We start from the raw sequence: 56,788 nt of genomic DNA on the forward strand, positions 1-56,788 counted from the left end.
CGTTCTCCCAGCCCAGTTCCTCGGCGATACGGGCGGCGACCAGCCCGACCCGGCGGGAATGGCCGGTCTTGTCCACCCCCACCAGATCGAAGGCGTCGGACAGGGCGAGGATCAGCCGGTCAAGATCGAAACAGCTTGGAATCGCACCCATCGGCACCCCCGTTCCGATATCCGCGACCATCCTACTCCCCTGCCGGGAGAGACTCCATCCCGGAGCGCGGGTACATCAACTCTCCTCTCCGATACTGGAGCGCGGGCGTCCCGCCCGCATCACCCGTCCCGCCAATAGGCGCTGCCCCATCGCCACTCCTCCGCCTTTGAACACAACCCCGCCTTCACCGGGTTGTTCTCCACATAGGCGGTGGCTGCCGCCAAGTGGAATTCACTACGGACGAAACGGTCGTAATAATCCGGCTGCCAGATGGTCCCCTGCTCACCGAGCCGGCGATTGATGGCCTTACCAGTAAAGGACTTCCATGTGTGGAGAAGCTCGGCCAGCGGAACGCCGGGCTGCACCAGCACATGGACGTGATTGGGCATCACGACCCAGGCCAGGAGGCGATAGCGGTCAGCGTCGAAGTGAAGCAGAGCCCGTTCGACCAGGTCGGCGATCTCAGGCCGCCGCAGCAGGCAGCGGCCATGCCCTGCGTCCAGATAAGCATCCACCTTGGCCGAAGTCTCCGCTTCGGTGCCGAGACGCTCCACGATTTCGGCCGGCAGGCTGTCGGCAAGACGGAAAGTGACGGACTGGATCACTTCGGGCGTATCAAAATGGGGAAGATAGCCGCGCGATACCCAGCCTTTGAAAGCGGTCACGATGAACGCCTCCCTGCGGGCGGGACGCCCGCGCTCCGACAATGGCCTGCGGGCGGGACGCCCGCGCTCCCAAGAAATCCACGGAGCGCGGGCATCTTGCCCGCATCACCCATCCTACTGTTCGACCAGCAACCCCTCGCTCATCTTCACCACCCGGTCCATGCGGGCGGCGAGGTCGGGGTTGTGGGTGGCGATCAGCGCCGCCACGCCCGAGCCCTTGACCAGGCGGATCAGTTCGTCGAACACCCCTTCGGCGGTATGGGGGTCGAGATTGCCGGTGGGCTCGTCGGCCAGCAGCACACGCGGAGCATTCGCCAGGGCGCGGCAGATGGCGACGCGCTGCTGCTCGCCGCCCGACAGCTGGCCGGGGCGGTGCTCGGCGCGCTCGGCCAGCTTCATGCGGCCCAGCAGGTCCATGGCCCGTTCCCGCGCCTGGGGGCGCGGCACGCCGGCGATCATCTGCGGCAGGATGACGTTCTCCACCGCCGAGAATTCCGGCAGCAGGTGATGGTACTGATAGACGAAGCCCAGGTGCAGGCGGCGCAGCAGGGTGCGGTCCTTCTCGCCCAGCGCGCCGGCCGGATTGCCGGCCAGGAACACCTCGCCGCCATCGGGCCGTTCCAGCAGGCCGGCGATGTGCAGCAGGGTGGACTTGCCCGCCCCCGAGGGGCCGACCAGGGCGACGATCTCGCCCGCCCGGATCTCCAGATCGGCGCCCTTCAGCACCTCCAGCTCGTCCTTGCCCTGCTTGAAGGCGCGGCGGATGTTTTCCAGCTTCAGTCCGTCGCTACTCATAACGAAGGGCCTCCACCGGATCGAGCTTGGCGGCGCGCCACGCGGGGTAGATGGTGGCGGCGAACGACAGGCCCAGCGCCATCAGCACCACGGTGACCACCTCGCCCGTCTCGACCCGGGCGGGCAACTGGGTCAGGAAGTAGATTTCGGCGGCGAACAGCTCGCGCCCGATGATCGACTGGATGAACTGGCGGATGTTCTCGATATTGCTGGCGAAGGCCACCCCCAGCAGGGTGCCGGCCACCGTGCCGACCACGCCCACCGAGGCGCCGGCCAGGAAGAAGATGCGCAAGATCATGCCGCGCGTCGCCCCCATGGTGCGCAGGATGGCGATGTCGCGGCCCTTGTCCTTCACCAGCATGATCAGGCTGGAGATGATGTTGAAGGCCGCCACCAGGATGATGAGGGTGAGGATCAGGAACATGACGTTCCGCTCCACCTGGATGGCGTTGAAGAAGTTGGCGTTGGCCTGCTGCCAGTCGTAGATGGTGGCATTGCTGCCGGTGATGTCCCAGATGGCCTTGCGGGTCTCGGGCACCATGTCGGGGTTCTCAAGGAACACCTCGATCTGGGTCACCGAATCGGGCAGGCGGAAATAGGTCTGGGCGGCCTCCAGCGGCATGAAGATGAAGCCGGAATCGTACTCGAACATGCCGACGTCGAAGGTGCCGGCCACCTTGTAGCCGCGCATGCGCGGCACGGTGCCGAAGGCGGTGGCGTTGCCCTTGGGCGAGATCAGCGAGACGGAATCGCCGACGCGCACCCCCAGCTTCTCGGCCAGACGCTTGCCGAGGATCACCGCGTCGTCGCCGGCGAAATCGGCCGGGTTGCCGCGATACTTCTTCTGGAAGATGGGCCGGGTCAGCAGGTCCCCCGCCCGCACGCCGCGCACGATGGCCCCCGTCCCGCCGCCGGCCGAGGTGGCGAACACCTGGCCCTCGGCGGTGGGGATCACCTTGGTCACGCCGGGCAGCTTGCGGATGGATTCGGCCAAAGGGTCGAAGCCGGTGAGCGGCGCCCCCGAACCGTAGACGCCGATATGGCCGTTGATGCCGAGGATGCGGCCCAGCAACTCGTGACGAAAGCCGTTCATCACCGCCATCACCACGATCAGTGTGGCGACCCCTAAGCCGATGCCGGCCAGCGAGAACCCGGCGATGACCGAGATGAAGCCTTCCTTGCGCCGGGCCCGCAGATAGCGGAACGCCACCATGCGCTCGAACGAATTGAAGATCATGGAACCCCGCGGATCAATCCTGGGGGGCGACAATAGGCAAAGCCGGCCGGCTTGGCAACGCTACCGCCGCCCTCCCGCCTTCACCCCCCGGCGGGAACAGGCCTCGGCCAGGGCGCGCTGGTCCTCGGACAGCATGGGCTCGCCGTTGAAGGTGAAGGTATTGCGGGCGACATCGTACTTGACCGTTCCCACCTTCATCTGGGTCGAATCCAGCCCCTTGGCCGACAGGCCGGCCAGGGTTCCCTCGGTCGCCATGTTGGTGTCGGTGTAGTCCTGGCGCAGCGTCGTGTCGTTGGCCTGCAAGGTGGCGACGGTGTTGCTGTTGGCGGTGATAGAGGAATTCACCGTGGCGATCTGCGAATTGATGGAGGAAAGATTGCTGTTGTAGGTGTTGTCGATGGTCGCCTGCCGCGCCGCCCTGACCCGCAGCAGCCCCGGGTCGGTCTCCCCGGCGCCGCCGGTGATGGCGACGATCGCCGCGGTATCGGTGTTGTAGGTATTGGTCAGCGCCGTCTTCTGGGTATTCAGCGTGGTGAGTTGGGTGTTCAGCGTGGTCCCCTGGGCCTGGGCGGTGGCGATGGCCGTGGTGTTGGCCGCCACGGCGGCGGCGGCCTCCTCCTTGTTCTTGTTGGCCTTCTTGGCCTTGTTGTAGGTCAGCGGGTTGATGGTGAGGGGAATCTCCAGCACCTCGGGCAGGACCTTCCTGGCGAACTCGGCCTGCTTGGGGTCGGCATCGGCCGACACCACCCGTTTGCCGCGCACATCCACCCCCGGCTGGTAGGCCACGTCGGCGGAGGGGGTGTGGCTGATCACCCGCGAGCAATCCAGCTTGGAAATACTGATCACCATGGGGCCCGACGAGCCAGAGGCCCCCTGGGCCAGGACGGCCGGGGCGGACAGGCAGAAGGCGGCGGACAGCATCAGCAAACGGCGCATGACCCGGCTCCGGACGGTGAAGGGACGGCTTCCCCACGATGCGCCCGTCGAAGCGCGCCTTCAAGACTTTCGCGCCCCGCCCCATTTACGAAAGGTTCACAAAGAAATGGGGTGACGGCCGCCAGAATATTTCGTAAAATGGTCCCAAGCTCGGTGAACGGGCAAGACATCCGATAACGGTTGCGCCAATAGCGGCTTGAGTGTCGGGAGGAACGTGTCCCAGGTCCGCCGAAAGGCCGAGGCCAGGAACGTAGGATGCGGCAGGATCGCCACGGCGGTCCTGCCGTTTCCGTTTTCAGCGATAGAAGGCGGGATCGACCCGCAGATACGGAGGGGCCGCCGCCCGGACGCGGGCCTGCACCGGGCAATCCTCGCGATGGGAGCCGGGCAGATAGCCGATGCTCATCAGGAATTCACCCACCACCTCGCCGCCCATGAAGACGAAGGTGGCCCTGAACAGCTTGACCCAGTCGTTCTTGGTCAGCGGATGGTGCCGCTCGATCCAGGCGGCGAAGCTGCCCTCTCGCGCCCGCAGGGCCTGGAGCCGCCGGGCGTTCTCGACGATGGCTTCCAGCTTGCGGCGGTTGCGGATGATGCCGGCGTCGGCCAGCAGGCGCTCCATCTCGGCCTCGCCATAGGCGGCCACCGTGTCCACGTCGAAGCCGTCGAAGGCGGCGACCATGGACGGGCGTTTCTTCAACACGATCAGCCAGGACAGGCCCGCCTGGAAAATCTCCAGACACAGGCGCTCGAACAGCGCCCGCTCGTCGGTGAGCGGAAAGCCGTATTCCTGGTCATGATAGGGGCCGTGATGGGGATGGCCCGGAGCGACGTCGCAGTACCAGGACATTTGTTTCTCCTCGGCCACGCGGCCGCCCCGCCAACCCCGCGTGGCCGAGGAGGGTTGGAGCGTTTCTCCTCGGCTGCGCGGCCGCCCCGCCAACCCCGCGTGGCCGAGGAGGGTTGGAGTGGTGTTACGCCTGCTCCAGCTCGACCAGGGTACCGTTGAAGTCCTTGGGATGCAGGAACAGCACCGGCTTGTCGTGGGCGCCGATCTTGGGCTCGCCATCGCCCAGCACCCGGGCGCCGGTGGCCTTCAGCTTGTCGCGCGCCGCCAGGATGTCCTCGACCTCGTAGCAGATGTGGTGGATGCCGCCCGACGGATTCTTCTCGAGGAAGCCGGCGATGGGCGACTTCTCCCCCAGGGGATGGAGCAGTTCCACCTTGGTGTTGGACAGCTCCACGAACACCACCGTCACGCCATGGGCCGGTTGCGGCACCGGCGCCGAAACCTTGGCCCCCAGCGTGTCGCGGTAGAGCGCGGTGGCGGCGGCCAGATCGGGCACGGCGATGGCGACATGGTTCAACTTACCGATCATCGGAATCCTCGTCCTTGCTGAAAAAAGCATCGACGACAGCTATAGCATGGCTGCGGCGGCTCGGCCAAAGGCGATGCGGCCTTTACTCGCCGCCCGCCGCGGGTTAGGAAGGGGCTCAGCGCCTGAAACGGGATGTGGGGCGGAACCGTGCCGGAACACGCCGCGACGAAGAACAAGACGGCCGGGGACAAGCCGGGCGCCCAGGACTACGCGCATATCGGCGACACCATGTCCGTCTGGGCCAAGGTGGCCAATGCGACGGCCCTGGTCCTGCTGCTCGGCCTCTCCGCCCTGTTCGTGGTGGCCATGGGCTCGCTGCCGCGCATCGACGGGCGCCACCCGGTCAGCGGCATCCACCTGAAGACCACCATCACCCGCGACAGCGTCGGCATCCCGACCATCGTCGCCGAAACCCGGCATGACGCCTATTTCACCATGGGCTGGGTCCATGCCCAGGACCGCATGTGGCAGATGGAGGCCCAGCGCCGCCTGGGCGCCGGGCGGCTGGCCGAGGTGGTCGGCGAGCCGGGCCTGGCCAGCGACCGCTACATGCGCACCCTGGGCCTCTATCGCGCCGCCGAGCGCTCGCTGGGGGCGCTGTCGGAGCAGACGCGCTCGGCGCTGCAATCCTATGCCGACGGCGTCAACGCCTGGATGGCCTACAACATTCACCGCCTGCCGCCCGAATTCACCATCCTCGGCCTCCGGCCCGAGCCCTGGACCCCCGCCGATTCCATGGTCTGGCAGAAGATCATGGCCATGACGCTGACCGGCAACTGGCACGACGACATCCTGCGGGCCCAGCTGGCCCGCAGGATGGAGCCCAAGCGGCTGGCCGAGCTGTTCCCCGCCTACCCCGCCGACGCCCCGGTGACCCTGTCGGCAGAAGGCGGCAAGGCCCTGCTCGATTCCATGCCCGATTCCATGCGCCCCACCCCCGCCTCCAATGTCTGGGTGGTGGCCGGTTCCCGCACCAAGTCGGGCAAGCCGCTGCTGGCCGGCGACCCCCATCTGGCCTTCCGCGCCCCCATCCTGTGGTATCTGGCGGAACTGGAGGCTCCCGGCCTCAAGCTGGCGGGGGCCACGGTTCCCGGCCTGCCCTTCCACCTGATCGGCCATAACGGCCGCATCGCCTGGAGCTTCACCGCCACCCAGGCCGACACGGTGGACCTGTTCGTGGAAAAGCTGGCCGGCGACGGCGCCTATCGCGCCGCCGACGGCAACCGCCCCTTCCTCATCCGCACCGAGACCATCCGGGTCAAGGGCAAGCCGGACGAGGTGCTGAACGTGCGGGAAACCCGCCACGGGCCGGTAATTTCCGATCTTCTCGCCCAGGACATCGCCGGCAAGGACGAGGTGATCGCCCTGTCGGCCACCGCGCTGGGCCACGGCGACACCAGCGTCCAGGCCCTGCTGCTGCTCAACCAGGCCACCGACTGGGGCGGCTTCACCAAGGCGGTCCGGGAGGTGCAGGCGCCGGTGCTGAACGTCGCCTATGCCGATACCAGCGGCAACACCGGATTCTTCACCGCCGGGCGCATTCCTGTCCGCAAGTCGGGCAACGGCACCGTGCCGGTGCGCGGCTGGACCGGCGAGGGCGACTGGACCGGCTGGGTGCCGGCGGCCAAGCTGCCCCAGAGCCTCAACCCCAAATCGGGGGTGATGGTCAACGCCAACAACAAGGTGGCGGGCGACAAGTATCCCTACCTGATCTCCGCCACCTGGGCCGAGGGGTACCGCGCGGCGCGCATCCGCGACCTGCTGGGCGAACGCCGCGACCTGACCATGGACGACATGATGGCCATCCAGGCCGATTCCGTGTCGCTGCAGGCGGTCGAGCTCAAGGACTTGCTGACCGGCATCGAGTTCAAGGACCAGCGCTCCCGCGAGGCCGCCCAGCGGATCGCCGATTGGGACGGCAAGGCCGACCGCGACCGGGCCGAGCCGCTGATCTTCGCCGCCTGGATCAACCGCCTCAACCGCGCCATCCTCGCCGACGAACTGAAGGAATCGTTCCAGGCCTTCGAGCGGGTCCGCCCCCAGGTGCTGGTGGACATCCTGACCCGGCGGCGCCACTGGTGCGACGGCATCGACACGCCCGAGGCGGAAAGCTGCGATGACCTGATCGAGCGCAGCCTGGACCAGTCCCTGGCCGAGTTGGATGCCGCCTGGGGCAAGGACATGAGGAAATGGCGCTGGGGCGCCGCCCACCCCGCCCGCTTCGAGCATCCCCTCCTGGGAAAGATCCCCCTGCTGGGCGGCATGGCCGACCTGCAGGTGCCCGCCGACGGCGACGATTTCACCGTGTCGCGCGCCGCCTATCGCATCGAGGACAACGCCACCCGTTTCCCCCAGATTCACGGTGCCGGATTGCGCGCGGTGTTCGATCTGTCCGATCTGGCCGACAGCCGTTTCGTCATCGCCACCGGCCAGTCGGGCAACCCGCTGTCGCGCCATTACGCCGACATGCTGCCGGCGTGGAGCGTCAACCGCCTTTACCGCTTCGGCCAGGACAGCAAGCGCTCGGTGCTGATCCTGGAGCGGGGACGCTAGAAGGTCACACCACGTCGGAAAGGTGCGACGCCGCCGGGTCCATGTAGCTGCCGCGGAAATAGACCAGCGGGCTGCCGCCCTCCTGGTGCTTCAGCTTCTCAACCTTGCCGATGAAAATCTGGTGGTCGCCGCCGTCGATGACCTTGACCAGCGAGCATTCCAGGCTGGCCAGGCATCCCGTCAGGATGGGGACGCCGCTGGTCCATTCGGTGCGGGCCACGCCCTGCCACTTGTCCTCGGACCGGCTGGCGAAGCGGATGGACAGGTCGCGCTGGTGTTCCGACAAGATGTTGATGGCGAAATGGCCGAAGGCCTTGAACGCCTCCATGCTCGAGGTGGAATTGCCCAGGCAGAACAGCACCATGGGCGGGTCGAGCGACAGGGAGGAGAAGGCGCTGACAGTGACGCCCACCGGTCCCCTGGTATCCAGCGTCAGGGTGGTGACCACCGTGACGCCAGAGGCGAAACAGCCCAAAGTCTTGCGAAAGGAACGAGGGTCAAGGGACATGAACGGCTCGGTATCACTGGAGGCGGGATTTAAATTTAAAAGCCTTCCACCGTCCAGGTCAAATGCGCCATTACCCTTCCCGCCGGAAAAGAGACGCTTTTCATCGCGACAAGGCAGTTGACTCAAGACATGGAGCGGGAATTATAGCATTCTCCGTGGTAAGGAGATGATCTGCCCATCCCCTTCGGGGTGGCGTTCAGGGGAAGTGAATGTTCGCAATCATCGGCATCGTCGTGACATTCGTCAGCGTCATCGGCGGTTATGCTGCTCCGGGCGGCCATCTGGGCGTTCTGTTCCAGCCTTTCGAATGGCTGATCATCATCGGTGCGGCGGTCGGCTCGCTGCTGCTCGGCAACCCCAAGTCGATCATCCTCGGCATCGGCAAGAACATGGGCCTGGTGTTCAAGGGCGCCCATCACGGCAAGGACGATTACATCGAGCTGCTGTCGGTGTTGTACGCGGTGTTCAAGCTGGCCAAGACCAAGGGCGACCTGGCGCTGGAAAGCCATGTGGAAAAACCCGACGAGAGCCCGCTGTTCGGCAAGTTCCCCAAGTTCAGCTCCGACCACCACACCCGTACCTTCTTCTGCGACTATCTGCGGCTGCTGACTCTCGGCACCAGCAACGCCCACGAGCTGGAATCCATCATCGACGGCGAGCTGGAAGCCCACCACAAGCACTATCACGAGATCGCCCACGCGGTGAACCTGATGGGCGACGCCATGCCGGCGCTCGGCATCGTGGCGGCGGTGCTGGGCGTGATTCACACCATGGGCTCCATCACCGAGCCGCCGGAGGTGCTGGGCCACCTGATCGGCGCGGCGCTGGTGGGCACCTTCTCGGGCGTGCTGATCTCCTACGCCTTCATCGCCCCCATCGCCCGCAACATGCAGCTGTGCTTCGATTCCGACCACTACTATTTCCTGGCCATCAAGGCCGGGCTGCTGGGCCACATGCAGGGCTACGCCCCCCAGGTGTCCATCGAGTTCGCCCGCAAGATCCTGCCCGACGAGCTGCGCCCGACCTTCCAGGAACTGGAAGAGACCGTCACCAACCTGCCTCCCGATTGAGCCATAGGAGCGGCTGGACATGGCGGAAGGCGGTCAGCAGATCATCATCAAGCGGGTCAAGAAGGTGGCCGGCGGCGCCCATGGCGGCGCCTGGAAGGTGGCCTACGCCGACTTCGTGACCGCCATGATGGCCTTCTTCCTGCTGCTGTGGCTGCTCAACGCCGTCACCGAGGAACAGCTGACCGGCGTGTCCAACTACTTCGCCCCCACCATGGCCTCCAAGAGCGCCTCGGGCGCCGGCGGCCTGCTGGGCGGCAAGGTGATCGGCGAGGGCGCCCAGGTCTCCAACACTTCGTCGCCCTCCCTGGTGCAGCATCTGCCCCCCGCCTCCATCGGCCCGGGCGGCGAGGACCTGACCGGGTCCAAGGAATTCGAGTCCGAGAACCCCGGTGAAAGCAATCTGGGGCCGGGCCAGGGCGCCGGCCAGGGCGAGGGACAAGGGCCGGGCCAGGGCAAGGACCGCTCCGGCATGTCCGAGCAGGAGTTCAAGGAAGCCCAGGCCCAACGCGAGCAACAGAAGTTCGACAAGGCCAAGGAAGTCCTGGAAGGCGCCATGAAGGGCATCCCGGAAATGAAGCAGTTCCAGGGCTCCATGCTGGTGGACAACACGCCCGAGGGCCTGCGCATCCAGATCACCGACCAGGAAGGCCTGGCCATGTTCCCGTCGGGCTCCAGCGCCCCTTATGGCCATACCAGGGCCATGCTCGATCTGGTGTCGCGCGTGGTGCGCCAGTTGCCCGACAACCGCATCGCCATTTCCGGCCACACCGATTCCGTTCCCTTCCGCGATCCGTCCGGCTACACCAATTGGGAATTGTCGGCCGACCGCGCCCTGGCCAGCCGCCGGGCGCTGATCGCCTCGGGTGTCCCGGAAAGCCGCATCGACCGCATCGTCGGCCGCGCCGACCAGGAGCCGCTGGACAAGGGCGATCCCAAGGGCCTGCGCAACCGCCGCATCAGCATCATTCTGCTGCGCGAGAACGACCTGGGGCCGGTGGATTCCCAGTCGCTGTCGGTTCCCATGAAGGGCAACGCCCCCCCGGCCAGGCGCTAGGCGGCCGCCATGGCGATGCCGCCCTCCCCGTTCTCCCGCATCATCGACCACACCCCGGAATGGAACGATCCCTGGGGCCAGCCCCGCTACTACATGGGCATCACCGTGCGGCGCATCTACGCCTATTGCATCGATCTGGTGGTGGTCGGCCTGCTGATCGGCATGGTGTTCATGGCCTCCATCATCTTAGGCGCGCTGACGCTGGGCCTGCTGTGGCCGGCCATGATGCTGCTGATGGCGCTCACCCCCGTCGCCTACCACACGCTGACCATCGCCGGCCCCCGCGCCGCCACCCTGGGCATGCGGGCGGCGAAGATCCGGGTGATGTCGGTGGGCGCCAACGCCTTCGACGACAACGGGCGCCCCAGCCTGCTGCAGGCCGCCATCCAGACGGTCTGCTTCTACGGCTCGGTGGCGGTGACCGGTTCGCTGATCCTGGCCGTCGCCCTGTTCAATCCCCGGCGGCGCACGGTGCACGACATGCTGGCCGGCACCGTGGTGGTCAACGATCCGGCGCAATGGACGGGCTAGATCAAGGGGCTGGCGGCGACGGGCGCCACCTCCTATATGTGAGAAACCGGGCGTTCGGCCGGGATGACGGGTGACGGGTTTCCATGGATCATTTTCCGCTCAAACGACCGCACTTCTTCTTCACCACGGCGCCCCTGCCCTGTCCGTACGTGTCCGGCCGCCTCGAGCGCAAGATCGTCACCGAGTTGAACGGCACCGATGCCGACAGCCTGCACGAGGCCCTGTCGCGCGCCGGCTTCCGCCGCAGCCATTCCATCGCCTATACCCCGGCCTGTCCCGGATGCAACGCCTGTATCCCGGTGCGGATCGTCGCCGGCCAGTTCCAGCCCGACCGCACCATGCGCAAGGTGGCCCGCGCCAATGTCGGCCTGGTGGCCCGCAAGGTGCCGGCCCGGGCCACCGCCGACCAGTTCCGCCTGTTCTCCCGCTATCAGGAATCGCGGCATTCGGGCGGCGACATGGCGCTGATGGGGTTCTACGACTACCGCTCCATGGTCGAGGACAGCCCCATCGACACCTTCATCGTCGAATTCCGCGATGCCGAGGGCAACCTGATGGCCGCCTGCCTGTCGGACCGCATGAGCGACGGCCTGTCGGCGGTCTATTCCTTCTTCGACCCCGACCTGGCGGCGCGCAGCCTGGGCACCTTCATGGTCCTGTGGCTGGTGGAGGAGGCCCGGCGCCTCGCCCTGCCCTACGTCTATCTCGGCTATTGGATCGCCGAAAGCCGCAAGATGTCCTACAAGACCCGCTACCAGCCGCTGGAAGCCTTCGGCCCGGACGGATGGAAGCTGCTGGAAGCCTGAATAAGGCCCCGCTTCGGATGTCCACAATTGGCCCCCCACGGGGCCTGTGCCATCATTTCCGGGGGAATCGGCGCCATAAGCCGAACCCCGGTTATCGTCCACAAGAAAAAGCCTCGGTCAGGGGGCCGGGTCATAAGGGTAACGGGAGGAATCCACGTTGAAACCACTTCTGGCACTCAGCGCGTTCATTGACGGCGTCAACGAACGGGTGGGGCGGAGCGTGTACTGGCTGATCCTGCTCATGGTGATCGTCAGTTCCGGCAACGCCACCATCCGTTACATCTTTTCCAACAGCTCCAACGCCTGGCTCGAGGTGCAGTGGTACCTGTTCTCGGCGGTGTTCCTGCTGTGCTCGGGCTACACCCTGCTGAAGAACGAACACATCCGCATCGACGTCGTCGCCGGCCGCCTGTCGCGCCGCGCCCAGATCTGGATCGACATCCTGGGAACCCTGTTCTTCCTGTTCCCCATGGCGCTGCTGATCCTGACGCTGTCCTGGCCCATGTTCATGAAGTCCTTCACCATGATGGAGATGTCGTCCGACGCCGGCGGCCTGATCCGCTGGCCGGTCAAGCTGATGATTCCGCTGGGCTTCTCGCTGCTGATGCTCCAGGGCGTCTCCGAGCTGATCAAGAAGGTCGCCATCCTGACCGGCGACCGTCCCGATACCGGCGATCACGGCCACCACCACCACACCGCGGCGGACGGAGAGGCGGCATGACCCAATTCCTGATCGCCAACATGGCGCCGCTGATGTTCGGGGCGCTGGTGTTCTTCCTGCTGCTCGGCTATCCGGTGGCCTTCGCGCTGGCCGCCAACGGCATCGTCTTCGGCCTGCTGGGCATCGAACTGGGCCTGTTGAACGCCAGCCTGTTCCAAGCCCTGCCGGAGCGCGTCTTCGGCATCATGCGCAACGACACCCTGCTGGCCATTCCGTTCTTCACCTTCATGGGCCTGATCCTCGAACGATCGGGCATGGCCGAGGACCTGCTGGACACCATCGGCCAGCTGTTCGGCCCCATCCGCGGCGGCCTGGCCTACGCGGTGGTCTTCGTCGGCGCCCTGCTGGCGGCGACCACCGGCGTGGTGGCCGCCTCGGTGATCTCCATGGGACTGATCTCCCTACCCATCATGCTGCGCTACGGCTATGACCGCCGCGTCGCCACCGGCGTCATCGCCGCCTCGGGCACATTGGCGCAGATCATCCCGCCGTCGCTGGTGCTGATCATCATGGCCGACCAGTTGGGCCGTTCGGTGGGCGACATGTATGCCGGCGCCTTCCTCCCCGGCCTGGTACTGACCGCCCTTTACGCCGGCTACATCTTCCTGGTCACCATGATCAAGCCCAGCTATGCCCCGGCCCTGCCCCTCGAGGCCAGGACACTCAAGGGCATGGCGCTGATCGTCCGCTCGGTGACCTGCCTGCTGCCGCCGCTGGTGCTGATCTTCCTGGTGCTGGGCACCATCTTCCTCGGCATCGCCACGCCCACCGAGGGCGGCGCCATGGGGGCGTCCGGCGCCCTGATCCTCGCCCTGGCCAAGCGCAAGCTGAGCTGGAGCCTGATGCGCCAGGCCATGGACACCACCGCCAAGCTGTCGTCCTTCGTGCTGTTCATCCTGGTGGGTTCGACGGTGTTCGGCCTGGTGTTTCGCGGCGTCAACGGCGACCTGTGGGTCGAGCACCTGATGACCGGCCTGCCCGGCGGCAAGCTGGGCTTCCTGATCGTCGTCAACGTGCTGATGTTCGTGCTGGCCTTCTTCCTCGATTTCTTCGAGCTGGCCTTCATCCTGGTTCCGCTGCTCGGTCCGGTGGCCGAGAAGCTGGGCATCGACCTGATCTGGTTCGGCGTGCTGCTGGGCGTCAACATGCAGACCTCGTTCATGCACCCGCCCTTCGGCTTCGCGCTGTTCTACCTGCGCAGCGTGGCGCCCAAGAGCGATTACATCGATAAGGTTACCAGCAAGCTGACGCCCAAGATCACCACCGGCCAGATCTACTGGGGCGCGGTGCCCTTCGTGGTGATCCAGGTGATCATGGTCGGTCTGGTCATCGCCTTCCCCGATCTGGTCAGCGGCGGGCTGGACAAGGGCGCGGCCATCGATACCTCGACCATCAAGATCGAGGTGCCGCAAGGCGAGTACGGCGGCAGCGGCATGTACGGCGGTCCCGACAACAAGTAGAAGCGGCCGCCCGACAAAAAAGCCCCGCACCGAATGGTGCGGGGCTTTCCTTTTGCGGTTTTCCCGAAGATTACTTCTTGGGAATGCCGTAGAGGACGAAGCTGTCGAAGCCGGCCTCGGCGACGCTGAACCAGGAGCGCTGCTCGGCCAGATAGGCGCTCCAATGGTCGAAGATCTTCTTGAAGGCGGGATTGACCGCGGCCTCTTCCGCGTAGGTTTCCTGGGCCGCCTTGTAGCAGGCCAGCATGATGTCCTTGGAGAACGGCCGCAGCTGGGTGCCGGCGCCGATCAGGCGCTTCAGGGCCGGCGGGTTGAGCACGTCGTACTTGGCGGTCATGTCCATGTTGGCCTCGGCCGCCGCCGCCTCGAACACCGCCTTGTAGTGCTTGGGCAGCTTTTCCCATTCGGCCTTGTTGACCAGCACCGAGACGTTGGGGCCGCCTTCCCACCAGCCGGGATAGTAGTAGTAGGGCGCCACCTTGTTGAAGCCCAGCTTCTCGTCGTCATAGGGGCCGACCCATTCGGCGGCGTCGATGGTGCCCTTTTCCAGGGCGGGGTAGATGTCGCCGCCGGCGATCTGTTGCGGCACCACGCCGAGCTTGCTCATCACCTTGCCGGCATAGCCGCCGATGCGGAACTTGAGACCCTTGAGGTCCTCGACCGTCTTGATCTCCTTGCGGAACCAGCCGCCCATCTGGGTGCCGGTATTGCCGCAGGGAAAATTGAGGATGTTGTACTTGGCGAAGAACTCGCGCAGCAGCGCCATGCCGCCGCCATGGTACAGCCAGGAATTCTGCTGCCGCGTATTGGCGCCGAACGGCATGGAGGCGTCGAAGCCGAAGGCGGCGTCCTTGCCGACGTAATAGTAGCTGACGGTGTGGCCGCATTCGACGGTGCCGTTCTGCACGGCGTCCAGCACCTGCAGGCCGGGGACGATCTCGCCGCCGGCGAAGACGCGGATCTGGAACTTGCCGTCGGTGGCCTCGGCCACCCGCTTGGCCAGGACTTCACCGCCGCCATAGATGGTATCCAGGCTCTTGGGAAAGCTGGACGCCAGACGCCACTTGATCTCGGGCATGCTCTGGGCGATGGCCGGAGCGGCAATGGTGGTCGAGGCGGCGGCGGCACCCACGGCCGCTCCGGTCAGAAATTTACGTCGCTGCATAAAAGTCTCCTCCCAAATTCACGCCGGTTGATCCGGTTCAGGTGGAAATTATCCTACACCATTGCAAGAGGGACGCAACGCGACGGCCATTTCGGAAAACCGTAATGCGGCCCTCAGCTGAACCGGTTGTTCCGGGGGAATCCGGTGGGCGGCAGGCGGCCGACCGAGGCGCGCTTGCCCAGCCAGGGAGTGAGGTCGGACTCGGTGCGCACCCTCTCGCCCAGGGTCCAGGTCAGGCCCTGGGCCAGGGTGAAGACCTTGATGTCGGCCATGCCGCCGTCGCGGTACTTCTGCAGGATCACCCCCCTGCCCCGGCTCATCACCGGGATTTCCTCGGCCATGAACACCAGCAACTTGCGGTTGTCACCGATTACCGCCACGGCGTCGCCCTCGAACGGCAGGCAGAACCGGGCCTTCTCGCCGGGGCCGCAATTGAGGACCATCTTGCCCGCCCGGGTCTGGGCCAGCACCTCGTTCTCCTCGACCACGAAGCCGCGGTCGGAACTGGTGGCGACCAGCAGCTTGCGGCCCGGCTTGTGGACCATCACGGCGGCGATGTCCACGTCGCCGGCCAGATCGATCATCAGGCGCAGCGGTTCGCCATGGCCGCGTCCCGACGGCAGCTTGTCGCCGCCGATGGTGTAGAAGCGGCCGTCGGTGGCGAACACCAGGATCTTGTCGGTGGTCCACGCCTTGAGCAGATGCCCAAGCTGGTCGCCCTCCTTGAACTTCAGGGCTTCGGGAGCGTCGGAATGGCCTTTGAGCGCCCTGATCCAGCCCTTCTCGGACAGGACCATGGTGATGGCCTCGCGCTCCACATAGGCCTCGATGGGCACCAGCACGGCCGAAGGGGCCTCGCCCAGTTCGGTCCGCCGCTTGCCGAGCGCGGTGGCGCCGCCGAACGCCTTGCGGGTCTCGGCGTTCTGGGTGGCGATGGTGGCCCAGCGGCGGGATTCGTCGGCCAGAAGGGCTTCCAGATCGGCCTTTTCCGCCGAAAGTTCGGCGTGCTCGGTCTTGATCTCCAGTTCCTGCAGCTTGTTCAGCGAGCGCAGGCGCATGTTGAGGATGGCCTCGGCCTGCACCTCGGACAGCTTGAAGGTCTTGATCAGCTCGGCCTTGGGCTCGTCGGCGAAGCGGATGATCTTGATGACCTTGTCGAGATCGGCATAGACCTTGAGGAAGCCTTCCAGCACCTCGAGCCGCTTGGCGATCTTCTCCAGACGGAAACGGGCGCGGCGCTCCAGCACCACCATGCGGTGGTCGAGGAAGGCGCGCAGCACTTCCTTCAGGTTCATGACGCGCGGCACCGAGGTGGCGTCCAGCACGTTCATGTTCAGCGAGAAGCGCGATTCCAGGTCGGTCTGGCGGAACAGCTGCTCCATCACCAGCTCGGCCTCGACGGTGCGGTTGCGGGGCTCGAGGACCAGCCGGATGTCCTCGGCGGATTCGTCCCTGATATCGGCCAGCAGGGGCAGCTTCTTCTCGGACAAAAGCTCGGCGATCTTCTCGATCAGCTTGGCCTTCTGCACCTGATAGGGAATCTCGGTGATGACGATCTGGTAAAGCCCGTGGGACAGCTTCTCCACCGCCCATTTGGCCCGCACCCGGAAGGCGCCCTTGCCGGTGCGGTAGGCCTCGGTGATGGCGGCGCTGGTCTCCACCAGCACGCCGCCGGTGGGGAAATCGGGGCCGGGCATGTGGGCGATCAACTCGTCCACGTCGCAATCGGGCTTAGCGATCAGATGGTCGAGGGCGTTGCAGATCTCGCCCAGATTGTGGGGCGGAATGCTGGTGGCCATACCCACCGCGATGCCGGCCGAACCGTTGGCCAGCAGATTGGGAAAGGCCGAGGGCATCACCACCGGCTCTTCCTCGGTGCCGTCATAGGTGGGGCGGAAATCGACGCTGTCCTCGTCGAGGCCTTCCATCAGGGCGGCGGCCACCTCGGTCAGCTTGGCCTCGGTGTAGCGCATGGCCGCCGCGTTATCGCCGTCGATATTGCCGAAATTGCCCTGGCCCTCCACCAGGGGATAGCGCACGGCGAAATCCTGGGCCAGACGCACCAGGGTGTCGTAGACCGCCACGTCGCCGTGGGGATGGTACTTGCCGATGACGTCGCCAACCACGCGGGCGCACTTCTTGAAACCGCCGCCGGGGTCCAGCTTCAGCTGGCGCATGGCGAACAGCAGGCGGCGGTGCACCGGCTTCAGCCCGTCGCGCACATCGGGCAGCGAACGCGACACGATGGTGGACATGGCATAGGCGAGATAGCGCTCGCCCAGGGCCTCGGCAAGCGGCGTATCGCGGATGTCGCCGGTGACGGCGGGCTTGATCATTCTGGTCCTCGGGGTTCAGGAGCCAGATATAGTACCCGAAGCGATGGATGCGTCAACCGGTCGTGGATTCCGCCATCCTCTTCCACTGGCGCCAGCCCTTCGGCGTCAGCAGGGCGTGGGCGAAGAAGTCGAGGCCCTCGGCCACGTATTGCTCCAGGCCGCACAATTCCTTGAGCCGCCAGTGCTTCAGCGCCCAGCTATGGGCGAAGGTGACCAGCTGGTAGGTCACCAGTTCCACGTTGACGTCGCGCATCAGACCGGCGCGGATGCAGTCGGCGAGGCAGGCGGCGATCATGCCGTTGGTCTCGATCTCGCAATCCTTGATCAGCCGGCGGCGGTCGTCGGGCAGCGACTTGGTGGAGCGGTAGGCCAGCACCGTGGCCTCGCGCCGCTGGTCCACCACCCGGCAATAGGCGCGGATAGCCGCCTGGAAGCGCTCCAGCGGATCGGAAAGCCCCTCCAGCGCCGCCGGAATCTCATGCTTGTAGGATTCCAGCACCGACAGCAGGGCGAGCAGCAGCACGTCCTCCTTGTCGCTGACATACTGGTAGATCAGCCCGGCGGAAACCCCCGCCTTCCTGGCCACGTCCTGGATGGTGGTGCGGTAGAAACCCTGGTGCGAGAACAGTTCCACCGCCGACGCGATGATCTGGCCGCGCCGCCTGGTGACCAGCGCCTCGTCGCTGACCTGGGCCTTGACGTCGTGAACCGCACCCGGCTTGTTGTCCATTCAGCGTCCCGCCCCGGTTGGAATCCGTTCAAACTCCGACTACCCCGCCCCTAGGCAGCCGTCAACCCACCATCAACTCCCCACCCGCCACCGCGATGCTTTGGCCGGTGATGGCCGCCGACCCGGGCAGGCATAGCCACGCCACCGCCTCGGCCACTTCCTCGGGCTTGATCAGGCGCTTCTGCGGGTTGGCGGCGACCAGCCCGGCCAGAGCCTCCTCGCGCGAGCGCCCGGTCTTGGCGACGATGTTGGTAACGGTTTCCTCGACGATATCCGTCTCGGTGTAGCCGGGGCAGACAGCGTTGACGGTCACCGGCTTGGACGCCAGCTCCACCGCCAGGGCGCGAGTCAGGCCGATCAGGCCGTGCTTGGCGGCGCAATAGGCGGCGCAATAGGCCATGCCGGTCAGGCCGGCGGTGGAGGCCACGTTGACCACCCGGCCCCACCCCGCCTTCAGCATGTCGGGCAGCGCCGCCTGGGTGCAGAGGAAGGCGCCGGTCAGGTCGGTGCGCAGGATGTCGTCCCACAGGCCGAGATCGGTCCTGGCGAAGGGCGCCGCCTTGGCGATGCCGGCATTGTTGACCAGGATGGCGATGGGGCCGAGAGCCTGGGCGGCCTGGGCGAAACCGTTCTGGATGGCCGCGGAATCGGTGACGTCCACCGCCACGGCCTGGCAGCCCATGGCGGAGGCGGAGGCCTCCAGCCGCGTCCGGTCGCGCCCGGTGATGGTGACGGCGGCCCCCAGGGCCAGCAGCTGACGGGCGATGGCGGCGCCGATGCCGCGACCGCCGCCGGTGACCAAAGCGTGGCGGCCGGCGAGCGGCTGCGCCCCGCCCATCATGGCGTCAGCCCTTCATAGACCTTGGAGGCGATGACCAGCTTCTGGATTTCGCTGGTGCCCTCGTAGATGCGGAGCGCGCGGATCTCGCGGTAGAGCTGCTCGACCGTCATGCCGCTGATCACGCCCAGGCCGCCCCAGATCTGCACCGCCTGATCGATGACCATCTGGGCCTGCTCGGTGGCCCACAGCTTGGCCATGGAAGCCTCGCGGGTGACGCGGCCGCCCTTGGTGTCCTTGGTCCAGGCCGAACGGTAGATCAGCAGGGCCGAGGTGTCGACGGCCACCGCCATGTCGGCGATCTTGGCCTGGATCAGCTGGAACTCGGCCAGCCTGGAGCCGAAGGCCTTGCGCTTCAGCGACCGGGCCAGCGCCTCGTCCATGGCGCGGCGCGCGAAGCCGAGTGCGGCGGCGCCCACCGTGGTGCGGAAGACGTCCAGCACGCTCATGGCCACCTTGAAGCCGTCGCCGGGCTTGCCCAGCAGGTTGGCGGCGGGCACCCGCATGTTCTCGAACTTCAGCGAGCCCAGGGGATGGGGGGCGATGACGTCGATGCGCTCGGACACCGACAGGCCGGGGGTGGAGGCGTCCACCACGAAGGCCGCCAGGGCCTTGGCCCCCGGCTCGTCGCCGATGCGGGCGAAGACGGTGTAGAAATCGGCCAGCCCGGCGTTGGAAATCCAGGTCTTGGCGCCGTTGATGACATAGTGGTCGCCGTCCTTGACCGCCTGGGTGGTCATGGCGCCGACATCCGAGCCGGCATCGGCCTCGGAGATGGCGAAGGCGGCGATGGATTCGCCGGTCCCCACCTTGGGCAGGTAGCGGGCCTGCTGCGCCTCGTTGCCGAACAGGGTGATGGCGGCGCTGCCCAATCCCTGCATGGCGAAGGCGAAATCGGCAAGACCGGCATGGCGGGCCAGGATCTCGCGCCCCAGGCAAAGCGCCCGGACGTCGAAATCCTTGGCCCGCCCGCCGTATGCGGCCGGAATGGCCGCCTTGAGGAACCCCGCCTGTCCCAGAGCCGTTACCAGGCGTCGGGCGGTCTGGTCCATGGCGGGGCCGTGCGCCTCGTCCTCGGGACACACCCCTGGGAGGATGGTGTTGGCCCAGTCCTCGAGCGACGCAGCAAAGGCGCGGTGGGACTCGTCGAGAAAGGGCCAGTCGAGGAACGTGGCATCACTCATGGTTCTTTTCCTTCACAATCCCCTCCCCCGCTGGCGGGAGAGGGGTGCCGAAGCCGGGATCAGTTGCCTTCGAAGACCGGCGCCTGCTTGTTGGCGAAGGCGATGTAGGCGCGCTCGAAGTCCTTGGTCTGCATGCAGATGGCCTGGGCCTGGGCCTCGGCCTCGATGCACTCGCCAAGGCCCTGGTTCCATTCCTGCCACAGCATCTTCTTGGTCATGGCGTGACCGAAGGTCGGGCCGTTGGCCAGGGAATGGGCCAGCTTGTTGGCGGCGTCCAGCAGCTCTTCCGGGGCATGGAGCGAGTTGTAGTAGCCGACACGCTCGGCCTCCTCGCCGCCCATGGCGCGGCCGGTGTAGAGCAGTTCGGCGGCGCGCGACAGGCCGATCAGGCGGGGCAGCAGGGTGCAGGCGCCCATGTCGGCGCCGGCCAGGCCGACGCGGACGAACAGGAAGGCCACCTTGGACCGCGCGGTGCCCAGACGGATGTCCGAGGCGCAGCCCAGCATGGTGCCGGCGCCGGCGCAGATGCCGTCGATGGCCGAAATGATCGGCTGGGGGGCGTTGCGCATGGCGCGCACCGCGTCGCCGGTCATGCGGGTGAATTCCAGCAGTTCGGGCATGTCCATCTTGGTCAGCGGACCGATGATCTCGTGCACGTCGCCGCCCGAGCAGAAATTGCCGCCCGAACCGGTGACGATCACCGCCTTGACGTCGTCGGCATAGACCATGTTCTCGAACAGGTCACGCAGCTCGCCATAGGAGTCGAAGGTCAGCGGATTCTTGCGGTCGGGACGGTTGAGGGTGAGCGTCGCCACCTTGCCGTCGACCTTCCAGTCGAAATGGGTGGCCTTGTATTCGGCAGCCTTGAACTTGCGCATGGGATTGTCCTCTTGTCTTGATGTTGCGAAGGGGGCCCTTAGCCCACCATGGTGATGCCGCCGTTGACCGACAGGACCTGACCGGTGATGTAGTCGGCGCGGTTCGACGCCATGAAGACGATGGAATCGGCCACTTCCTGCGGCTGGCCGAAGCGGCGCATGGGAATGACCTTGAGGAAGGCCTCGAGGAACTTCTCCGGCTCGGACTTGAGCAGCGGGGTATCGGTCGGGCCGGGGCAGATGGCGTTGACGTTGATGCCATAGCGGGCACCCTCGCGGGCCAGGGCCTTGGAGAAGGCGATCAGGCCGCCCTTGGCCGCCGAGTAGACGCTTTCGCCCAGGGAGCCGACGCGGCCGGCGTCGGAGGCGACGTTGACGATCTTGCCGCCCTTCTTCTCGATCATCATGGGGAAGAAGGCGCGGATCAGCTCGATGGGGCCGGACAGGTTGAGGCTCATCACCTTGGCGATGAAGGCGTCGTCGTTGTCGACGAACGGCTGGATATGGCCCCAGCCCGCCACGTTGCACAGGATGTCGAGGCGGCCGCGGGTGGCGACCACATGCTCCTTCACCTTGGCGATATTGGCCTTGTCGGTGACGTCGAGGCGGACGAACTCGGCCTTGAAGCCCTTGGCGCGGATGTCGGCCGCCGCCTTCTCGCCGGCTTCGACGTTGATGTCGGCGATCAGCACGTCGGCGCCCAGCTCGGCCATGGAGGTGACGGTGCACAGGCCGATGCCCGACGCACCGCCGGTGATCAGGGCGACTTTATCCTCGAACTTCATTTCCTTGCTCCTTCGATGAAAATCACTTGGACAGGAACGCCTCGACCCGGTGGCGGGTCTCGGGTTCGTGCAACAGCAGGTTACGGGTGGCGGTCAGTTCCTCCTCGTAGCCGTCGCGCGACGGGTCGAGGGAGGCTTCGATGCAGGATTTGGACGCCGCCACGGCGGCGCGCGGCAAGGTGGCGATGCGGTCGGCCAGGGTGGCCGCCTTGTCGGCCAGTTCGGCGCGCGGCGCCGACCAATGGACGATGCCCATGCCGGCGGCGCTCTCGCCGTCGAGAATCTCGGCGCCGAGGATCAGGCGCTTGGCGATGGCCGGGCCGCACAGCCGCGTCAGGCGCTGGGTGCCGCCGGCCCCGGGGATCAGGCCGAGATTGACCTCGGGCAGGGCCAGCTTGGCCTCGTTGGCGGCGATGCGGAAGTCGCAGGCCAGGGCCAGTTCCAGGCCGCCGCCCATGGCCGCGCCCCCCACCTCGGCGATGGTGGCCAGCGGCAAGGTCTCGATGCGCTTCAGTACGTTCTGCAGGTCGCGGACGAAGGCGATCTGGGCGTCCACCAGATCGGGATTGGCCAGGTTTTCCCGCATCTCGGCCAGATCGGCGCCGGCGCAGAAGGCCTTCTGCTCGGACCGCACATGCAGCACCCGGATGGTCTTGTCCGCCTCCACCATGTCCATGGCGGCATGCAGATCCTTGATCAGGGCGCGCGACAGGGCGTTGACCGGCGGGCTGGCCAGGGTGACCACGAAGACGGCGCCGCGGCGGGCGGTGTTCAGCACGGAGAAGGTCATTCACGCCTCGAACTGACTGGATATTCAATATGACTGAATGTTCATTCATTTCGTGGTGTGAGTCAAGGCTGATTGAATGACCATTCAACAAATCAGCCGAGGACAGAACTCCAGGCCCGGCACAGCTCGCCCAGAGCGGCCTGGCCCGAGGCCACATAGCCAGCCAGTCCCAGGCAGCCGTGGATGGAGCCTTCCAGGCGCACATGGCGCACCTTCACCCCCGCCCCCTTCAGGGCCAGGGCATAGGCATCGCCCTCGTCCACCAGGGGGTCGAAGCCGCAGGTCAGCACCAGGGCCGGGGCCAGTCCGGCATGGGAGGCGGCGCGCAGCGGCGAGGCGTCGGGCTCCAGCACCGGGCTTTGCCGCCCGATGAAATACTGTGCCGTGAACCAGTCGATGTCGGCCTGGGTCAGCAGATAGCCCTCGGCGAGGCGAGTCCGCGACGGAAAATCGCCCTGCTGGTCCACCGCCGGATAGACCAGCGCCTGCAGCGCCAGGGGAATGCCCAGGGCGCGGGCCCGCAGGGCCAGCACCGCCGCCATGGTGCCGCCCGCGCTGTCGCCGGCCACCCCCAGGCTCCAGTCGGCATATTCCATGGCCGCCCATTGCAGCGCCGCGATGCCGTCGACGATGGCGGCGGGATAGGGATGTTCCGGCGCCAGCCGGTAATCCACCGCCACCACCAGCGAGCCGCTTTGCGCCGCCAGGGCGCGGCACTGGGGATCATGGCTCTCCAGGTCGCCGACCACGAAGCCGCCGCCGTGGAAATAGAGCAGCAGCCCCTTGGCCCGCGGCCCGCCCTCCGGGGTATAGCGCCGCGCCCGGACGGTTCCGGCGATGACGATGTCCTCGGCCCCGACGCCTTCGGGGGCCGGGGGATTGGTCCGCGACAGCCGCCGGGTGAATTCCGCCCGTCCGGCCACCGGCCCCAATTCGCCCAGTTTGGGCAGTTTCAGCTCGGCGGCCTTGGCCAGCACGAAGGCGATGTCGTCGTCGAGCCGCCCCGGCGTGCCGAGGGAGAAGAAGCCGGTTTCAAGCATCCGCCTGCTCTTTCGCTTCCGACCCGAACAGGGTCTTGGATTCCAGGAATTCCTCGAATCCCGCCTCGCCCCATTCGCGCCCCACCCCCGACTGGCGGATGCCGCCGAACGGCCCGCCGGGATGGGACAGGGCGCCGTTCAGATGCACCATGCCGGTGCGCAGGCGGCGCGCCACGGCGCGCGCCTCGTCCAGGTCGCCGGCATAGACATAACCTGACAGGCCGTAGACGCAGTCGTTGGCGCCCGCCACCGCGTCGTCCAGGTCGGTATAGCCGCGCATGGCGAGCACCGGGCCGAAGATTTCCTCGCGCATGATGGTCATGGCATCGGTCACCCGGCTGAACACCGTGGGGCGCACGAAATAGCCCCTGTCCAGGCCCTCGGGCCGCTCGGGGCCGCCGCACACCAGCCGGGCGCCCTCCTCCATCCCGATGCGGATCATGCGCCGCACCTTGTCGAACTGGCGGGCGTTGGCGATGGGACCCATCACCGTCTCGGGGTCCAGGGGATCGCCCACCCTGATCCGGGCGCACAGTTCGGCGGCCTGGTTTTCCGCCTCCTCGAGCCGGTGGGCGGGGACGAACAGCCGGGACGGCGCGTTGCAGCTTTGCCCCGTATTGCCCATCATCGCCTTGACCGCGTGGCCCATGGCCTTCTTGAAATCGGCGCTGTCGCAGATGATGTTGGCCGACTTGCCGCCCAGTTCCAGCGACACCTTCTTGATGGTCGCCGCTCCCTCGCGCATCACCGACGAGCCGGCGGCGTTGGAGCCGGTCAGCGACACCATGTCCACCAGGGGATGGGACGACAGCGCCGGACCGATCTCGGCGCCGTCGCCGAACACCATGTTGAACACGCCGGCCGGCACGCCCGCCTCGTGGATGATCTCAGCCAGGATACGGGCGGAATAAGGCGCGAATTCGCTGGGCTTCAAGACCATGGCGCAGCCTGCCGCCAAGGCGGGCGCCACCTTGCAGGCGATCTGGTTCAAGGGCCAGTTCCACGGCGTGATCAGCGACGCCACCCCCACCGGCTCCTTGACCACCAGGGTGGTGCCCTGGCGGCGTTCGAAAGCATAGGTTTTCGCCAGCGACAGGGCCGTCTTGAAATGGCCCAGCCCGGCGCGGGCCTGGGCCGGCTTGGCCAGACGCTCCAGCGGCGCGCCCATCTCCAGGCTGATGGCCCGGGCGATCTCGTCGAGGCGGCTTTCATACAGCGCCGTCACCTTGGCGAGGATGTCCAGACGCTCGGCCAACGGCGTCGCCGCCCAGGCGGGAAAGGCACGGGCCGCCGCCTCGACGGCCCGGACGGCGTCGCCGGCGGTCCCCAGCGCCACTTGGCCCGACACCTGCTCGGTGGCGGGGTTGACCACGTCGAGCCGACGCGAGCCGGGGGTGGGCTGCACCCAGGCGCCGTCGATGTAGAAGTCCAGACAATCGCGCATCACCGTTCTCCAAGGACAAGAGGCGGCGGATTGTCGCCCTATCCGCCGCCTCCCGTCGAATGAAACATCCTCAATGTGCGGCGAGCGCCGGTACGGCTCAGACCCTTTCGATCACGGCGGCAAGGCCATGGCCGACGCCGATGCACAGCGACACCACGGCGTGGCGTCCGCCGCTCCGCTCCAGCTGGCGCGCGGCGGTAAGCGCCAGCCGCGCCCCCGAGCAGCCCAGGGGATGGCCGATGGCGATGGCGCCGCCATTGGGGTTGAGCCGCGAATCGTCGGCGGCGAGACCCAACTGGGCGGCGCAGCCCAGCACCTGCACGGCGAAGGCCTCGTTGATCTCGATGAGATCGAGGTCCTTCAGGGCGAGATTGGCCCGCGCCAGGGCCTTGGCGATGGCCGGCACCGGCCCCAGGCCCATGACGCGCGGCGCCACGCCGGCCGCCGCCCCGGCGACGATGCGGGCGATGGGCTTGATTCCCGCCTTCTCGCCCGCCGCGCGCGAACCGATGAACAGGGCGCAGGCACCGTCGTTGATGCCCGAGGCGTTGCCGGCGGTGACCACGCCGCCCTCGAACAGCGGCTTCAGCTTGGCCAGCGCCGCCAGGCCGGTCTCGGGGCGCGGATGCTCGTCCTCGGCCACCACGGTGTCGCCCTTGCGCCCCGTTATGGTGATGGGATGGATTTCGCCCTCGTAGAACCCTTCCACCTTGGCGCGGGCGTATCTGGCCTGGGAGGCGGCGGCGAAGGAATCCGAAGCCTCGCGGGTCAGGCCCAGGTCGTGGGCGATGTTGTCGGCGGTCTCGGGCATGGAATGGTTGCCGAAGCCCTTCACCAGCCTGGGATTGGGAAACCGTGCCCCGATGGTGGTGTCGAAGATCCGGGCGTCGCGGGACCAGGCGCTGTCCGCCTTGGCCAGGGCGAAGGGGGCGCGGCTCATGCTCTCCACGCCGCCGGCCACGAACAAATCGCCCTCGCCGCAGGTCACCGAGCGGGCGGCATCCAGTACGGCGGCCAGCCCCGAGGCGCACAGGCGGTTGACGGTCTGGCCCGCCACCTCCACCGGCAGGCCGGCCAGCAGGGCGGCGTGGCGCGCCACGTTGCGGCTGTCCTCACCCGCCTGGTTGGTGCAGCCGAGAATCACGTCCTCGATGTCTTGCGGCCTGAAGGACGAGCGGGCCACCAGGGCGCGGATCACCTCGGCGGCCAGATCGTCGGGACGCACCGGGGCCAGCCCGCCGGCATGACGGCCGATGGGGGAACGCAATCCGTCGTAGATATAGGCGTCGAGCATAGCTCAGGACTCCGCGGTCAGGAGGGAAACGCCCAGCGCGGCGCGGCGCTTCAGCCACAGGCTGGCGCGGTAGCGGGGATCGCCGGTGATGGCCAGCATCGTGTCGAGGATGGCCACCACCTTGCCGGGGCCGATGCGGTCGCCCCAGGACAGCGGTCCGGCGGGATAGCCGAGGCCCAGCGTCACCGCCTTGTCGATATCCTCGGGAGTGGCGATACGCTGCTGGGCGATGTCGCAGCCGATATTGACGATGGCCGCCACCACGCGCTGGGCCACCAGGCCGGGGCTGTCGGCGATCACGGTGACCGCCACCTCGTCGCCGGCCAGCATTCCGTGGGCGCCGTCGCGGATGTCGGGACGGGTCAGCGGGTTGGTCATCACGGTGCGATGGCTGTCCAGGCCGAACAGCGGGTCGACGGCGACGGCGCGGCTGGCGTCGAGGCCCAGGCGGACCACGGCGGTGGTGCAATCCTCGCCCAGCACCGGAACCAGGACCAACGCCGCCTTGGTCGGCTTCTTGCCCTTTTCCAGCCTGGCGCCCAGCCGGGTGACCAGGGCGGCGACGGCCAGCGAGCCCTCGCCGGGGGCGACCCACACCGGGCCGTTCCACGCGGCGGGCACCGGCGGCGGCGGCGGCACCACCGCCTTGTCGCCATCATAGGCATAGAAGCCCCGCCCGGTCTTGCGGCCCAGCAGCCCGGCCGCCAGGCGCGAGCGGGTGATGGGCGACGGGCGGAAGCGCGGTTCCTGGTAATACTGGTCGTAGATGCTTTCCATCACCGGGTGGGAGACGTCCAGCGCGGTGAGGTCGAGCAGTTCGAACGGCCCCATGCGGAAGCCGGCGGCACCCTTGAGGATGCGGTCGGCGGCGGCGAAATCGGCGACGCCCTCGCCCACCAGCTTCAGCGCCTCGGTGCCGTAGCCGCGCCCGGCGTGGTTGACGATGAAGCCGGGGGTGTCCTTGGCCTTGACCGGAGCATGGCCCATGCGCCGGGCCAGGGCGGTCAGCGCCTCCACCACCCAGCCTTCGGTCATCACGCCGCCGATGACCTCGACCACCTTCATCAAGGGCACGGGGTTGAAGAAGTGGAAGCCCCCCACCCGCCCCGGCAGCCGGCAGCCGGCGGCGATGGAGGTCACCGACAGCGACGAGGTGTTGGTGGCGATCAGGCAATCGGCGGCAACGACGGCCTCCAGTTCCTTCATCAGGGATTGCTTGACGGCGATGTCCTCGACGATGGCTTCCACCACCACATGGACCGGCGCCAGGTCGGCGAGGCTTTCCCCCAGCTTGAGCCGGGAGGTGGCGGCGGCGCAGGCCTCGGCGGAGAGCTTGCCCTTCTCGGCCAGCTTGGCCAGCATGCCGGCCACCGCGTCGCGGGCCTTGGCGGCCGCGCCGGGCAGCGCATCAACCAGGATGACGGTGACGCCGGCGGCCACGGCGATCTGGGCGATGCCGCGCCCCATGGTGCCGGTGCCGACAAGGCCGAGGATGAGGTCGGAACGTGCTGCGTCGAGGCTCATGGCTACTTCCCCTCATAGGTGGGCTTGCGCTTCTCGATGAAGGCCTTCATGCCTTCCTTCTGGTCGGCGCTGGCGAACAGCAGCTGGAAAGCCTTGCGCTCCAGCAGCAGGGCGGCGTCCAGCGAGGCGTCCTGGCCGGCTAGCAGCACTTCCTTGATCTGGGCGATGGCCACCGGCGGCATGCGCGAGATGGTCCTGGCGATCTCCAGCGCCTTGTCCAGCACCTCGCCGTCGGGAACCACCAGACTGGCGAGGCCCATCTGGCCGGCCTCGGTCCCGCTGACCGGCTGGCCGGTCATCAGCATCAGCATGGCCTTGAACTTGCCGACCGCGCGGGTCAGGCGCTGGGTGCCGCCGGCGCCCGGCATGATGCCCACCTTGACCTCGGGCTGGGAGAAGCTGGCGTTCTCGCCCGCCACGATGATGTCGGCGTGCATGACAAGCTCGCAGCCGCCGCCCCAGGCGTAACCGTTCACGGCGGCGATCACCGGCTTGGGACAGTTGGCGATAGCCCGCCACAGCAGGTGGTTGTTGCGCTGCATCAGCTCGATGGCCCCCACCTCGGCCATGTCCTTGATGTCGGCTCCGGCGGCGAAGGCCTCCTGGTTGCCGGTCATCACGATCACCCGCACGGCGGGATCGTCGCCCAGCGCCGCCATGTGCCCGGCCATCTGCCGCCGCACCTCGCCGTTGAGGGCGTTCTTGGCCTCGGGCCGGTTGATCCGCAGCAAGGCCACGAAATCAAAGGGTTTTTCCAAAAGCACTTCCGTCATGACGCCCCTCGGTTTCGCTGTGCGGAATTCTATTTCACATTTTATTGACGCCAGAGCCTAAGTCGTGATTTGGTCGCTTGGCAAACAAAAACATCCTCTCCGCCCGCAATGGAGGGGAGCGGGAGACGAAGCCTTGAGCGAATCCGGGGACGATCGCGGGGGGGGACCGGCCCACGACCGCCAGTTCGTGGTGGCGCTGTCGCGCGGCCTCGAGGTGCTGCGCTGCTTCCGCGCCAACGATTCCATGCTGGGCAACCAGGAGATCGCGGCGCGCACCGGCCTGCCCAAGCCGACGGTGTCAAGGCTGACCCATACGCTGACCCGGCTGGGCTACCTCACCTATGTGGAGCGCTATTCCAGGTACCAGCTGGGCACCGCCGCGCTGTCGCTGGGCTACACCGCGCTGGCCAGCATGGACATCCGCCACGTGGCCCGCCCGCTGATGCAGGAACTGGCCGAATATTCCGACGTGGCGGTATCCCTGGGCAGCCACGACCGCACCAGCATGATCTATATCGAATCCTGCCGGGGCAAGGGGGCGCTGACCATCAGGCTGTCGGTGGGCTCGCGCATTCCGGTGGCGACCACCGCCATGGGCCGCGCCTATCTCGCCGCCCTGCCCGAGGCCGGGCGCGCCGCCATCCTCGACGAGGTCAGGGCGCGCCATCCCGACGACTGGCCGCGCATGGAGCGGGGGCTGGAACGGGCCCTGGCGGAATACGCGGCGCGGGGCTTCACCACGTCGGTGGGCGACTGGCAGAGCGACGTCCACGCGGTGGGGGTGGCGCTGACCAATCCCGCCACCGGGGTGGTGATGGCGCTGAACTGCGGCGGCGCCGCCTTCCTGCTGCCGCCCGGGCGGCTGGAGGACGATCTCGGCCCCCGTCTGGTGGCGGTGGCCCGCAAGATCGAGACGGCGCTGGGCCGCCGCTGATTCCATCCAGACGGGGACAAGACGGCATGATCCGCGACCAGGACACCCTCGACCAGTTGCTCGCCACCCTTTCGCGCTTCGTGCGCGAACGGCTGGTGCCCAACGAGGAGCGCATCGCCGGGGACGATTCCATTCCGCCGGCCATCGTCGCCGAGATGAAGGAACTGGGCCTGTTCGGCCTGTCCATCCCCGAGGAATACGGCGGGCTGGGCCTCACCATGGAAGAGGAGGTGCTGTGCGCCTTCGAGATCGGCCAGACCGCGCCGGCCTTCCGCTCCATCTTCGGCACCAACAACGGCATCGGCTCCCAGGGCATCGTCATGGACGGCACCGAGGAGCAGAAGCGTCGCTATCTGCCCCGGCTGGCCACCGGCGAGATGATCGCCTCCTTCGCCCTGACCGAGCCCGATGCCGGGTCCGACGCCGCCTCCCTGCGCACCACCGCCCGCCGGGACGGCGATCACTACGTCGTCAACGGCACCAAGCGCTTCATCACCAATGCTCCGGAAGCCTCGATCTTCACCCTGATGGCGCGCACCGATCCCCGGGACAAGGGAGCCGGCGGCATCTCCGCCTTCATCGTCGAGGCGGATTCCCCCGGCCTGTCCTTGGGCAGGATCGACAGGAAGATGGGCCAGCAGGGGGCGCACACCTGCGACGTGATCCTCGACGACGTGCGGGTGCCCGCCGCCAACATCATCGGCGGCGTCGAGGGCCGGGGGTTCAAGACCGCCATGAAGGTTCTCGACCGCGGCCGCCTGCACATCTCGGCCACCTGCGTCGGAATCTCGGAACGGCTGATCCGGGACAGCGTCAGATACGCCGCCGAACGGGTACAGTTCGGCAAGCCCATCGGCGAGTTCCAGCTGGTCCAGGCCATGCTGGCCGATTCGAGGACGGAGGCCTATGCCGCCCGCTGCATGGTGCTGGACGCGGCCCGCCGGAAGGACCAGGGCCTCAACGTCTCCACCGAGGCGGCGTGCTGCAAGCTGTTCGCCTCCGAGGCGGTGGGGCGCATCGCCGACCGCGCCGTCCAGATCCATGGCGGGGCCGGCTATATGGCCGATCACGGCATCGAGCGCTTCTACCGCGACGTCCGCCTGTTCCGCATCTACGAGGGCACTACGCAAATCCAACAACTGGTCATCGCCCGCAACATGCTGAAGGATATGGCCTGAATGAAGACTTGGCCGGGGACGCCTTGAATGCCCGATGACCTGCTGGACGGCGAGCCCCGCTCGGGCTTTCAGGAATTGCTGGACTACCGCCTGGCCGAATGGTCCGAGGACCGCGCCGTTCTCGAGCTGACCATCGGGCGCAAGCACTGCAACCGGGCCGGCCTGGTGCATGGCGGGGTGCTCGCCACCCTGATCGACACCTCGTGCGGTTTCGCCGCCACCTTCTGCCCCTTTCCCGGACGGGTGCGGCGCGTCGTCACCCTGCAGCTGACCACCAGCTTCACCGGCCAGGCCCGCCACGGCACGCTGCGCGCCATCGCCCGCAAGAAGGCCGGGGGCAGCCGCATCGTGTTCTGCTGCTCCGAGGTGCTGGACGCCAACGGCAAGCTGATCGCCATGGGCGAGGGCACCTTCCACTACCGCACCGGCAGCGACGCGCCGGAGGGCGTCCCCCTCCAGCCTATTGGCATAGCACAAGCTTGACGGTTGTATGAATACCCTGGATAAATTATCCATGAGTTCAGATTCCCCCCAATTGCTCGTCCAGGCCGAAGCGCTGCATAACCAGGGCCGCGTGGACGAGGCGGAATCCCTTTACCGCCGCCTGCTGGATCAGGCGCCGCTGTCGCCCCAGGCGGCGAAGGCGCTGACCAATCTGGGGGTGATCAGCCAGCAGCGCGGCCAGACCGACGCCGCCATGGCGCTGCACCGCCGCGCCCAGGAACTGGCCCCCGACATGGCCGAGGCGTGGTGCAACCGGGGCGACCTCCTGAGCGACCTCGACCGTCTGGACGAGGCCGAGGCCGATTTCGCCCGCGCCGCCGGGCTTTCCCCCGGACTGGCCCCCGCCTGGTTCAACCTGGGCAACGTGCGGATGCGGCTGGGCCGGGCGGCGGAGGCGGAACCCTGCTACCGCCGCGCCGTGGAACTGCTGCCCCATCTGCCGGCGGTCCACGCCCAACTGGCCCGCAGCCTCGATGCCACGGGCCGCGCCGCCGAGGCGGCCGACGCCATGGAGACGGCGGTACGCCTCGCCCCCGGCGACTGGCAGATGCTGACCGATCTGGGTGCCCTGCAGCAGCAGGCCGGGCGCGTCAAGGCGGCCCAGGGCAGCCTGCGCACCGCCATCTCGCTCCGCCCCAGCCACGCCCCCGCCCATTACAACCTGGGCAACGCCTTCTATGGCGAAGGCCGCGCCGCCGAGGCGGTGGCCTGCTGGCGGACCGCCTGGGACATCAATCCCCGGCTGGTGGAGGCCGCTTCCAACCATCTCAACGGCCTGCACTACCTGCCCCGCATGACCGGGGACGAGATCGCCGGCGCCCACCGGCAGATCATGGACCGCCGCCGCACCGCGCTTCCGGCCCAATACGCCAATCCGCCCGAGCCGGACCGGGTGATCCGCGTCGGCTACGTCTCCGCCGGCTTCCGCCGCCATCCCCTCGGCCTGCTGATGCGGCCGGTGCTGAAGGGCCACGACAGGAACCACGTCTTCGCCGCCTGCTACGCCACCCGGCCGGGCGGCGACGAGATCACCGCGGAATTGCGCCACGGCGCCGATTTGTGGCGGGAGGCCGCCGGCCTGGACGATGCCGCCCTGGCCCGCCAGATCCAAGAGGACGGCATCGACATCCTGGTCGACCTGGACGGCCAGACGGCGGGCAACCGCCTGGAACTGTTCGCGGCCAAGCCGGCGCCTCTTCAGGTGAGCTGGCTGGGCTATCCCTTCACCACCGGCCTGGCCGCCATGGACTACGCCCTGATGGACCGCGCCACCGTGCCGCCCGAGGCGGAAGCGTGGTTCCGCGAGAAGGTCGCTGTGCTGCCCGGCTCGCGCCTGTGCTACCAGGGGCCGGAAACCCCCGAGCCGGCCACCCCCCCCATGCTGGCCCGGGACTTCGTCACCTTCGGCAGCTTCAACAACATCGCCAAGCTGAACGATTCCGTCGTTGCCTCGTGGTCGCGCATCCTGAAGCGCGTGCCCGACAGCCGGCTGCTGCTCAAATGGCCCCACCTCGCCCATGCGGAGGTGGCGGGGCGCTTCCGCAACGCCTTCGCCGCCCACGGCATCGCCGGCGACCGGCTGGACCTGCGCGGAAACTCGCCGCCGGAGCAGCTGTTGGCCGAATACGGCGAGGTGGACATCGCGCTCGACCCCTTCCCCTATTGCGGCGCCTTCACCTCGTGCGAGGCGCTGTGGATGGGGGTACCGGCGGTCACCTTGGCCGGCCCGCGCCCGTTCTCGCGCCAGACCCTGGCGCTGCTCACCGCCATGGGGATGGAGGCGGAACTGTCCCGCCGCGACGTGAGCGCCTATGAGGATCTGGCCGTCGCCCTGGCCAACGATCCGGCCCGCCTGGAACGGCTGCGCCGGGACCTGCGCCCCGCCCTGCGGCGCGGCGTCGGCGATTCCGCCGCCCATGTGACGGCGGTCGAGGCGTTCTTTCGCCAGGCCTGGAGCGAGTGGTGCGCAAAGATAAAGGGGAAGGCCTGAAAGACCTTCCCCTTTACCGCTCCCCCTACCCCCCCGGGTTCGGGATCGCCGCGGCGCGGCGCAACCGCCCGCCGCAAAAAAAAGGACCCGGCCCCATGGGCTCAGGTCGCTGCGGATTTCTACTTACCATCAAACCCCGGACGCGCCAAGCACAAAAGGATAGGCCGCCCCATACCTATGATCAGGATCAGACAATTGGAGGGAATTTCTCCATCCATGTCGCGATTCCGACATTGGAGATGCTCCAGACACATGGATTTTTTTCTGCCGTCCAAAGGCCGTAGCGGACCCGTTACAGCCCTCCATTTCAGGGCGTATCACTTAAAAATCGGCTGTTTTTCGCCATTTTTTAAATTTGGTATTGCAATGCGCATTTAAAAACACACACTCTTGATGTGGGCGATGTCCTCGCATACCATCTATGTGACGTTTTCTTGAGCAATTATACTTTTGTGGCGCGGGTCTTGCTAAGAGGGTTTGGCAGGGCCACGGGAACAGGCCCCTTGCGTCCTGAAGTTTCACCCGAAGGAGGGCTCAGGCTCGATGACCGTTCGTATCACCCGCCGTCGCGCCATCACCGTTCTGGCCGCCGCCGCCGGACTGCCGCTGCTGATGAAGGCCAATGCCGCCCAGGCCCGCCTGGTCCGTTGGGAAGGGACGACCCTGGGGGCGCCGTCGACCATCCAGCTCTACGCCGCCGACGAGGCCCAGGCCCGCACCGCGCTGGCCGCCGCGCAAGGAGAGCTGGCCCGGCTGGAAGGCATCTTCAGCATCTACCGCGCCGATTCCGCCCTGTCGGCGCTGAACCGCGACGGCAAGCTGGACGACGCGCCGGCCGAGTTCATGGAACTGGTCGCCCACGCCAAGAGCCTGGCCGAGATCAGCGACGGCGCCTTCGACCCCACCATCCAGCCGGTGTGGCAGCTGTATTTCAGCCACTTCACCGCCGCCAATCCCGATCCCAAGGGACCGGCGCGAAAGGACATCGACGCCGCCCTGGCCCTGGTGGACTGGAAGGGCATCGAGGTCGACGCCGCCAAGCGCCGCGTCACCCTGGCCAAGCCCGGCATGGCGCTGACGCTGAACGCCCGCGCCCAGGGGTTCATCACCGACAAGGTGGCCGACGTGCTGCGCGCCCACGGATTCACCCAGATGCTGGTGGACATGGGCGAGCCCCGCGCCATGGAGGCCAAGCCCGACGGTTCGGCCTGGCGCATCGGCATCGCCAACCCGGCGGACAATTCCAAGGCCGTCACCTCGGTGGACGTGGTCAACAAGTGCGTCTCCACCTCGGGCGGCTACGGCACCATGTTCGACGAGGCCGGCAGGTTCACCCACATCATCGATCCGCGCACCGGCCGCACCGCCCCGGCCGAGCTGGGCGTGACGGTGATCGCCGACAACGCCACCATCGCCGACGGCCTGGCCACCACCCTGATCCTGGCGCCGGAGCACAAGCGCCAGCAGATCCTGCGGGCGGCCGGGGCGCTGCAGGCCTATTTCGTCACCCCTCAGGGCGTCGTCGCGACGGTGACGGCCTGAGCCTTGCGATGAGCAATCTCCAATCCTCCGCCCCGCCGGAATCGTTCTTTCCGAATGCCGACGACCGCGACATGGTCGAGGGTTTCGCCCGCGTGGTCGCGCTCAGCGGCGGCAAGGCATGGGCCGAGCCCGAGCCGGCGCAAAGCTGCGGCGGCTGCCATTCGGCCGGCCTGTGCAGCATCGGCAAGCAGGGCAAGACGTCCGCCCACCAGTTGGCCAAGCGCTTCGCCCTGCCGGGCGACCTCGGCCTGGCGGTCGGTGAACGGGTGGTGGTCGGGGTCCGCGAGGACACCCTGACCAAGGGGGCGCTCACCGCCTATGGCCTGCCGCTGCTCGCCCTGCTGGCCGGCGGCATCATGGGACAGGAGTTCGGGCACTCGGACGGCTATGCCGCCCTGGGGGCGGCCGGCGGATTGGCGGCGGGGCTGCTCGCCGCCCGCGTCGTCGCCGGCATTCTTTCGGCACGGGGGGTTCTGACCCCCCGCTTCCTGCGCCGCGCCTTCGAGGTGCCGGTCGACGGGACCTGCCACACGGAACATGGGTAAAGGGGGAAGCACCCGATGGAACATTACCTTCTGCTGATCATCAGCGCCGCCCTGGTCAGCAACGTCGTGCTGATGCGGTTCCTGGGCCTGTGCTCCTTCATGGGCGTCACCACCCGGGTGGACACCGCCATCGGCATGGGCGCCGCCACCACCTTCTGCATCACCATCTCGGCCATGATCGACTGGGGGGTGGAGAAGGCGCTGCTGGAGCCCTACGAACTGGGCTACCTGCGGACCGTGACCTTCATCCTGGTCATCGCGGCGGCCGTGCAGTTCACGGAAGCCGTGGTGCGCAAGGTCTCGCCCGCCATGTTCCAGATGCTGGGCATCTACCTGCCGCTGATCACCACCAACTGCGCGGTGCTGGGCGTCAACCTGCTGCTGGTCGAAGGCAAGATGAACTTCATCGAGAGCACCGTGTTCGCCCTGGCCTCGTCGCTGGGTTACTCGCTGGTCATGGTGCTGTTCGCCGGCCTGCGCGAACGCATCGCCCTGGCCGATGTGCCGCGCCTGTTCGCCGGCCCGCCCATCGGCTTCATCACCGCCAGCCTGCTGGCCCTGGCCTTCATGGGCTTTTCCGGTATGAGCACCAATTAGGAGGTTACCTGTCATGTTGTTGGATGTCGGAAGTCTGGCGGTGATGGGTGTGACGCTGGGCGCGGTTCTGGGAACCGCCGCCAAGCTCCTGGCCGTGCCCGTCAATCCCATCGAGGAAGAGCTGCAGAACCTGCTGCCCGGCTCGCAATGCGGCCAATGCGGCTTCGTCGGCTGCGCCCAGTACGCGGCGGCGCTGGCCAAGGGCGACACGCCCATCACGCTGTGCGCGCCGGGCGGCAAGGCCACCATCGAGGCCCTGGCCAAGAGGCTCGGCGTCCACGCCGACGCCGACGCCCACGAGGAGGTCGGCCCGCGCGTCGCCTTCATCAACGAGGACCTGTGCATCGGCTGCCTGCGCTGCATCGGCGAGTGCGGCTCCGACGCCATCGTCGGCGCCCCCAAGCAGTTGCATACGGTGATCGCCGACGCCTGCCACGCCTGTTCCAAGTGCTTCAAGATCTGCCCCACCGAGGCCATCGAGATGCGCCCCATCCCGCAAACCATCGCCGCCTGGCACTGGCAAAAGCCGGGCGAGCATTCGGCGCATTGAGGAGAGACGGTCGATGAAACTGTTTCCCATCCTGGGCGGCATCCACCCGGAATACCGCAAGGAGCTGACGAGCGAGAAGGCCATCGTCGCCCTGCCCGTTCCGAAGACCCTTTACCTGCCCTTGCAGCAGCACATGGGCGCGCCGGCCAACACCACGGTCGACGCCGGCGACCTGGTCAAGAAAGGCCAGTTGCTGGCCAAGGCGCAAGGAGCGATCTCGGCCGCATTGCACGCCCCCACCTCGGGACGCATCGCGGCCATCACCGAGATGACCGCCCCGCACCCTTCCGGCCTGCCGGTTCTGACCATCATGCTGGATTCCGACGGCAAGGACGAATGGGCCGAGCCCATGCCGGCCATCGATGATCCCTTCGCCGCCTCTCCCGCCGAGATCAAGGCCCGCGTCGCCGAGGCCGGCATCGTCGGCATGGGCGGCGCCACCTTCCCGTCGGCGGTGAAGCTGGGCCTGGGCGGTCAGCACAAGCTGGAAATCCTGCTGTTGAACGGCGCCGAGTGCGAGCCCTACCTGACCTGCGACGACCGCGTCATGCGGGAATTCGCCGCCCAGGTGGTGGACGGCGCCCGCATCATGGCCCATGCCCTGGGCGCCCCCAAGGTGATCATCGCCGTGGAGGACAACAAGCCCCAGGCCGTGGACTCCCTGAAGGCCGAAGCCGCCAAGACCCCCAACGTCGAAGTGGTGGGCGTGCCGGTGCAGTACCCCATGGGCGCCGAGCGCCACCTGACCCAGGCGGTGACGGGACGCGAGACTCCGGCCCGCAAGCTGACCGCCGACGTGGGCGTGGTCGTGCACAACGTCGCCACCGCGCGGGCCGTGCATCAGGCGGTGCGCCTGGGCCGGCCGCTGGTGTCGCGCGTCGTGACGGTCAGCGGCGGCGCCGTCGCCGAGCCCAAGAACATCGAGGTGCCGCTGGGCACCCGGGTCTCCGAACTGCTCGACTTTTGCGGCGGAATCTCCAAGGAGGCCCGGCGCATCATCTCGGGCGGCCCCATGATGGGCCAGCCGCTTCCCAGCCTGGACGTGGCGGTGGTCAAGGGCACCTCTGGCATCCTGGCGCTGACGCAAGGAGAGACCAACGAGCACGCGTCGAGCCCCTGCATCCGTTGCGGCTCGTGCGTCACCTATTGCCCGTGCGGGCTGGTGCCGGTGGAAATGGCCAGCTACATCAGAAACGACAAGCTCGACCTCGCCGCCAAGATCGGCGTGCAGGATTGCGTGTCGTGCGGCTCGTGCTCCTACATCTGCCCGTCGCACATTCCCCTGGTCCACTATTTCAACTACGCCAAGGGCAAGATCGCCGCGCTCGACCGCGAGCGGCGCAAGAACGAGCAGACCAAGGCGCTGGTCGAGGCCCATAACGCGCGTCTCGAACGCCAGGCCCAGGCCAAGCGCGAAGCCGCCGCCAAGGCCAAGGCCGCCAAGGAAGCCGCCGAGGCGGCAGCGGCCGCCCCCCAGGCGAACCAGCAGGCACAACCCAACTCCGCAGGCGGGGCCAACGCATGAGTATCGCGATCGACAAGAGCGGGCCGTTCACCCACGGCCCCAACAACGTCTCCCGGACCATGTTCACGGTCCTGGCGGCCCTGGCGCCGGCCACGCTGTACAATCTGTGGCTGTTCGGCTGGCCCGCCATCTTCCTGTTCATCGTCACCATGCTGGCCTGCATGGCCTGCGAGGCGGCCTGCGTGCGCATCGGCGGCGGCAATCCCGACCGGGCGCTGGGCGACGGCTCGGTGCTGATCACCGGCTGGCTGCTGGCCCTGTCGCTGCCGCCGTGGGCGCCGTGGTGGGTCGCCGTGGTGGCCTCGGTGTTCGCCGTCTGCCTCGCCAAGCACGCCTTCGGCGGATTGGGCCAGAACGTCTTCAACCCGGCCATGGTCGGCCGCGTGGTGGTGCTGGTCTCCTTCCCGCTGCAGATGACCTCGTTCGTGGCGCCCAAGCCGCTGTTCACCCCCGGCTCGCCCTCCATCGGCGAAGCGCTGACCATCACCTTCGGGCGCGGCTTCTCGCTCGACGGCATCAGCACCGCCTCGCCGCTGGGCTTCATCAAGACCGAGCTGTCCAAGGGCGTTCCCATCAGCCAGTCCATCGCCTCGGTCCCCAGCCTGGGCGACATGATGATCGGCTTCCATCCCGGCTCCATGGGCGAGACGGCGGTGCCGCTGATCCTGCTGGGCGGCCTGTTCCTGATGTGGCGCAAGATCATCTCCTGGCATATCCCGGTGTCCATGCTGGCCACCCTGTTCCTGATGGGCACCCTGTTCAACGCCCTGGACCCGGCGCGGCACGCCGGCGGCCTGTTCCATCTGCTGTCGGGCGCCTCGATCCTGGGGGCCTTCTTCATCGCCACCGACTACGTCACCTCGCCGGTGTCCAAGTCGGGCCAGTTAGCCTTCGGCATCGGCATCGGCCTGCTGACCTGGATCATCCGCACCTATGCCGGATATCCCGAGGGCGTGGCCTTCGCGGTGCTGCTGATGAACGCGCTGACGCCCATTCTCGATCAACATTTCCGGCCGCGCGTCTTCGGGCGCACCCGCAAGGGCGAGCCTCTGCCGGTCAGGGGGGACAAATGAGCCAAGCCATACGGCCCACCTGGGTCCACGCCACCATCCTGGGCGCCTTCTGCGCCGGCTTCGGCGTGGCCCTGGCGCTCACCGACGACATCACCAAGGCGCCCATCAAGGAGCGCGCCCTGGAGGACAAGATGAACTCGCTGGGGCAGGTGATTCCGCGTTCCATCCATGACAACAACCCGGTCACCGACACGGTCAAGCTGCCCAATCCCAAGGCCGGCGGCCATGGCGCCCCGGCCGAGACCGACATCTACCGCGCCACCAAGGACGGCCAGGTGGTCGCCGTGGCCTACGAATACATGGCCTCGGGCGGCTATGGCGGCCCGATCCGCCTGATGCTGGGCGTCGCCCCCGACGGCAAGCTGCTGGGCGTGCGGGTCATCTCCCACAAGGAGACGCCCGGCCTGGGCGACAAGATCGAGGCCGCCAAGAACGAGTGGATCACCCGTTTCACCGGCCTTTCCCTCGGCAATCCGCCGGCGGAAAAGTGGAAGGTCAAGAAGGACGGCGGCCAGTTCGACCAGTTCTCCGGCGCCACCATCACGCCCCGCGCCGTGGTGAGCGGCATCCGCCAGGGGCTGGAGTTCTTCGCCGCCAATTCGTCTCGCATGATGGAGAAGAAGTGATGTCTGCCAGCTACGGACGGATCGTCAAGGACGGATTGTGGGAAAACAACGGCGTGCTGTGCATGCTGCTCGGCATGTGCCCGACCATGGCCATGACCGGAACCGGCACCAACGGCCTGGGCATGGGCATCGCCACCGCCGTGGTGATGGCCGCCTCGAACCTGATGGTCGCCATGTTCCGCAACTACGTCACCCACGAGGTGCGCATCCCGGTCTACATCCTGATCGTGGCGGCCAACGTCACCTTCGTGGATCTGGCCATGAACGCCTGGATGCATGAGCTGTACAAGGTGCTGGGCCTGTTCATCCCGCTGATCGTCTCCAACTGCCTGCCGCTGGCCCGCCTGGAGGCCTTCGCCGCCAAGGAGCCGGTGCTGCCCTCGCTGGTGGACGGCACCTTCATGGGACTCGGCTTCACCTTCGCGCTGACCGTCATCGGCCTGGTGCGCGAAGCCATCGGCCAGGGCACCCTGTTCGCCGACGCCGCCCTGCTGCTCGGCCCCTGGGCCAAGGTGATGGAGATGCGCATCATGCCGGCCGATTGGGGCATCCTGGTGCTGATCCTGCCGCCCGGCGGCTTCCTGATCGCCGGCCTGCTGGTGGTCGCCAAGCGCATGATCGACCTTGCCTCGGGCAAGGAGATCAAGATGGCCGGCGCCCACAGCGTCTAAGGGAGAGACGGACATCATGAAGATCGGAGTCGTCTACGCCGTTCCCTCCCGCCAGTCGTGGCTGTCCATCGACGTGCCGGAGGGAACCACGGTCAAGGAAGCCATTGAGAAATCGGGCATCCTGCACCAGTTCCCCGAGATCGACCTGGAAACCCAGAAGGTCGGAATCTTCGGCAAGGCCACCACGCTGGATACCGTGCTGGAGGAAGGGGCGCGCATCGAAATCTACCGCCCCATCACCGTCGATCCCAAGACCGTCAAGCGCCGCGCCGCCCCCGAGGCGCCGGCGGCCGGAGGAAGCGAGTCATGAGCACCGAGGATCTGACCGTCACCCAGGCGGTGGCCTATTCCGTCCTCTACGCCCTGGACATCGAGGCCGCCGCCCCCTGGAAGGCCTGGGCCCACATCTGGCTGAAGGGCGACGACCGCACCGCGTCCTCCGCCCAGATGGCGGCGGCGGGCGCCTCGACCCCCACCGCCAAATCGGCCTCCAACGCCGCCCGCCTGCTGGCCGAGGCCACCCAGTTGCAGACCGAGGCGGCCATGCTGATGAGCGAGAACCGCAACGCTTCGTGGCAGCTGGACCAGTACGAACTCAGGAACGAGCAATGCCTGGGCGCCGTGGCCGAATCCATCCGCATGGGCAGCAACGACGGTACCCTGGACACCCAAAGTCCCCGCTCGGCGGAACTGCGGGCCAAGGTGAAGCAGGAGTTCTAGGTCACCAAAAGGCATCAACTCCCATAAATATACGCCCATAGGAAGCATTGACTGTCGGCACGCGCCGTTTTACTCTTCCAGCTAATGGATGCACTCATCATCAGGCTGCACCTGGTATTTGAAGCCATCGATCAAAGTGGGGGGGGAATGGTATGCGACGGATTGCTTGCCTGCTTATGGCGGCGGGGTTGACTGGCTGCGCGACAACCGGAACAAAATTCGAGATGCCCAAGACCCAGGTTCGGGAAGGGCTGTCGCGTCTGGTCGTCTATCAAACCGGCATACCGCAGATCGTGCGGTCGGATTTCGCGGTTCTCCTCGATGACGGCGCCATCTGCTACATGGTTCCCGGCGAAGTCATGGTCAGGGATATCCGGGCGGGACAGCACAAGATCGCCTTCGACAATCCCATGACCGCCGGCACCTCAGTACTGAGTTTCACGGCCGAAGCGGGCAAGACTGTCTATATCTCGGCGGCCCCCAACGCCAGGTCGGTGGTCGCCAGCCTCCTGCTCGGCCCCCTTGCCGACCTCGCCACATCGGACAAGACCACCGCCCGCGGCGGCAGCGTGTTTCTGGAACAGTCAACCAGCGAGCAGGCCGAACAGGACGTCGCCACCCTGTCGAAATCCTCCTGCACTCCTCCGGGGGCCTAACGTCCCCTCGGGCTTGCCATCCCCGCCAGCGGCTTGGTCAGGACCGTGGCGAACAGGGCCATCAGCACCATGGCGCCAAAGGCGGTGTCGGACAGCAATCCGGCATCGGCCAGCAGGGTCAGGACCACCAGTTCCATCAGCCCCTTGCAGGTCAGCAGGCCGCCCAGCGTCCACGCCTCGCGGCCGGTGCAGCCCGCCATCCAGGCGGGCAGCGCCGAGGCCAGCTTGCCCAGCACCGCCGCCGCGCTCATCACCCAGAAGATGGCTGCCGCCCCTCCCCCCAGGTCGACGCGGGTCTTCAGGCCCACCGAGATGAAGAAGAACGGCAGCAGCACCACCTGCACGAAGGTCTCGAAGCTGCCGACGATGGCCTCGGCCAGCGTACGGGGCATCACCGCCCCGAACACGAAGGCGCCGATCACCGCGTGCAGGCCGATGGCCTCGGTGGCCAGCGAGGCCAGGGCCAGCCCGACGGTGAGCAGGACCACGTCCCCTCCCCCCACCTTGCCCGTCCGCTCGGCGCGGGCGAACAGGCGGGGCAGCAGCGGCCGCACCAGCCCGACCATCACCCCGGCGAACAGCAGGGCGCCCAGCGCCACCTGCCCCGCCTCCCAGGGATCGCCGCCGTGGGCCACCGCCAGCAGCAGCGCCACCGCCACCCACAGGGCGGCGTCGTTGAAGGCCGCCGCCCCCAGGGCCATGACGCCGACCCTGCGCTGCTCGAGGCCCATCTCGCGCACCACGGCGCCCAGCACCGGCAGGGCGGTCACCCCCGCCGCGATGCCCATGGCGGCGGCGAACAGCGGCCGGGTGGCGAAGAACCCCGCCGATCCCGGCGCCGCCTCGAACAGCCACCAGCCGCCCGCTGCCCCCGCCAGGGTCGGCACCACGACGCTGGACACCGCCAGGACCGAGAAACAGCGCCCCTGCCCCCTGATCCGGGCGAGGTCGAAATGCAGGCCGATGGAAAAGGCGAAGAACACCACGGCGAGGCGCACCAGCCCGTCGAGGGCGGCCAGCGAAGCCGGCGGGAACAGCCGCATGGACAATTCGGGCGACGCCCAGCCCAGCAGGCTGGGCCCCAGCGCGATGCCCACCGCCATCTGCACGGCGGCCAACGGCATCAGGCGGCCGACCACGCCCAGCCGCCACAGGGCATAGGGCAACCCGATGATCAGCGCCGTCTGGATCAGGAAAAGACTCACCCGTCCTGGTTCTCCTTGCCCATCATCACCCGGCCGGCCACGGCGATGGCGACGGCGACCAGCGCCACCACGATGGTGGCCAGGGCGTTGATCTCGGGGCTGACCCCCAGGCGCACCTTGGAGAAGATGACGATGGGCAGCGGCGTGGCGCCGGGGCCGGAGACGAAGGCGGAGATCACCACGTCGTCGATGGACAGGGTGAAGGCCAGCAGCCAGCCCGCCGCCAGGGCCGGGGCGATGATCGGCAGGGTGATCCTCAGGAACACGGTCAGCGGCCGGGCGCCCAGATCCATGGCCGCCTCCTCCAGCGAGCGGTCCATCTGGGCGAGGCGCGAGCGCACCACCACGGTGACGAAGGACAGGCTGAAGGTGACATGGGCGATGACGATGGTGGTCATGGACCGCCCGTCGGGCCAGCCCAGCACCTGCTCCATGCCGACGAAGAGCAGCAGCAGGGCCAGCCCGGTGATGATCTCGGGCATCACCAGGGGGGCCGAGACCATGCCGGTGAACAGGGCGCGCCCGGAAAAGCGCTTGAAGCGCACCAGCACCACCGCCGCCAGAGTGCCCAGCCCGGTGGCGAGGCAGGCATTGAGAAAGGCGATCCTCAGCGACAGCCAGGCGGCACCCAGCACCTGCTCGTCCTGCAGCAGCTCGCCGTACCACCTGGTGGAAAATCCGCCCCACACCGTCACCAGCTTGGACGCGTTGAAGGAATAGATCACCAGCAGCATGATCGGCAGATAGAGGAAGGCATAGACCAGCGCCAGGGCGGTATAGAGGGCGAAGCCGCGATTGTTCATCCTTCCCGCTCCGCCCGCTTGGCCTCGAAATGCTGGAAGGCCATGATCGGCACCACCAGGAGCACCAGCATGGCCACCGCCACCGCCGACGCCGTCGGCCAGTCGCGGTTGTCGAAGAACTCGGCCCACAGCACCTTGCCGATCACCAGGGTATCGGGACCGCCCAGCAGGTCGGGAATGACGAACTCGCCCACCGCCGGGATGAACACCAGCATGCAGCCGGCGATGATGCCGGGCATGGACAGCGGCAGGGTGACGGACAGGAAGGCCCGGAACGGGCGGCAGCCCAGGTCGGCGGCCGCTTCGAGCAGCGACAGGTCCATCTTTTCCAGGGTGGCGTAGAGCGGCAGGATCATGAACGGCAGGTAGGAATAGACCATGCCGATGGTCACCGCGATGTCGGTCTCCAGGATCTGCAGCGGCTCGGAGATGATGCCGAGCCCCATCAGCGCCATGTTGAGCAGCCCCTCGGTCTTCAGGATGCCGATCCAGGCGTAGACGCGGATCAGGAACGAGGTCCAGAACGGCAGCGCCACCAGCATCAGCAGCGCGTGGCGCCGGTGCCGGGGCGCCCGGGCGATGGCGTAGGCGGCGGGATAGCCCAGGGCCAGGCAGCCCAGCGTCGCCATGGCGGCAAGGCGCAGCGAGCCGAGATAGGCGAACAGGTAAAGGTCGTCGCCCAGCAGGGTCCGGTAGCCGGCCAGGGTGCCCTTGAAGGCGCCCTCGGCCCAATCGACCAGCGGCATATAGGGCGGAATGCCCATCTGCGGTTCGGACAGGCTGATCTTCAGCACGATCAGGAAGGGCACCAGGAAAAACACCGCCAGCCAGGCATAGGGCGCCAGCCCCACCAGGAAGCGCCCCGCCCGGCCCTCCAGCAGGCTTTTCATCGGGTCAGCACCAGGGAATCTGCGGGATGCCAGCCCAGGAACACTGGTTCGTCCCAGGTCAGCAGGCTGTCGTCGCCGTGATGCAGGTTGGTGCGCAGCGCCTGCACCTTGCGGCCCGAGGCGAGGCGGACGTGGAAGATGGAGACGTCGCCGAGATAGGCGATGTCGCTGACCACGCCCTCGGCCCAGTTCAGGCCGGGTTCCGGCCTGTCGCGGCCGATGCGGACCTTCTCGGGCCGTACCATCACGGTGACGGCGGCCCCCGCCTCCACCGGCGGCGCCCCCTGGACGGAAAGATCGTGATCCAGTTCGGGACAGGCGACAGCCCCCGCCCCACCCTTGGCCGTCCCCTCGAACATGTTGGCGGCGCCGATGAAGTCGGCGACGAAGCGGGTGCCGGGATATTCATAGATGTCCACCGGGCTGCCCACCTGCTCGATGCGGCCGGCATTCATCACGCCGATGCGGCTCGACATGGTCATGGCCTCGCCCTGGTCGTGGGTGACCATGACGAAGGTGATCCCCACCCGGTCCTGGATGTTGACCAGCTCCAGCTGGGTGGCTTCCCGCAGCTTCTTGTCCAGGGCCGCCAGCGGCTCGTCCAGCAGCAGCACCTTGGGCTCCTTGGCGAGGCAGCGGGCCAGCGCCACGCGCTGGCGCTGGCCGCCCGACAGCTGGTGCGGCTTGCGCCCCGCGAAACGGCCCATCTGGACAAGATCCAGGGCGGCGGCCACCTTGCCCTTGATCATGTCCTTGGGCAGCCCGTCCTGCTTCAGGCCGAAGGCGATGTTGTCGGCGACGCTCATGTGGGGGAACAGGGCGTAGGACTGGAACATCATGTTGACCGGCCGCTCATAGGGCGGCACGGCGGTGACGTCCTGGCCATCGATGAGGATGCGCCCGGCGGTCGGCGTCTCGAACCCGGCCAGCATGCGCAACAGCGTGGTCTTGCCGCAGCCCGAGGCGCCGAGCAGCGAGAAGAACTCGCCCTTGTGGATGGCAAGGTCCACATGCTCGACGGCGGTGAAGTCGCCGAAGCGTTTGGAAACCCCCTCGAAGCGGATCAGCGGCACCGCCCGGGGATCGTTCCAGGGGGCAATCGCCTCCCGTTTGACCGCCGCCTGCACCATGTCCTCAGCGACCCGTCTTGACCGAGGTCCACAGGCGGGTGCGCTCGCGCTCCTTGGCCATTTCGGCGGGGGGAACCTGGAACAGCTTGGCGGCCACCGCCTCGGGCGGGAACACCACCGGGTCCACCTGGATCTCCTTCCTGATCAGGTTCCTGGAATCGAGGATCGGGTTGGCGTAGCCGGTCAGGTTGGTGAAGCCGGCCGCCACCTCGGGCTTCATCAGGAAGTCGATGAACTTGTGGGCGTTGTCAGGATGAGGCGCGTCCGCCGGAATCACCATGGAATCGATATTGATCACGGCGCCTTCCTTGGGGATGACGATCTGGACCTTGACGCCCTTGCCGGCCTCGGCGGCGCGGTTGCGGGCCTGGACCAGATCGCCCACATAGCCGTGCGCCATGCAGATGTCGCCGTTGGCCAGGTCGTTGATGAACTTGGACGAATGGAAATACTTGACGCTGGAGCGGACCGAGGTGACCACGGCGGCGGCGGCCTTCAGGTCCTCGGTGGCCAGCGAGGCGCCGTTCTTGCCCTGATAGGCCAGGACGGCGGGGAACACCTCGGTGGGGGCGTCCAGCAGGCTGACGCCGCAGCCCTTCAACCTAGCCGCCTGGGCGGGATCGAACAGCGCCGCCCAGCTGTCCAGCGCCATGCCGGGAGCCGCCTTGGCGACCTTGTCCACGTTGTAGGCGTAGCCGGTGGGCGAGATGGCGTAGGGGATGGCGTAGAGGTTGCCGGGATCGGCCGAGCGGTTCAGCGTCACCATCACCTGGGGGTCCAGGTTGCCGTAATTGGGAAGCTTGGAACGGTCCAGCTTGCGGTAGATGCCGGCCTTGATCTGGTTGGCCAGGAAGGGCGAGGCCGAGGGGAACACCACGTCGTAGCCCGACTTGCCGGCCTGCAGCTTGGCCTGCAGCACCTCGTTGCTGTCGTAGACGTCGTAATTGACCTTGATGCCGGTCTGGGCCGTGAACTTCTCCAGCGTGTCGGGCGCGATGTAGTCCGACCAGTTGTAGACGTTCAGCACCTTGTCCTCCGCCGCCTGGGCGGAAGAGATGGCCGCAATCAGCGACATCGCGACAGCCGTCAAGGAAACGCGCATGACCTTATCCCCCCAGCCAGAAAACCGGATGCCGGGCCAAACGCCACCGCCCGCGCGGGGCCGATATTTCCGGTCCCGCGCCTGCCTTGTCAACGGGCAATGCTCAAAAAAAAGCCCGCCGGAGAAGAACGCCGGCGGGTCTCGCAGTTTGCGGGAGGTAACTCTAGTGATTCGAAGCGTTTGCCGCGCCGATTCCGGTCTGGGCGCGGACGTACTGGTCCTCGAACAGGGCCTTTTCCGCCTTGGCGGTTTCGCTGCCGTCCAGCCTGGACACCACGATGGTGACCAGGAAGGCGAAGGTCATGGAGAACAGGGCCGGATGTTCGTAGGGGAAGATGGGTGCCGCATTGCCCAGCACCGCCACCCACACCGTCTTGGACAGAACAACGCAAGTCACCGCCGAGACGAGGCCGGCGATGCCGCCCCACAGGGCGCCCTTGGTGGTCAGGCCCTTCCAGTACATGGAGAGGAACAGCACCGGGAAGTTGGCCGAGGCCGCGATGCCGAAGGTGAGCCCCACCAGGAAGGCGACGTTCTGCTTCTCGAACATGATGCCGAGAACCACGCCCAGCACGCCCAGCACCAGCGAGGCCAGCTTGGAGACGCGCATCTCCTCGGCCTCGGTGGCGTGGCCCTTGCGGATGACGCGGGCATAGATGTCATGGGCGATGGCCGAGGCGCCGGCCAGGGCCAGACCCGACACCACCGCCAGGATGGTGGCGAAGGCCACCGCCGACAGGAAGCCCAGGAAGATGTCGCCGCCCAGCGCCTTGGCCAGATGCATCACCGGCATGTTGCCGCCGCCCAGCAGCTTGCCGCCGACCTTGCCGCCCTCGAAGAACTGCGGATCGGTGCCGACGATGCTGATCGCCGCCATGCCGAGGACGCAGACCACCAGGAAGAAGAAGCCGATGAAGCCCGAGGCGTAGAACACGCTCTTGCGCGCTTCCTTGGCGTTGGGAACGGTGAAGAAGCGCATCAGGATGTGCGGCAGCGCGGCGGTGCCGAACACCAGGCCCAGCGACAGCGACACCGCCGAGACCGGATCGGCCAGCAGGGTGCCGGGGCCCATGATCCTGGTGCCCGCCTTGTGGGACGACACCGCCTTGGCGGCCAGGGATTCGAGGCTGAAGCCGAACTTCGAAAGGGCCAGAACGCCCAGCAGGGTGCCGCCGCCCAGCAGCAGCACCGCCTTGATGATCTGCACCCAGGTGGTGGCGATCATGCCGCCGAAGGTGACGTAGACCACCATCAGCACGCCGACCAGAATCACCGCCACGGCGTAATCCAGGCCGAACAGCAGCTTGATCAGCTGGCCGGCGCCGACCATCTGGACGATCAGGTAGAAGCACACCACGGTCAGCGACCCCATGGCGGCGAAGGTGCGCACCTTGGTCTGGTCGAGGCGGTAGGAGGCGATGTCGGCGAAGGTGTACTTGCCCAGGTTCCGCAGGCGCTCGGCCAGCAGGAACAGGATGATCGGCCAGCCGACGAAGAAGCTGATGGTGTAGATGAAGCCGTCGAAGCCGGTGGCGAACACCATGGACGACAGGCCCAGCAGGGTGGCCGCCGACATGTAGTCGCCGGCGATGGCCAGACCGTTCTGGAAGCCGGTGATGCCGCCGCCCGCCGTATAGAAGTCGCTGGCCGACTTGGTCCGCTTGGACGCCCACCAGGTGATGCCCAGCGTGCTGGCGACGAAGACGAAGAACATGATGATGGCGGTGAGGTTGACCGGCTGCTTCTCGGAGCCGCCGAGATCGCCGGGACCGGCCAAAGCGGGGGCGGCGACCAGCAGGGCCGCCACGGCGAGGGAGGCCGTACGGCCGACAGCCGCCATTGAGGCAGCGGCCAAGGGCGCGGAGGCGCCCACCCGGCGAGGGGCGATGATCATCCGGCTCATTCCAGCACCTCGCGGACCACGTCCTTGTTCAGTTCCTCGAACGCGCCGTTGGCGAAGTGGGAGTAAAGGCCGGTCAGCAGCCACGACACCACGATGATGGCGGCGCCCACCGGCACGCCCACCGTCAGGGTCGAGCCCTGGGACAACGGCGTGCGCAGGACGTCCGGCGCGAAGGCGACGATCATCATGAAGCCGTAATAGGCGCCCAGCACGATCACCGACAGGGTGACCGCCAGGCGGGTGCGCTTCCTGACCAGTTCATGGAATTTCGGGTTCTGGCGAACCCGTTCATAGGTTGCTGAGTCGGACATATCCCCTCCGGTGGTGTTTCCTTGGCCTCTCCATCTATCAAGGGAGCGTGTCCGAATTTTTCCCCAATCGTTACGAATTGTAGCCGGGAGGCAGCCATGCGGGGGCATAAGGACGGTTGATGTGAACCGTGTTTTGAAGTGACACTCGGCCTGTCATCCCGAGCGCCAGCGAGGGATCCCCGTTTGCCGTGGCGTTGCCGGAACTGACATGTGGCACCAGGACGAGATCCTCCTCCCGCCGGCCGTCGGGATGACAGGCCGGATTAGATGATCCGCTCGCGCCTGTTCTTCCGGCTGTTCTCGGCCATTCTCGCCGCCGTGGCGCTGTTCGCGGCGGCCATCTACGTCTTCTCGGTGCCCCTGATCGAGGAGAAGGCCTACGAGATCGAGCTGAACGCCAGCCGCACCATCCTCGACAACGTCTTCGTCATGGCCGGCAAGATCGACGGCAGCCTGGAAGACCGCCGGGCCATGACCGAGGAAGCCTACAAGGCGCAGTTGAGGAACGTGGTGTCGCTGGCCGCCTCCTACCTGGACCACGCCCTGGCCCGCGCCGAGCGGGGCGAGATCGGCGAGGCCGAGGCCCGCCGCCTGGCCTTCGACGGCCTCGGCGCCTTCAAATACGGCAACAACGATTATATCTGGGTGACCGACTACCAATCGGTGATCCGCTCGCACCCCGACCCCGAGTTCCAGGGCCGCGACGCCTCGCGCTTCCAGGATGGCGACGGCCGCGCCATCCTGCCCACCATCATCGCCATCGCGCGCGACAGGGGCGAGGGCTTCCATACCTATCCCTGGCAGCGCCTGGGCGAGACCAGGGCCAGCGAGAAGCTGTCCTATTTCATCGACCTGCCCCATCGCGGCCTGGTGATCGGCACCGGGGCCTATCTCGACGACATCGACCGCGAGGTGGAGCGGCGCAAGGCCGAGGCGGTGGACGACCTGCGCCAGGCCTTGCGCAACATCCGCATCGCGCGCACCGGCTACGTCTACATCTTCGACGCCGCCCGCAAGATGATCATCCACCCCAATCCCAACATCGAGGGCCAGGATTTCGGCCTGCTGAAGGACCCGGCCACCGGACGGCTGATCGCCGACGAACTGGTGGAGGCCGCCGACAGCGATCGTCCGCTCTCCTATCTGTGGGATAAGCCGTCCGACCCCGGCAACTACGCCTACGAGAAGATTTCCTGGGTGCGGCATTTCAAGGGCTTCGACTGGTACATCGCCTCGTCGGTCTATGTGGACGAGCTGAAGCGCTCGTCCGCCGTGCTGGGCAACCGGCTGGTGACCATCGCCCTGGCCCTGATGGTGGCGGCCGGCGCGCTGGGCTATCTGGCGGTGGATTGGCTGATGCGCCCCCTCAACCGCCTGGCCCAGACCGCCGAGCAGGTGCAGGCCGGCAATCTCGACGCCCAGAGCGGCATCCGCCGCGACGACGAGATCGGCCTGCTGGCCGAGGCCCTGGACGGCATGGTGCGGCGGGTCAAGGACGACATCCTGACCCTGGACAGCCGCGTGCGGGAGCGCACCAACGAACTGGAGGAGGCCGAGACCCGCCGCCGCCTGATCCTCGACGCCATTCCGGCGGCCATCGCCTATCTGGGCCGCGACGAGATCATCCGCTTCGTCAACCGCGGCTGGGCCGAGCTGGTGCGCCAGGACGCAGGACCCCTGATCGGCCGCGACCTGAAATCGGCCATCGGCCGCTTCGCCCACAACGCCATCCAGCCGCACATGGAGCGCACCTGGGCCGGCGAGGAAGTGACCTTCAGCTACTCCTTCCCCCATCCCGGCGGGCACATGGTCACCACCCGCAACACCCTGATTCCCCAGCGCGCCGCCAGCGGGGCGGTGACCGCCATGTTCGTGCTGGCGCTGGACGTCTCGGCGGAGAAGGAGACCGAGGCCCGGCTGATGGAGGCCCAGCGCATGAAGGCGGTGGGCCAGCTGTCCGGCGGACTGGCCCACGACTTCAACAACCTGCTGTCGGTGATTCTGGGCAATCTGGCGGCGGCGCGCGACCGCTACGGCGAGGTCGAGGGGCTGGATTCCTATCTGGAGCCGGCGGTCCGCGCCAGCCGGCGCGGCGCCGACATCACGTCCCGCCTGCTGGCCTTTTCCCGCCAACAGCCCTTGAAGCCGCAGCCGGTGGACGTTTCCGCCCTGGTGCGCGAGGTCTCGGTGCTGCTGTCGCGCTCGCTGCCGTCCTCCATCACCATCACCGTTCCCGACGAGGGCGGCGAGTGCTGGGCCATCGCCGATTCCAACCAGCTGGAGAACGCCCTGATCAACCTGGCGCTCAACGCCCGCGACGCCATGCCCGACGGCGGACGGCTGGAGATGGACGTGCGTCTGCGCAGCGTCAGTGACGATCTGACCTTCGACGAGCCGGTGGAGCCCGACGACTACCTGGAAATCCGCGTCACCGACAACGGAACCGGCTTCGCGCCCGAGGCCATGACCAGGGCGTTCGAGCCGTTCTTCACCACCAAGCGCCTGGGCTCGGGCCTTGGGCTGTCCATGGTCTACGGCTTCGTCAAGCAGTCCAGGGGCTACATCACCCTGGACAGCCGGGTGGGGATCGGCTCCACCGTCACCATCCTGCTGCCCCGCGCCGCACCGGTGGCCATGGACGGCGAGGCGGAAGCGGCGACGCCCTCCCCCGCCCTCTGGCAGGGCCAGCTGGCGCTGATCGCCGAGGACGATGCGGATGTGCGCGCCGTGCTGCGCGGCCAACTGGTGGATTTGGGCTTCTCGGTGGTCGAGGCGGAAAGCGGCGACGAGGCCGCCGAACTGTTCGGCCGGATCGAAGGCCTGTCCCTGGTGGTCTCCGACATCGTCATGCCCGGCATCAGCGGCATCGAGCTGGCGGCGCGCATCCGCGCCGAACGTCCCGCCATCCGGGTGATTCTGATCAGCGGCTTCTCCTTCGACACTAGCCCCGGGGCCGATGATCTGGTCATATTGCGCAAGCCATGGGAGATGTCCGACCTGGCCTCGGCGATCGCCCGGACGGCGGAGCCCTCGGACGCGGCATAGGGGCCTGGGAGTGGGCGGCAACAAAAAGCGCATCTATGTCATCGACGACGAGCCGGACATCCGCGCCCTGTTGCGGCAGGTGCTGGAAGGCTACGGCTATCGGGTGACTCCCCTGGCCACCGGCGCCCTGGCCCGCCAGGCCATCCGCCGCGAGCCGCCCGATCTGTGCATCGTCGATCTCGGCCTGCCCGACATGGACGGGCTGACCCTGGTGCGGGAATTGTGGGAGGACGTGCGGTTCGGGGTGGTGATCCTGACCGGGCGCGGCGGCGTCTCCGACCGGGTGCTGGGCCTGGAACTGGGGGCCGACGACTATATCGTCAAGCCGTTCGAGCCGCGCGAACTGGTGGCCCGCGTCAACTCGGTCATCCGCCGGCGCGAGCAGCTGGCCGCCAGCGGCGGCCCGGCCACCACCAGGGCGGCGTTCGGCGAGTGGGTGTTCGAATCCGGCGATCTCAGCCTGACCCATGCGGACGGGCGGCAGGAAACGCTGACCGCCGCCGAGGCGGTGCTGCTCACCGCCCTGCTGAAGACCCCCAAGCGGGTGCTGTCGCGCGAGCAGCTGCAGGGCGCCGAACCGGAAAAAGACGACTTCGCCTTCGACCGCGCCATCGACGTGCGCATCTCGCGCATCCGGAAGAAGATCGAGGCCGACCCGAAATCACCGCGCCTGATCAAGACGGTCTACGGCGCCGGCTACCTGTTCGCCGCCGACGTGCGGTGGGAGTGATACCAAATCCGAATGATCAATTCGGATTTGGTATCCGGCGCCCATTGCGGGCGCGGCCAAGCAAACCACGGGTTTGCACCCGGCGAGGGACAGAAAAGCGAGTATACCAAATCCGAATGATCAATTCGAATTCCGTATCCGGCGCCCATTGCGGGCGCGGCCAAGCAAACCGCAGGTTTGCGCCCGGCGAGGGACAGAAAAGTAAGCATACCAAATCCGAATGAACCGTTCGGATTTGATATGAGCCCCCGGTAAGCGTGAAACGACAACGGCCCCCGGATCGCTCCGGGGGCCGCTTGCCGTCCGCGGGATCAGGTGGCCTTAAGCCACCGGCTCCTTGCGGGCCTTGGCGTAGCCGACGCTTTCCAGCGATTCCTCGATCTCGTCCAGGATGGCGGGATCGTCGATGGTCGCCGGCATCTTGAAGTCCTGATTGTCGGCGATCTTCTGCATGGTGCCGCGCAGGATCTTGCCCGAGCGGGTCTTGGGCAGGCGGTTGACCACGGTGCAGGTCTTGAAGGCGGCCACCGGGCCGATCTTCTCGCGCACCAGCCTGACCACCTCGGCGATGACCTGGTCGTGGGGCTTGGTCACGCCGGCCTTGAGGCAGATGAAGCCCAGCGGCAGCTGGCCCTTCAGCTGGTCGGCCACGCCGATGACGGCGCATTCGGCCACGTCGGGATGGCTGGCCAGCACTTCCTCCATGCCGCCGGTGGACAGGCGGTGGCCGGCGACGTTGATGATGTCGTCGGTGCGCGACATGATGTAGGCGTAGCCGTCCTCGTCGATCATGCCGGCGTCGGCGGTCTTGTAGCAGCCGGGGAATTCCGAATAGTAGCTGTCGATGCAGCGCTGGTCGGCGTTCCACAGGGTCAGCAGGGCGCCGGGGGGCAGCGGCAGGCGGACCACCAGCGAGCCGACCTTGCCGGCCTCGCAGGGCTGATGGCCTTCGTCCAGCACTTCCAGGCCCCAGCCGGGGACCGGCTTGGTGGGCGAGCCGGGCTTGATGGGGAATTCATGCAGGCCCAGGCAGTTGGCGGCGATGGCCCAGCCGGTCTCGGTCTGCCACCAGTGGTCGACCACCGGAACCTTGAGGTGGTCGCGGGCCCAGTTGATGGTGTCGGGGTCCGAACGCTCGCCGGCCAGGAACAGGGCGCGGAAGCTGCCCAGGTCGTACTTCTTGATCAGCTCGCCGTTGGGGTCCTCGCGCTTGATGGCGCGGAAGGCGGTGGGCGCGGTGAACAGCGAGGCCATCTTGTACTCGCTGATCATGCGCCAGAAGGCGCCGGCGTCGGGGGTGCCGACCGGCTTGCCCTCGTAGACCACGGTGGTCGAGCCGTTGAGCAGCGGGCCGTAGCAGATGTAGGAGTGGCCGACCACCCAACCCACGTCCGACGCCGACCAGAACACCTCGCCCGGCTTGATGTTGTAGACGTACTTCATGGACCACATCAGGGCGACCATGTGGCCGCCGTTGTCGCGGACCACGCCCTTGGGCTGGCCGGTGGTGCCCGAGGTGTAGAGGATGTACAGCGGATCGGTGGCCTTCACCGGCACGCAATCGGCGGGCTTGGCCTTGGCGCAGACCTCGACCCAGTCCAGGTCACCGGCCTTGTCCATCACGGCGGCCGCCTGCGGGCGCTGGAACATGATGGTGTTGCCGGGCTTGTGCTCGGAGATGGCGATGGCCTCGTCCAGCATGGGCTTGTAGGCCAGAACCTTGGAGCCCTCGATGCCACAGGAGGCCGACAGGATCACCTTCGGCTTGGCGTCGTTGATGCGGGTGGCCAGCTCGGTGGGGGCGAAGCCGCCGAACACCACCGAATGGATGGCGCCCAGGCGGGCCACCGCCAGCATGCCGACCACCGCCTCGGGGATCATGGGCATGTACAGCAGCACGCGGTCGCCCTTGGCGACGCCCAGCGCGGCCAGGGCGCCGGCCAGACGCGACACCTGGTCCTTCAGCTCGTCGTAGCTGATCTTGCGCTTGGTGCCGGTGACCGGGCTGTCATAGATGATGGCGGTCTGCGGCCCACGGCCCTGCTCCACATGGCGGTCCACGGCGTTGTAGCAGGTGTTGGTCTCGGCGCCGACGAACCAGCGATAGAACGGCTTGTTGGAATCGTCCAGGACCTTGTCCCAGGTCTTGTACCAATGGATGTCCTTGGCCGCTTCCCCCCAGAACCCCTCCGGGTCCTTCAGCGACTTGTCGTAGGCTTGCTGGTATGCGTTGGTCATATCGGACAGGTCCTCTGCTTTGCCACTCCCATGGGGGGCTTTCCGCCCCTCCGTCTGAGGGGGAGAATGCCGCAATCAGGCAAATTTTGCAAAGGTGCATTGCAGGGGCGCCAAGCCATTTTGACCCACCCCGGTGAAACGATGTTTTCACATTGTTTCACAATAGGTTATCGGACGATCCTCGCCCATTCGCAAGGTTCGCATTTTTCCGCTGTCCGGGGGGATTTGCCGCATTTTGCAAATTCGGCAACGGGCCGCCGAATGAAATAAGGGGCCGGATGAACCGGCCCCTCGATCGCCTTCCTCAGTGAGGTCCGGAGCCGATGCGGCTCAGCTCGTCCTTGATCAGCAGTTTCTTGCGTTTCAGATCGTGGATCTGGGTGTTATCCGGCAGCGGGCGTCTGGTTTCCATCTCGATGGCGCTTTCCAGAGCGGCATGCTTGGCTTTCAAGGACTCGGCACGGTCATGAAGGCTCATTACGGTCCTCCCTATGGGTTGGGTGACTCGAGAATCTTATTCCTCCTGTCACGGGATTGTCAGCAGGGAAATTGCCCTCTCCCCCCCTCCTGGACTAAGGTTCTTACTCGATCCCGGACCTAGAGAGAGGACCATCCGCCTTGAACGCCCCCCCGACCCGCCTGATCGTAGGAATTAGTGGAGCATCGGGGGTGGTCTACGGCATCCGCGTCCTGGAAATGCTGGGACAGCTGGGCGTGGAATCCCATCTGGTCATGAGCCGCGCCGCCGAGGTGACGCTGTCCCACGAAAGCGACCTCAAGGTCGCCCAGGTCCGCGCCCTGGCCAGCCACTGGTACAAGCCCGAGGATATCGGTGGAGCACCGGCCTCGGGCTCGTTCCGCTCGCTGGGCATGATCGTGGCGCCGTGCTCGATCCGCAGCATGAGCGAGATCGCCACCGGGGTGACCACCTCGCTGCTGACCCGGGCCGCCGACGTGGCGCTGAAGGAACGCCGCCGGCTGGTCCTCATGGTGCGCGAGACGCCGCTGCACACCGGCCACCTGCGTTCCATGCTGCACCTGTCGGAAATGGGCGCGGTGATCGCCCCCCCCGTCCCCGGCTTCTACGCCAGGCCGGAAAGCCTGGACGACATGGTCGAGCACAACGTCGGCCGCATGCTCGACCTGTTCGGGCTGGATTGCGGAACCATCAGGCGCTGGGGGGAAGATTGACCGGCTGGGTCAGCCCGATCGCCTTGGTCATGCCGGACAGTGAAGGTAGGACGTCTGCAGGCTGTTCCAGACTTTCGCCGCGTCGAACCCCACGACCAGCGCCTGGTCGTGGGGATTTTCGGTGAACGCCCCCATGCCATGCAGAATCATGTAAGCCGGATAATAATCCGGCTTACCAACATCCCGGATATCGGCACACGTTTTCCTCAAGACCTCGTGATTACCGGATATCGCCTTGACCTCGTCCAGGAAACGTTTCTTCTTGTCCTGGGAAACCGCTGAAAACGTCGTCATGATCAGCACGGCCTTGGCCTGCCCCGCGCTTTTGTCAGCCACTCGCGCGGCATCGAAATTTCCGTATACTCCGGCCAGGGAGAATAAGGCGGCGGCACGGTCATAACGGTCTTGCGCCAAGCAACTCGCCACCCCCTGATACAAATCGGGCGGCGTCAGCTGATTGTTCGCCTCGCTGAGCTCGATAC

At 67.1% G+C, this 56,788-nt stretch carries 56 protein-coding genes (2 of these 56 cut by a window edge); 25 read left to right on the forward strand and 31 right to left on the reverse strand.

Features of this window, described 5'->3' with window-relative positions; translation table 11 throughout:
- The 7 genes from H261_RS01070 to mce all read right to left on the reverse strand — a co-directional run.
- A protein-coding gene (locus H261_RS01070; RefSeq protein WP_040475564.1) for an HD-GYP domain-containing protein crosses the window boundary here: on the reverse strand, positions 1-151 show its 5' portion. The gene continues 1,061 nt to the left of window position 1, outside the view; the window shows 151 of its 1,212 coding nt (coding positions 1-151); its start codon is at positions 149-151; its stop codon lies beyond the left edge, outside the window.
- Positions 152-270: 119 nt separating this feature from the next.
- Positions 271-816 (reverse strand): REP-associated tyrosine transposase, encoded by a 546-nt coding sequence (locus tag H261_RS01075; protein WP_200860217.1) that lies wholly within the window; start codon positions 814-816, stop codon positions 271-273.
- Positions 817-930: 114 nt separating this feature from the next.
- The gene (locus H261_RS01080; RefSeq protein ID WP_008613341.1) at positions 931-1,611 is read right to left on the reverse strand and encodes an ABC transporter ATP-binding protein; all 681 of its coding nucleotides are present in this window, start codon (positions 1,609-1,611) and stop codon (positions 931-933) included.
- The gene (locus H261_RS01085; protein ID WP_008613342.1) at positions 1,604-2,848 is read right to left on the reverse strand and encodes a lipoprotein-releasing ABC transporter permease subunit; all 1,245 of its coding nucleotides are present in this window, start codon (positions 2,846-2,848) and stop codon (positions 1,604-1,606) included. Before H261_RS01085 ends, H261_RS01080 begins: the two co-directional genes overlap by 8 nt.
- 60 nt (positions 2,849-2,908) lie before the next feature.
- Complete coding sequence (locus H261_RS01090) at positions 2,909-3,784, reverse strand: hypothetical protein (protein ID WP_008613343.1); 876 nt, start codon at positions 3,782-3,784, stop codon at positions 2,909-2,911.
- A gap of 295 nt (positions 3,785-4,079) precedes the next feature.
- Complete coding sequence (locus H261_RS01095; protein ID WP_008613344.1) at positions 4,080-4,634, reverse strand: DNA-3-methyladenine glycosylase I; 555 nt, start codon at positions 4,632-4,634, stop codon at positions 4,080-4,082.
- 124 nt (positions 4,635-4,758) lie between these two features.
- Entirely contained in the window at positions 4,759-5,163 is a 405-nt protein-coding gene (gene mce, locus H261_RS01100) for a methylmalonyl-CoA epimerase (protein WP_008613345.1), read from the reverse strand.
- 147 nt (positions 5,164-5,310) lie between these two features.
- Here mce and H261_RS01105 point away from each other — a divergent pair, with 147 nt between their 5' ends.
- The gene (locus H261_RS01105; RefSeq protein WP_235062839.1) at positions 5,311-7,716 is read left to right on the forward strand and encodes a penicillin acylase family protein; all 2,406 of its coding nucleotides are present in this window, start codon (positions 5,311-5,313) and stop codon (positions 7,714-7,716) included.
- Between the two features lie 4 nt (positions 7,717-7,720).
- Here H261_RS01105 and H261_RS01110 read toward each other — a convergent pair whose 3' ends face one another.
- The gene (locus tag H261_RS01110; protein ID WP_040475565.1) at positions 7,721-8,224 is read right to left on the reverse strand and encodes a flavin reductase family protein; all 504 of its coding nucleotides are present in this window, start codon (positions 8,222-8,224) and stop codon (positions 7,721-7,723) included.
- Between the two features lie 209 nt (positions 8,225-8,433).
- On the opposite strand from H261_RS01110, the gene motA reads away from it, so the two are divergent.
- The 6 genes from motA to H261_RS01140 all read left to right on the forward strand — a co-directional run bounded on the left by motA (position 8,434) and on the right by H261_RS01140 (position 13,866).
- Entirely contained in the window at positions 8,434-9,294 is an 861-nt protein-coding gene (gene motA, locus H261_RS01115) for a flagellar motor stator protein MotA (RefSeq protein WP_008613349.1), read from the forward strand.
- 19 nt (positions 9,295-9,313) lie between these two features.
- Positions 9,314-10,348 (forward strand): flagellar motor protein MotB, encoded by a 1,035-nt coding sequence (locus tag H261_RS01120; RefSeq protein ID WP_008613350.1) that lies wholly within the window; start codon positions 9,314-9,316, stop codon positions 10,346-10,348.
- Positions 10,349-10,357: 9 nt separating this feature from the next.
- The gene (locus H261_RS01125) at positions 10,358-10,879 is read left to right on the forward strand and encodes an RDD family protein (protein ID WP_008613351.1); all 522 of its coding nucleotides are present in this window, start codon (positions 10,358-10,360) and stop codon (positions 10,877-10,879) included.
- An 83-nt stretch (positions 10,880-10,962) separates the two neighbouring features.
- Complete coding sequence (locus H261_RS01130) at positions 10,963-11,685, forward strand: arginyltransferase (protein WP_008613352.1); 723 nt, start codon at positions 10,963-10,965, stop codon at positions 11,683-11,685.
- A 157-nt stretch (positions 11,686-11,842) separates the two neighbouring features.
- A complete protein-coding gene (locus H261_RS01135) occupies positions 11,843-12,406 on the forward strand; it encodes a TRAP transporter small permease subunit (RefSeq protein ID WP_040475566.1) in 564 nt (187 codons plus the stop codon).
- A complete protein-coding gene (locus tag H261_RS01140; protein ID WP_008613354.1) occupies positions 12,403-13,866 on the forward strand; it encodes a TRAP transporter large permease in 1,464 nt (487 codons plus the stop codon). The genes H261_RS01135 and H261_RS01140 overlap by 4 nt, the downstream gene beginning before the upstream one ends.
- Positions 13,867-13,936: 70 nt before the next feature.
- Here the strand turns inward: H261_RS01140 and dctP are convergent, their stop codons facing one another.
- The 13 genes from dctP to H261_RS01205 all read right to left on the reverse strand — a co-directional run bounded on the left by dctP (position 13,937) and on the right by H261_RS01205 (position 28,647).
- A complete protein-coding gene (gene dctP, locus H261_RS01145) occupies positions 13,937-15,031 on the reverse strand; it encodes a TRAP transporter substrate-binding protein DctP (RefSeq protein ID WP_008613355.1) in 1,095 nt (364 codons plus the stop codon).
- A 113-nt stretch (positions 15,032-15,144) separates the two neighbouring features.
- Positions 15,145-17,367, reverse strand: coding sequence for a DNA topoisomerase IV subunit A (gene parC / locus H261_RS01150; RefSeq protein WP_008613356.1), 2,223 nt, complete (start codon positions 17,365-17,367; stop codon positions 15,145-15,147).
- A 52-nt stretch (positions 17,368-17,419) separates the two neighbouring features.
- A complete protein-coding gene (locus tag H261_RS01155; protein ID WP_008613357.1) occupies positions 17,420-18,097 on the reverse strand; it encodes a TetR/AcrR family transcriptional regulator in 678 nt (225 codons plus the stop codon).
- A 61-nt stretch (positions 18,098-18,158) separates the two neighbouring features.
- A complete protein-coding gene (locus H261_RS01160) occupies positions 18,159-18,938 on the reverse strand; it encodes an SDR family NAD(P)-dependent oxidoreductase (RefSeq protein WP_008613359.1) in 780 nt (259 codons plus the stop codon).
- Positions 18,935-20,119, reverse strand: a complete 1,185-nt coding sequence (locus H261_RS01165) for an acyl-CoA dehydrogenase family protein (protein WP_008613360.1) — start codon at positions 20,117-20,119, stop codon at positions 18,935-18,937. The genes H261_RS01160 and H261_RS01165 overlap by 4 nt, the downstream gene beginning before the upstream one ends.
- A gap of 59 nt (positions 20,120-20,178) precedes the next feature.
- Positions 20,179-20,997: an enoyl-CoA hydratase family protein gene (locus H261_RS01170; RefSeq protein ID WP_008613361.1), complete on the reverse strand. Its 819-nt coding sequence runs from the start codon at positions 20,995-20,997 to the stop codon at positions 20,179-20,181.
- A 38-nt stretch (positions 20,998-21,035) separates the two neighbouring features.
- Positions 21,036-21,782 (reverse strand): SDR family NAD(P)-dependent oxidoreductase, encoded by a 747-nt coding sequence (locus tag H261_RS01175; RefSeq protein WP_008613362.1) that lies wholly within the window; start codon positions 21,780-21,782, stop codon positions 21,036-21,038.
- A 22-nt stretch (positions 21,783-21,804) separates the two neighbouring features.
- A complete protein-coding gene (locus H261_RS01180) occupies positions 21,805-22,572 on the reverse strand; it encodes an enoyl-CoA hydratase/isomerase family protein (RefSeq protein WP_008613364.1) in 768 nt (255 codons plus the stop codon).
- Positions 22,573-22,664: 92 nt separating this feature from the next.
- Positions 22,665-23,612 carry an alpha/beta hydrolase gene (locus H261_RS01185; protein WP_008613374.1) on the reverse strand — a complete coding sequence of 316 codons (948 nt, stop codon included), beginning with the start codon at positions 23,610-23,612 and terminating at the stop codon, positions 22,665-22,667.
- Positions 23,605-25,056: an aldehyde dehydrogenase family protein gene (locus H261_RS01190; RefSeq protein ID WP_008613377.1), complete on the reverse strand. Its 1,452-nt coding sequence runs from the start codon at positions 25,054-25,056 to the stop codon at positions 23,605-23,607. Before H261_RS01190 ends, H261_RS01185 begins: the two co-directional genes overlap by 8 nt.
- 97 nt (positions 25,057-25,153) lie before the next feature.
- Positions 25,154-26,350 (reverse strand): 3-oxoadipyl-CoA thiolase, encoded by a 1,197-nt coding sequence (locus H261_RS01195; RefSeq protein WP_008613379.1) that lies wholly within the window; start codon positions 26,348-26,350, stop codon positions 25,154-25,156.
- Between the two features lie 3 nt (positions 26,351-26,353).
- On the reverse strand, positions 26,354-27,874 hold the full coding sequence (locus H261_RS01200; protein ID WP_008613381.1) for a 3-hydroxyacyl-CoA dehydrogenase: 1,521 nt from the start codon (positions 27,872-27,874) through the stop codon (positions 26,354-26,356).
- Between the two features lie 2 nt (positions 27,875-27,876).
- Complete coding sequence (locus H261_RS01205) at positions 27,877-28,647, reverse strand: enoyl-CoA hydratase (protein WP_008613383.1); 771 nt, start codon at positions 28,645-28,647, stop codon at positions 27,877-27,879.
- Positions 28,648-28,780: 133 nt separating this feature from the next.
- On the opposite strand from H261_RS01205, the gene H261_RS01210 reads away from it, so the two are divergent.
- The 15 genes from H261_RS01210 (at position 28,781) to H261_RS01280 (ending at position 41,758) form a co-directional block, all read left to right on the forward strand.
- Positions 28,781-29,581: an IclR family transcriptional regulator gene (locus H261_RS01210; protein ID WP_008613384.1), complete on the forward strand. Its 801-nt coding sequence runs from the start codon at positions 28,781-28,783 to the stop codon at positions 29,579-29,581.
- Positions 29,582-29,607: 26 nt separating this feature from the next.
- Complete coding sequence (locus H261_RS01215) at positions 29,608-30,759, forward strand: acyl-CoA dehydrogenase family protein (protein WP_008613385.1); 1,152 nt, start codon at positions 29,608-29,610, stop codon at positions 30,757-30,759.
- A 27-nt stretch (positions 30,760-30,786) separates the two neighbouring features.
- Positions 30,787-31,242 (forward strand): PaaI family thioesterase, encoded by a 456-nt coding sequence (locus tag H261_RS01220; RefSeq protein ID WP_008613386.1) that lies wholly within the window; start codon positions 30,787-30,789, stop codon positions 31,240-31,242.
- A gap of 31 nt (positions 31,243-31,273) precedes the next feature.
- A complete protein-coding gene (locus H261_RS01225) occupies positions 31,274-33,253 on the forward strand; it encodes an O-linked N-acetylglucosamine transferase, SPINDLY family protein (protein ID WP_152426635.1) in 1,980 nt (659 codons plus the stop codon).
- A gap of 543 nt (positions 33,254-33,796) precedes the next feature.
- Positions 33,797-34,795 carry an FAD:protein FMN transferase gene (locus tag H261_RS01230; protein ID WP_008613390.1) on the forward strand — a complete coding sequence of 333 codons (999 nt, stop codon included), beginning with the start codon at positions 33,797-33,799 and terminating at the stop codon, positions 34,793-34,795.
- Between the two features lie 8 nt (positions 34,796-34,803).
- Positions 34,804-35,340 (forward strand): SoxR reducing system RseC family protein, encoded by a 537-nt coding sequence (locus H261_RS01235; protein WP_008613392.1) that lies wholly within the window; start codon positions 34,804-34,806, stop codon positions 35,338-35,340.
- 15 nt (positions 35,341-35,355) lie between these two features.
- Complete coding sequence (gene rsxA / locus H261_RS01240) at positions 35,356-35,937, forward strand: electron transport complex subunit RsxA (protein WP_008613394.1); 582 nt, start codon at positions 35,356-35,358, stop codon at positions 35,935-35,937.
- Positions 35,938-35,950: 13 nt separating this feature from the next.
- The gene (locus H261_RS01245) at positions 35,951-36,487 is read left to right on the forward strand and encodes an RnfABCDGE type electron transport complex subunit B (RefSeq protein ID WP_008613396.1); all 537 of its coding nucleotides are present in this window, start codon (positions 35,951-35,953) and stop codon (positions 36,485-36,487) included.
- A 13-nt stretch (positions 36,488-36,500) separates the two neighbouring features.
- Positions 36,501-38,012, forward strand: a complete 1,512-nt coding sequence (gene rsxC / locus H261_RS01250) for an electron transport complex subunit RsxC (RefSeq protein ID WP_008613402.1) — start codon at positions 36,501-36,503, stop codon at positions 38,010-38,012.
- Positions 38,009-39,085 carry an RnfABCDGE type electron transport complex subunit D gene (locus H261_RS01255; protein ID WP_008613404.1) on the forward strand — a complete coding sequence of 359 codons (1,077 nt, stop codon included), beginning with the start codon at positions 38,009-38,011 and terminating at the stop codon, positions 39,083-39,085. The genes rsxC and H261_RS01255 overlap by 4 nt, the downstream gene beginning before the upstream one ends.
- Positions 39,082-39,711, forward strand: coding sequence for an electron transport complex subunit RsxG (rsxG, locus tag H261_RS01260; protein ID WP_008613409.1), 630 nt, complete (start codon positions 39,082-39,084; stop codon positions 39,709-39,711). Before H261_RS01255 ends, rsxG begins: the two co-directional genes overlap by 4 nt.
- Complete coding sequence (locus H261_RS01265) at positions 39,711-40,382, forward strand: electron transport complex subunit E (RefSeq protein ID WP_008613411.1); 672 nt, start codon at positions 39,711-39,713, stop codon at positions 40,380-40,382. The genes rsxG and H261_RS01265 overlap by 1 nt, the downstream gene beginning before the upstream one ends.
- A 16-nt stretch (positions 40,383-40,398) precedes the next feature.
- Positions 40,399-40,692, forward strand: a complete 294-nt coding sequence (locus H261_RS01270) for an RnfH family protein (protein ID WP_008613412.1) — start codon at positions 40,399-40,401, stop codon at positions 40,690-40,692.
- Complete coding sequence (locus H261_RS01275) at positions 40,689-41,102, forward strand: hypothetical protein (RefSeq protein ID WP_008613413.1); 414 nt, start codon at positions 40,689-40,691, stop codon at positions 41,100-41,102. Before H261_RS01270 ends, H261_RS01275 begins: the two co-directional genes overlap by 4 nt.
- A 224-nt stretch (positions 41,103-41,326) precedes the next feature.
- Entirely contained in the window at positions 41,327-41,758 is a 432-nt protein-coding gene (locus tag H261_RS01280; protein WP_008613414.1) for a hypothetical protein, read from the forward strand.
- Here H261_RS01280 and H261_RS01285 read toward each other — a convergent pair.
- The 7 genes from H261_RS01285 to H261_RS01315 form a co-directional block, all read right to left on the reverse strand.
- Entirely contained in the window at positions 41,755-42,963 is a 1,209-nt protein-coding gene (locus H261_RS01285) for a cation:proton antiporter (RefSeq protein ID WP_008613415.1), read from the reverse strand. The genes H261_RS01280 and H261_RS01285 overlap by 4 nt on opposite strands.
- Positions 42,960-43,766 (reverse strand): ABC transporter permease subunit, encoded by an 807-nt coding sequence (locus H261_RS01290; RefSeq protein ID WP_008613416.1) that lies wholly within the window; start codon positions 43,764-43,766, stop codon positions 42,960-42,962. The genes H261_RS01285 and H261_RS01290 overlap by 4 nt, the downstream gene beginning before the upstream one ends.
- Complete coding sequence (locus tag H261_RS01295) at positions 43,763-44,656, reverse strand: ABC transporter permease subunit (protein ID WP_008613417.1); 894 nt, start codon at positions 44,654-44,656, stop codon at positions 43,763-43,765. The genes H261_RS01290 and H261_RS01295 overlap by 4 nt, the downstream gene beginning before the upstream one ends.
- On the reverse strand, positions 44,653-45,786 hold the full coding sequence (locus H261_RS01300) for an ABC transporter ATP-binding protein (RefSeq protein ID WP_008613420.1): 1,134 nt from the start codon (positions 45,784-45,786) through the stop codon (positions 44,653-44,655). The genes H261_RS01295 and H261_RS01300 overlap by 4 nt, the downstream gene beginning before the upstream one ends.
- Before the next feature lie 4 nt (positions 45,787-45,790).
- Complete coding sequence (locus tag H261_RS01305) at positions 45,791-46,888, reverse strand: polyamine ABC transporter substrate-binding protein (RefSeq protein WP_040475568.1); 1,098 nt, start codon at positions 46,886-46,888, stop codon at positions 45,791-45,793.
- Between the two features lie 163 nt (positions 46,889-47,051).
- Positions 47,052-48,782, reverse strand: coding sequence for a cation acetate symporter (locus H261_RS01310; protein ID WP_008613435.1), 1,731 nt, complete (start codon positions 48,780-48,782; stop codon positions 47,052-47,054).
- Between the two features lie 5 nt (positions 48,783-48,787).
- Positions 48,788-49,102 (reverse strand): DUF485 domain-containing protein, encoded by a 315-nt coding sequence (locus tag H261_RS01315; protein ID WP_008613437.1) that lies wholly within the window; start codon positions 49,100-49,102, stop codon positions 48,788-48,790.
- A gap of 267 nt (positions 49,103-49,369) precedes the next feature.
- On the opposite strand from H261_RS01315, the gene H261_RS01320 reads away from it, so the two are divergent.
- Positions 49,370-52,147, forward strand: a complete 2,778-nt coding sequence (locus H261_RS01320; protein WP_008613440.1) for a cache domain-containing protein — start codon at positions 49,370-49,372, stop codon at positions 52,145-52,147.
- Between the two features lie 10 nt (positions 52,148-52,157).
- Positions 52,158-52,877 (forward strand): response regulator transcription factor, encoded by a 720-nt coding sequence (locus H261_RS01325; protein ID WP_008613441.1) that lies wholly within the window; start codon positions 52,158-52,160, stop codon positions 52,875-52,877.
- A gap of 321 nt (positions 52,878-53,198) precedes the next feature.
- Here the strand turns inward: H261_RS01325 and H261_RS01330 are convergent, their stop codons facing one another.
- A complete protein-coding gene (locus H261_RS01330; RefSeq protein WP_008613443.1) occupies positions 53,199-55,115 on the reverse strand; it encodes a propionyl-CoA synthetase in 1,917 nt (638 codons plus the stop codon).
- A 304-nt stretch (positions 55,116-55,419) separates the two neighbouring features.
- Positions 55,420-55,593: a YdcH family protein gene (locus H261_RS23730; protein ID WP_008613452.1), complete on the reverse strand. Its 174-nt coding sequence runs from the start codon at positions 55,591-55,593 to the stop codon at positions 55,420-55,422.
- Positions 55,594-55,733: 140 nt separating this feature from the next.
- Between H261_RS23730 and H261_RS01335 the strand changes: the two genes are divergently transcribed.
- Positions 55,734-56,306: a UbiX family flavin prenyltransferase gene (locus H261_RS01335; RefSeq protein WP_040475570.1), complete on the forward strand. Its 573-nt coding sequence runs from the start codon at positions 55,734-55,736 to the stop codon at positions 56,304-56,306.
- A 27-nt stretch (positions 56,307-56,333) separates the two neighbouring features.
- Here the strand turns inward: H261_RS01335 and H261_RS01340 are convergent, their stop codons facing one another.
- Positions 56,334-56,788 carry the 3' portion of a hypothetical protein gene (locus H261_RS01340; RefSeq protein ID WP_008613454.1) on the reverse strand. Its footprint extends 148 nt past the window's final position, so the window shows 455 of its 603 coding nt (coding positions 149-603); its start codon lies off the right edge, out of view — the gene reads right to left on this strand; its stop codon occupies positions 56,334-56,336.

Source organism: Paramagnetospirillum caucaseum, from assembly GCF_000342045.1.
Lineage (GTDB): Bacteria > Pseudomonadota > Alphaproteobacteria > Rhodospirillales > Magnetospirillaceae > Phaeospirillum > Phaeospirillum caucaseum.

Coding starts and splice junctions, on each gene's coding strand:
- H261_RS01280 (WP_008613414.1), top strand. CDS start 41,327: ATGCCCAAGACCCAGGTTCGGGAAGGGCTGTCGCGTCTGGTCGTCTAT.
- mce (WP_008613345.1), bottom strand. CDS start 5,163: ATGATCGGTAAGTTGAACCATGTCGCCATCGCCGTGCCCGATCTGGCC.
- H261_RS01220 (WP_008613386.1), top strand. CDS start 30,787: ATGCCCGATGACCTGCTGGACGGCGAGCCCCGCTCGGGCTTTCAGGAA.
- H261_RS01125 (WP_008613351.1), top strand. CDS start 10,358: ATGGCGATGCCGCCCTCCCCGTTCTCCCGCATCATCGACCACACCCCG.
- H261_RS01315 (WP_008613437.1), bottom strand. CDS start 49,102: ATGTCCGACTCAGCAACCTATGAACGGGTTCGCCAGAACCCGAAATTC.
- H261_RS01320 (WP_008613440.1), top strand. CDS start 49,370: ATGATCCGCTCGCGCCTGTTCTTCCGGCTGTTCTCGGCCATTCTCGCC.
- H261_RS01235 (WP_008613392.1), top strand. CDS start 34,804: ATGAGCAATCTCCAATCCTCCGCCCCGCCGGAATCGTTCTTTCCGAAT.
- rsxG (WP_008613409.1), top strand. CDS start 39,082: ATGAGCCAAGCCATACGGCCCACCTGGGTCCACGCCACCATCCTGGGC.
- H261_RS01245 (WP_008613396.1), top strand. CDS start 35,951: ATGTTGTTGGATGTCGGAAGTCTGGCGGTGATGGGTGTGACGCTGGGC.
- H261_RS01080 (WP_008613341.1), bottom strand. CDS start 1,611: ATGAGTAGCGACGGACTGAAGCTGGAAAACATCCGCCGCGCCTTCAAG.
- H261_RS01175 (WP_008613362.1), bottom strand. CDS start 21,782: ATGAAGTTCGAGGATAAAGTCGCCCTGATCACCGGCGGTGCGTCGGGC.
- H261_RS01215 (WP_008613385.1), top strand. CDS start 29,608: ATGATCCGCGACCAGGACACCCTCGACCAGTTGCTCGCCACCCTTTCG.
- rsxA (WP_008613394.1), top strand. CDS start 35,356: ATGGAACATTACCTTCTGCTGATCATCAGCGCCGCCCTGGTCAGCAAC.
- rsxC (WP_008613402.1), top strand. CDS start 36,501: ATGAAACTGTTTCCCATCCTGGGCGGCATCCACCCGGAATACCGCAAG.
- H261_RS01140 (WP_008613354.1), top strand. CDS start 12,403: ATGACCCAATTCCTGATCGCCAACATGGCGCCGCTGATGTTCGGGGCG.
- H261_RS01190 (WP_008613377.1), bottom strand. CDS start 25,056: ATGCGCGATTGTCTGGACTTCTACATCGACGGCGCCTGGGTGCAGCCC.
- H261_RS01110 (WP_040475565.1), bottom strand. CDS start 8,224: ATGTCCCTTGACCCTCGTTCCTTTCGCAAGACTTTGGGCTGTTTCGCC.
- H261_RS23730 (WP_008613452.1), bottom strand. CDS start 55,593: ATGAGCCTTCATGACCGTGCCGAGTCCTTGAAAGCCAAGCATGCCGCT.
- H261_RS01295 (WP_008613417.1), bottom strand. CDS start 44,656: ATGAAAAGCCTGCTGGAGGGCCGGGCGGGGCGCTTCCTGGTGGGGCTG.
- H261_RS01265 (WP_008613411.1), top strand. CDS start 39,711: ATGTCTGCCAGCTACGGACGGATCGTCAAGGACGGATTGTGGGAAAAC.
- H261_RS01205 (WP_008613383.1), bottom strand. CDS start 28,647: ATGACGGAAGTGCTTTTGGAAAAACCCTTTGATTTCGTGGCCTTGCTG.
- H261_RS01185 (WP_008613374.1), bottom strand. CDS start 23,612: ATGCTTGAAACCGGCTTCTTCTCCCTCGGCACGCCGGGGCGGCTCGAC.
- H261_RS01330 (WP_008613443.1), bottom strand. CDS start 55,115: ATGACCAACGCATACCAGCAAGCCTACGACAAGTCGCTGAAGGACCCG.
- H261_RS01230 (WP_008613390.1), top strand. CDS start 33,797: ATGACCGTTCGTATCACCCGCCGTCGCGCCATCACCGTTCTGGCCGCC.
- motA (WP_008613349.1), top strand. CDS start 8,434: ATGTTCGCAATCATCGGCATCGTCGTGACATTCGTCAGCGTCATCGGC.
- H261_RS01300 (WP_008613420.1), bottom strand. CDS start 45,786: ATGGTGCAGGCGGCGGTCAAACGGGAGGCGATTGCCCCCTGGAACGAT.
- H261_RS01225 (WP_152426635.1), top strand. CDS start 31,274: ATGAGTTCAGATTCCCCCCAATTGCTCGTCCAGGCCGAAGCGCTGCAT.
- H261_RS01120 (WP_008613350.1), top strand. CDS start 9,314: ATGGCGGAAGGCGGTCAGCAGATCATCATCAAGCGGGTCAAGAAGGTG.
- H261_RS01200 (WP_008613381.1), bottom strand. CDS start 27,874: ATGAGCCTCGACGCAGCACGTTCCGACCTCATCCTCGGCCTTGTCGGC.
- H261_RS01305 (WP_040475568.1), bottom strand. CDS start 46,888: ATGCGCGTTTCCTTGACGGCTGTCGCGATGTCGCTGATTGCGGCCATC.
- dctP (WP_008613355.1), bottom strand. CDS start 15,031: ATGCAGCGACGTAAATTTCTGACCGGAGCGGCCGTGGGTGCCGCCGCC.
- H261_RS01310 (WP_008613435.1), bottom strand. CDS start 48,782: ATGATCATCGCCCCTCGCCGGGTGGGCGCCTCCGCGCCCTTGGCCGCT.
- H261_RS01270 (WP_008613412.1), top strand. CDS start 40,399: ATGAAGATCGGAGTCGTCTACGCCGTTCCCTCCCGCCAGTCGTGGCTG.
- H261_RS01290 (WP_008613416.1), bottom strand. CDS start 43,766: ATGAACAATCGCGGCTTCGCCCTCTATACCGCCCTGGCGCTGGTCTAT.
- H261_RS01130 (WP_008613352.1), top strand. CDS start 10,963: ATGGATCATTTTCCGCTCAAACGACCGCACTTCTTCTTCACCACGGCG.
- H261_RS01090 (WP_008613343.1), bottom strand. CDS start 3,784: ATGCGCCGTTTGCTGATGCTGTCCGCCGCCTTCTGCCTGTCCGCCCCG.
- H261_RS01255 (WP_008613404.1), top strand. CDS start 38,009: ATGAGTATCGCGATCGACAAGAGCGGGCCGTTCACCCACGGCCCCAAC.
- H261_RS01155 (WP_008613357.1), bottom strand. CDS start 18,097: ATGGACAACAAGCCGGGTGCGGTTCACGACGTCAAGGCCCAGGTCAGC.
- H261_RS01160 (WP_008613359.1), bottom strand. CDS start 18,938: ATGATGGGCGGGGCGCAGCCGCTCGCCGGCCGCCACGCTTTGGTCACC.
- H261_RS01085 (WP_008613342.1), bottom strand. CDS start 2,848: ATGATCTTCAATTCGTTCGAGCGCATGGTGGCGTTCCGCTATCTGCGG.
- H261_RS01095 (WP_008613344.1), bottom strand. CDS start 4,634: ATGTCCTGGTACTGCGACGTCGCTCCGGGCCATCCCCATCACGGCCCC.
- H261_RS01180 (WP_008613364.1), bottom strand. CDS start 22,572: ATGACCTTCTCCGTGCTGAACACCGCCCGCCGCGGCGCCGTCTTCGTG.
- parC (WP_008613356.1), bottom strand. CDS start 17,367: ATGATCAAGCCCGCCGTCACCGGCGACATCCGCGATACGCCGCTTGCC.
- H261_RS01165 (WP_008613360.1), bottom strand. CDS start 20,119: ATGAGTGATGCCACGTTCCTCGACTGGCCCTTTCTCGACGAGTCCCAC.
- H261_RS01195 (WP_008613379.1), bottom strand. CDS start 26,350: ATGCTCGACGCCTATATCTACGACGGATTGCGTTCCCCCATCGGCCGT.
- H261_RS01170 (WP_008613361.1), bottom strand. CDS start 20,997: ATGCGCAAGTTCAAGGCTGCCGAATACAAGGCCACCCATTTCGACTGG.
- H261_RS01275 (WP_008613413.1), top strand. CDS start 40,689: ATGAGCACCGAGGATCTGACCGTCACCCAGGCGGTGGCCTATTCCGTC.